Below are 57,671 nucleotides of genomic sequence, written 5' to 3' on the forward strand. Positions count from 1 at the left end.
CTTAAATTAATTGTTAAAGACAACACGAGCAACAATTATCAAACTGCGATGAGCAATTCAAACCTCGCATCAAATGCTAAAGTTTCAGCTATAATTGGACCTTGTGTGTCTGCTAACGTGGCAGCAGGCTTGCCAAAAGCAACGGAAGCATCAGTACCAGTTCTCACCTCCCAGGGAACCTCTGATACCTTAACTCTTAAAAGAGATGGATCGGTTCAGCCAGATGCATTTCGGGCCTGTTATACCGATAGTTATCAAGGAGTTATTTTGGCGCACTTTGCTGATCTCGATTTGAAGGCAGATACTGTGGCAATTTTAGGCGACAAGACCTCTGACTATTCGGCTGGTTTGATCAAAGCTTTTAAAGGTGCCTACAAAGGAAAAATTGTCGATACCCAGTATTATCAGGCAGGCGATAAGGATTTTAGTGCAACTCTTACTAAATTAAAAACCGAAAAATTTAAAGCTCTGTTTGTGCCAGGTTACTATAATGAGGCCGGTTTGATCATCAAACAAGCGCGGCAACTTGGAATCAAAGCGGCAATTTTGGGACCCGACGGTTTCTCTGATGACACTTTATTCAAATTAGCGGGCAAGAAGAATTCTAATGACATTTATTACACTAATCACTTTGATTCGCTCGCAGCGGTCAATAACCGAGTAGAGCCATTTATTAAATCATACAAACAAAAATTTCACGAAGAGCCTTCAGGTTTCACGGCTCTTGGATATGATGCAGTTTATATGATTAAAGCTGCAATGGAAAATAAGCAATCGACTAATTCGATTAAAGTTGCACAGGGCTTAGCTAATTTGAAAGATTTCCAGGGTGTGACTGGCAATATGACAATGGATCGTTTTCATAATCCCAAAAAAGACGTCATTGTGGTGAAATATGATCACGGGGTAAAAGTTTCGGCTAAGGCAGTCAAATAGAATCATCTTTGATTTTTATGCATAATATTCAGCGAAAGTGTTTGAACTTCTCGCTGTTTTTTTATAAATATTATTTGACATGTATAAATAGTTTACGTAGAATAGAGCCTAATACTTTTAAATGAAAGGCGGAGAAAATTTTATGAAACGAGTGAAGCAACTTGCAGCGATGATCGGTTTATTTTCGCTAATGGCAATTGTTTTGTCAGGTTGTGCTGCCAAAGCCAAGGCGACGGGGAATGATTCGAAAGGTTCAGAGGTCTTGGTTGGTGTGAACATTGAGCTTAGTGGTAGCGCAGCTTCTTATGGTCAAGCAACTCTTAAGGGGATCAATTATGCTGCTGAACAAATTAATGACTCTGGCGGAATTAAGGTTAATGGCAAGCAGATGAAGTTGAAATTAATTACAAAAGACGATACTAGTAATAATTATCAAACTGCAATGGCATCCTCTAACTTGGCTTCAAGCGCTAAAGTTTCGGCGATTGTTGGCCCTTGTGTTTCTGCTAGTTTTGCAGCAGCTTTGCCAAAAGCTACTGAAGCGGCAGTCCCGACGGTTGCACCTGCAGGAACAGCTGACACTTTAACCCAAAAAAAAGATGGCTCAGTTCAGCCTGATGCTTTTCGAACTTGTTATACAGACAGTTATCAAGGCGTAATTCTTGCACATTATGCTTACAACGATTTGAAAGCTGACACAGTGGCAATCCTTGGGGATAAAACTTCTGATTATTCAGCAGGTTTAATTAAAGCTTTCAAAGGTGCATATAAAGGCAAGATTGTAGATACTCAGTATTATCAAGCTGGGGATAAGGATTTTAATGCAACGATTACTAAACTGAAAAATGAGAAGTTTAAAGCATTGTTTGTTCCTGGGTACTATAACGAAGCTGGTTTGATTATCAAGCAAGCACGTCAAGCAGGCATCAAAGCGGCGATTTTAGGGCCGGATGGTTTCTCAGATGACACATTATTTAAACTAGCAGGCAAGGAAAATGTAACTGATGTATATTATACAAATCATTTCGATGCAACAGCACCAGCTAATGATAAAGTTCGTCCTTTTGTTAATTCATACAAAAAGAAGTTTAAAGAAGAACCTTCAGGCTTTACTGCTTTAGGATATGACGCAGTATTTATGATTAAAGAAGCGATGGAAAAACGTCAGTCAACTAATTCAATTGAAGTTGCCAAAGGGCTTGCTGAGTTGAAAGATTTTGAAGGGGTGACTGGCACGATGACAATGGATCGCCTTCATAATCCGAAAAAAGATGTCATTGTCGTGAAGTTTAATCACGGAGTTAAAGTATCAGCTAAAGCGGTACGATAAAAAGGGGGATTAAGCATGCAGGTATTTATACAACAAATTTTTAATGGGATCTTTTTGGGGAGTATTTATGCCCTACTAGCCCTAGGTTATACGATGGTTTATGGAATTATCGGATTGATCAATTTTGCGCATGGTGATGTTTACATGATTGGTGCATTTATTGGTTTTTATCTGATCACTTCATTGCATCTGAATTTCTGGGTTACTTTAATCTTGACGATGGCAGCTTGTGCGTTAATCGGAATGCTAATTGAATTTCTGGCTTATCGGCCTTTAAGGCATCATGGAGCTCCCAAGATTACTGCCTTGATTACTGCAATCGGGGTTTCGTTTCTATTAGAAAATGGAATGACTTTCCTTTTTGGAGGAGATTCTAGACCATTTCCGCAAGCAATTAAATTGGTGACTTACCACATTGGATTTTTAGATGTTACTAATATTCAGATTTTAATTTTTGTCGTTGCGGTTGCGCTAATGATTGCCCTCCAGTTCATTGTTCAAAAAACCAAGATGGGTCGCGCAATGCGGGCTGTTTCCGTTGATACAGAAGCTGCGAGCATCGTCGGAATTAAAGTTGATCAGACGATTTCTTTTACTTTTGCAATTGGTTCAGCTCTCGCTGGGGCTGCTGGAGTCTTAATTGGACTTTACTATAACTCAATTGATCCATTAATGGGGATGACGCCTGGGATCAAAGCCTTTATCGCAGCAGTTGTGGGCGGAATCGGAGTAATTCCAGGAGCAGCCCTTGGTGGCTGGCTCATCGGCTTAATTGAGACGCTGACTTATTCAATCGGGATTTCTTCTTGGAAAGATGCTGCAGTTTATGCAGTTCTAATTCTCGTACTCTTAGTTCGTCCGACGGGGATATTCGGTAAAAAGGAAGGGGAGAAAGTCTAATGAAAAGAAATATCAGAGATCAACTCATTTGGCTTGCGATTGCAGTTGGCGGTTGGCTAGTCATTGACTTGTTAACCTTAGTTGGAATCATCAGTCCTTTTATTCTGACCATAATTACTATGATTGAAATTAACGTAATTTTAGCAGTGAGCTTGAATTTAATCTTAGGTGTTTCCGGTCAATTCTCGCTTGGTCACGCTGGATTTATGGCAATTGGTGCCTATGCTTCAGCAATTGTAGCTGAAAAGTCAAACAGCATTTGGGGATTTGCTTTAGGAATTTTAATTGGAATGGCGATTTCAGGCATTATTGCCTTGATTGAAGGAATTCCGACTTTGCGTCTGCGCGGAGATTATCTAGCAATTGCAACACTTGGAGTTTCTGAAATTATTCGAATTACAATCAATAATCTCGAAATTACCAACGGACCAAAAGGAATTTTCAACATCCCAGCGCAAGCAGATTGGTCGATTGTTTATATCTTTGCAGCAGTTATTACGATGGTAATTGTTAATCTTGTGCATAGTAAGACTGGTCGGGCAATTCTTTCGGTCAGAGACAACGAAATTGCCGCTGCCTCTTTGGGGATTAATACCACTAAGTTTAAAGTAATTGCTTTTGTCGTAGGAGCAGTCGCTGCAAGCGTGGCAGGCAGTCTTTATGCTACTTACCTACAAAGCATCACTCCTAGTAACTTTTCTTTTATGCAGTCAATTTCAACACTGATTATTGTTGTTCTAGGTGGAGTTGGTAGTATTACTGGCTCGATTCTAGCGGCGGTAGTGCTTGGGTTTGTTGATATTATTTTGCAAAATTACGGAGCTTTGAGAATGGTACTCTATTCTTTGATGTTAATTGCATTTATGCTATTTCGACCATCTGGCTTCCTTGGAACTTGGGAATTTTCAATTTCGCGCCTGTTTTCGGCAAAAAATAAATCGCAAAAGGAGAGCAAGTGATGGCAGAATTACTACAAGTAGAGGATTTAACGAAGAATTTTGGCGGCTTGACAGCAGTTAGTGATGTTTCACTTCACGTCGACGAAGGAGAATTGATTGCTTTGATTGGTCCTAACGGCGCAGGCAAAACAACGATTTTTAACTTGCTCACTGGCGTAAACGTTCCAAGTAGCGGCACAATCAAACTAAAAGTTGATGGCAAAATGGAACTGTTGAATGGTAAATCAGTCCACCGGATTGCTGATCTTGGGATGGCGCGGACTTTTCAAAATATCCGCTTGTTTGATCAGTTAACAGTTCTTGATAACGTAATGGTTGGCATGACAAGTAAAAAACACGAAGGAATGTTAGCCGAAGTTTTACGCTTGCCTAGTTTTTACCGTTCGGAAAATGAAATGTATCAAGAGGCAATGAAATTACTTGCGCTATTTAAAATGGAAGAATACGCCGATCAAAAAGCAAGCAATTTGGCTTATGGTGAACAGCGAAGACTAGAGATTGCCAGAGCGCTTGCTACAAAGCCGAATCTTTTGTTTTTAGATGAACCGGCAGCTGGGATGAATCCGAATGAAACGGCAGATCTAACTCAAACTATTCAGATGATCCAAAAAGAATTCAATTTAGCAGTAGTTTTGATTGAACATGATATGAACTTGGTTATGGAACTGGCAAAAAGAATCTATGTTTTGGAGTACGGCAAATTGATTGCAGAAGGAACTCCGGCAGAAATTCAAAATAACGAAGAAGTAATTCGGGCATACCTAGGAGGTGACGACGATGTCTTTGCTTGAAGTTAAGGACCTTTCGGTTTCCTATGGTGCAATTAAAGCAGTTACGGATGTTAACTTCTATGTTAACGAAGGAGAGATTGTTTCTTTGATCGGAGCAAACGGAGCTGGTAAATCAACAACTCTTTTGACAATATCTGGTTTAATTAAAGCGCAATCGGGTCAGATATCATTTGCAGGCAATGATTTATTTAAACAAATGCCTTCACAGATTGTGGCAAATGGAATTTCTCAAGTTCCAGAAGGACGCCACGTTTTTCCTGGCTTGAGCGTACTTGAAAATTTACAGATGGGTGCATTTTTAAGACATGACCGAGAAGAAATTCACGCTGATTACGAGAAAATTTTCGAACATTTTCCAGTGTTAAAAGAACGTCGGAATCAAGATGCTGCTACTCTTTCGGGGGGAGAACAGCAAATGTTGGCAATGGGTCGAGCAATGATGGCACGTCCTAAGCTGCTTTTACTCGATGAGCCTTCAATGGGGCTGGCGCCTTTGTTCATTAAAGAAATTTTTCGAATTATTCAACAAATCCAAAAAGAAGGAACAACAGTCCTTTTGATCGAACAAAACGCTAGAACTGCTTTGGCAATTGCAGATCGAGGCTACGTGTTGGAAACTGGCAAGATCACCATGACTGGAACTGGAACTGAGTTGTTGAATGATCCACAAGTGAAAAAAGCATATTTAGGAGGGTAAAATGGCGGTTACTGATTATATGAGTAAGGATTTGATAACGATCACCCCTGACGAACATATCAATAAAGCATTAGATATTATGAAAGGGCATCAAATCAATCAAATTCCGGTTTTAAAAGAAGGAAAACTAAAAGGGTTGATTACGAGAGAAGATATCGCAGCAGCAATGCCTTCCACGTCAACGAGCCTGAGTGTTTATGAGGTTAGTTACCTTATTAGTAAGGCACAAATTTCTGATGTAATGGAGAAAAATGTTGCAACAATTTCATCTCAGGCCCAGCTTGAAGATGCTGTTAAAATTCTTAGAGATCAAAACATCAACGTTTTGGTAGTTGTTGATAACGAAGCAGTCAAAGGGATTCTGACCAAAAATGATATTTTTGATGCTTTTTTGCAAATTGCAGGTTACGACTTACTTGATAGTCTCTTTCTTCGAGTTAAAGTGGTCAAAGACGATAAGGGAGTGATTGCTCATCTGGGTTCGGTTTTGGCTGAAAATGATTTTTCAATTTTGAACTTAGTAGTTTTGCGCCATCCAAGTGAGCGCGTTTTAGAATTACATGTCAAAGGACAAGATGTACCTAAATTAACAGCGGCCTTAACAAGCGAAGGTTTTGACCTGGAAGAAATTCATGCGGTCGGGTAGTTAAAACTTTATTGAAAATTATATATTTGAATGTAGCGATCACTAAAAAGTCAGTTGAACTGGCTTTTTCTTTTGGTAAGTTCGGTTTTTTACGTCTTTTTTTCTCGATTGTGAAAAAAAAATTTCTGGAGAACCGTTATAATTAACTTAGATATTTTTGAATGGAGAGGAGTATCTTGAAAAAGGTTAAAATTTTTCCTCTATTATTAATGATGATAATCGCCTTTGGGCTGAATATCAGATCTGTATCAGCTGATATTACTAATGTATCAGTGACCCCGCAGATCGATAGTGGAGATACAGATAAATTTGAAATGGTGGTCAAATCGGGGGAGAAGCGTTCTCTTACGATTGCGTTTACTAATTTTGGCTCGTCTGTTGAGCGCTTAGCTATTCAGCCGACAAATGCACAAACAGATGCAACTGGTAATTTTGTTTATAATCAGGTTGTTAAGAAAGGGACTGCTGGGTTACAGCAAGCCTTTGCTGATATGACATCGAAAAAAACTATTACCTTGCAGCCCCAAGAGTCAAAGACTGAGACTTTAGTTGTTAATACGCCAAGCGAACGCTTTGACGGGGTTATTTATGGTGGTTTTAACATCTATAGCGTAAATGCAAATGGTGGTCATCTTAATAGTGAATCAACTCCGATCCCAGTGATTATTACACAAACTAATCAGAATGTACCGGGAAACGGGAAAGTTACCGGAATCGTTGCTCAGGCAATTGCCTATCAACCCAATATAGTTATTAAATTGGAAAATTCCAAACCAGGTGAAGCAAAAAATGTTTCTTATAATTTGATGATTCAAAGGAAGGGAATGTTTAGTTTTTTAGGCTTTAATGGACGAAAAGTTCCGGTCTATCAATCGAACTTATCGATTGCACCGAACTCAATTTTGCCAGTCCCGGTTAATTATAAACAGCAGCCGCTTACCCCAGGTGAGTATATGATTACCGGTAGTTTTACAATTAACGGTAAAACTCATAAGGTTAAAGAAAACTATAATATTAGTAAAGCTGACGCCGAGAAGGTTAACAAGCAGTCAAAAGGGTTGATCTACGATAAAACTTGGATTTTTATTTTAGTAATCATTGGGTTAATTATCTTAATTGGTATTGTGATTTTCTTGATCATTCGCCAAATCAGATATAATCGGCGAGAAGAAAACAATCGTTTGGTTGCAGAATCCGATAAAATGTTAAAATCAGACCAACTGAAGAATGGTTCTGAGGACAAAGATAAGAGCGCTGCCGCTCCTAATTACGGTCAAAGTAATGTTGGGGCGCCAAATCCTCAGCGAGCGCCGCAGCAAATGCCTTATAATAATCCTTATCCGAACAATTTAAATAATTTGCCAAATCAAGGACAACAGGGGACGATCTCAAATGGGCAGATGCCTAATCCTACTTATCCTCAAAATACAGGCAATAATAATCAGCAAGCTTGGCCCAATCAAAATCCTTACTATCAAGGACCTAACCAACAAGTTAATCCAAACTACGCTCAGCCACCATATGCGAATTTTCCTTCAGGTCAACAGAATCCGCAAAATAATTTACCGAATCAAAATCAATGGAACCCAGGAAATCAGGTGAATAATAATTCGCAGCAAACTCCAGCTAATGGACAGAATTGGCAGCAAAATTATCAAACACCTCCGTATCCAGGGAATTATAATCAACCGCCGCAAGGTAATTATCAAGGTCAAGGAATGCAACAGGCTCCAGGTTCAGTTTCCAATCCAAACTCAGCTCCGACGCAGCCGACGGCTAATCCAAATGATAATCAAAGCAACGATGGTTGGGATGATTTATCTTTAGACGACCTTTTGAAAAAGCATTAATAACGCACTATATCAATGCCTTATCCAGCATTTATTAGTGCTTTTTTTTCAGTAAGACATTGCGTATAATTAAAAAAAAGAAGATTCTTAATCGTTAAATTCGGCGAAAATTGAATAAGGAGGCAACTATCCACTTATATATAAGTAGGTATAGTAATTCAACTTGCAAAAAAAATCTAAAATAACTTATTTTCTAATATTAATAATCAGTATGGTTCTTTTGCTTGATCGCTCGATAGTTAAGGCAGAATCTCAAGCTAACTTACAAGCGTCAATGCCACATTTGACGTTGATAACTGATGAAGAGGGATTTACAAAAAGCAATAGCGAAGGTTTTTTTGATCTTGATTTTAAACCTGGCGAGGCGGTAGTTTTAGGTGTTAAAATTCAAAATGTTGTAGACCGAGAAATAAAAGTTGAAATTACGCCAGGCACTGTGATTACAAATCAAGGCCATATTGTCTATGGAGACCAATCGAATCAGATGATTGATTCAAGTAATCGGCATCGTTTTTCTAAAATGGTCAAAAAACAGACAATAACTGTTGAGCCAAAAGGTACAGTGACGGTGAAAATTCCGGTGACAGTACCGAAAGAAAAATTTGATGGAACTATTCTTGGGAATTTGGCTTTTACTGTCCTTGGTCAAGAACAGCAGAACAAAACTGACCAAAAAAGTATGGCGATGATTACAAATGTGGTCAGACAAGCAATTGTGGTCCGTATGAAGCAAGGGGTTCAGCCTGAGCCTAATTTTGAGATCGGTAATCCAGCAACTGGTGGAACAATTAACGGACCGACTTTCACAATTCCGATCCGTAATACTGCAGCAACTTATTTCAAGGAGAACGTAGGCACCCGCGTTGACTATGAGGTTACTAAAAAAGGTAACTCAAAGGTAAAATATACTCACACTGACAAAAATATATCGATGGCGCCCAACTCTTTTTATAACGGAGTCGTTGATACCAAAGGTCAGACGATTGAGCCAGGAGAGTACCAAGCTAAAATTGCGATTAAATATAAAGGGAAAACAACTAAGTTTTCTCGGGATTTTAAAGTTAGTCGAGCGCTTGCTAAAAATATCAATAAAGGGGCAACAGTTAAAACCAAAAAACCCCAGTCTGGCCTGAATTTCTTAGTCATTGCGATAATTTTTGTGCTGCTTTTGGTCCTTTTAGTTGCATTGTATGCAGGAATGCGGCGAGCTCGTAAACAAATGAAAAAGGATAAAAAAAGGCCGTATCGGACATTAAGAAGTCGGAAAAAATAGTTCTTAGATCAATTAACTTAAATATTTTTGTTAAGAAATGATTATTTAAAGGCTTTGTATTCAGTTATACTAGAGTACAAAGAGGTCGAAGAAAATAGCATGAATAAAAGTATCAAAAAAATCAATCTAATTTTGTTAGGTTTTTCTTTTTTCCTATTAATTATGTTGAAAGTCGTTTCAGTTGAAGCTAGTGACAATGCGTTAACACCAACTACGACAACTCCAAGAAGTCCGGGTACTATTAATAACCCGGATGGCAGTACGCTTACAGTACCTTCGGCTGATAATGTAACAACAGTCACTAATCCTGATGGATCGGAATCGGATAATAAACATGTTTATAATGCTTATAAACCAGATGGTAGTTATCCGATTGAAGCTCAGTCGGGAGTGACGGTTAGTCAAGCATATTCAACTGTTGGAGTTTCATTTCTAGATGGTACGTTGAGTCTCATCGCGGTGCCAAATTTTGATTTTGGAGCAAATACTCTAGATGGGAAAACTCGTTTCATTCCTTTGTATTCTGATGCACTAAGTAGCGTTGGAGATCCAACTAATGGAGCTTTTATTGACACCTCGGCTAATTCTTCGGGAGCTGCAGTCAAAAGTTTACGTGATCCTTCAAAGTATCGTGCTTTGATTGTCTCTGATAGCCGTTTGCCGCTCGATAGTACTGGAAAATATAATGGCTGGTGGGTTTCTGCCCATATGTCTGTGGGAAACTCGGGATCTTTAAATGGATCTAACTCAAATAGTCATGTTTCAGTGCCTGGTCAAGCAGGTGACGATCCTAACCCGGATGCAGGCAATGATTCAACGAATCAAGCACTTCAGTTTCCAGCTATGATCGAATTTGGCAATGGGTTTGCTAATTCAAGTTATACGATCTCTTCAATTGAAGGAGGCCAAAGTGGGAATTCGACTCCCGTTTCTCATCCGGCAACGTATTACAATAAGGATTCTTATCTAAAAGGAAACAATAGTGTTGATGGAACTTTGCAAGCTTCTAGTTGGCAAAGAGTCGATAGTGTAAGTAATACTAATGCTGATGGCATTCCATCTGATAACCAGTCTACAGGTTCACTAAGAGGCCTTTATTTTCCGCGGTTGAGCGTCACACCTGATCGAAATAGTGCTGCTCAGTTGACGGGGGCTGGCGGCCAATTGACTGGTTCAACAGGTCGCCCTGCAGTAGCTAATAATACAGCGATTACGACAATTCCAATGAGTAATAGTGATAATTTGATCTGGGGTTATACAACAGCGCAAGAGAATCAAGCTAATAATTCAGCGTCAACAGGAAATGGCCCAGATAGTGTCTCAAACGGTGCATGGGCGCTTGATTTTCAAGATCGAGGTTCAGCTATCATGGCATTTCCTAACGCAGTTACGCTTAATCGTCCGGGTACTTATATTTATAATCTCTACTGGACTTTAAACAGCGGTTTTAAGAGTAACCCATAGTTTTAATAGATCTTTTCAAAAAAACAAAAATAATTTATCTAGAAAGAATAAATTATAGCAATTATTCAGGTATAATTATTTTGGGTAGATTTTCTGGGTGGAAAGATAATTATGAAAGAGAAAAAGAAGACTTTAAAAATAGCTCTGTCCTGTGCTTCGATCCTCGGCTTGTTTGCACCAACGGTGGTTGGGCAACACGAGCTGGTTAAGGCAGATACGGTTGTAGCATCTGCGACAACTAATGTTGGGATCACTTTTGAGGACGGGAATTTAAGTTTAGTTTCAGTTCCAAACTTTGATTTTGGAGCTAATACTTTAGATGGAAAGACGCGTTTTGTTCCATTGTATTCAAATGCTGCAAATAGAGTAGATGACGTAACAAATGGTGCTTTTGTCGATACGGCAACTACCACAACGGGAAACGTTACTGTCTCGACTAAGAAATTGAGAAATCCGGCTAATTACCGGGCTTTAATTGTTACTGATAGTCGTTTACCAATTAATAATTCTGGTACTTACAACGGGTGGAAAGTTTCTGCTCATTTAGATGTGGGAAGTGCCTCTTCTTTGGTTGGCTCTAATTGGAATAGTCATCCAACGGGTACAAATCCAGATCCGAATCCGGACGCAGGGATGAATGCTGGTACAAATTTGAAATTTGCAGCGGCAATTGAATTTGGTAACGGATATAACGGGACTGGTTATAAGATTGATAGCTTGACTGACGGTCAAACTGGTAATTCAGCGGCGATTTCGCATCCGGCAACTTACTATAATTCGGATCCTGAGATGTTAGGTACGGAAAATAACAATGGGGTAGTTTCTCCCACCCCTGCATCTGTTTGGAAGCGAGTTGATTCGGCATCTGACGACGTTCCGGCAGATAATCAGGTAAGTGGAGATTTTAAGGGATTATTTTTCCCAAGGCTTAGCAAAACTCCTTCTAAGAATACAGCGTCACAGCTTACGGCAGTATCAAGTACAGGACCTAACTCGGCTAATAATGCTAACAACGCCTCGATTACGACAATTCCAATGAGTACTGTTGATAATGATATCTGGGGTTATACCAAAGGTCAAGAAAGTATAGCTAACGGTGGGATTGCTTCTGGCTCAGGTCCGGAAAGTGTCTCTAATGGTGCATGGGCGCTTGATTTCTATGATCAAGGATCGGCGATTATGGCACTTCCTAGTGCAGTAACGCTTAACCGGCCTGGGACTTATATTTATAATCTTTATTGGACCTTAAGTACAGGTTTCCAAGAAAATCCATAATCTCCTTAACGGGAGATTTTTACTTTTCTAGGGATATTTTTCGATATTTGAAATACAGCCGAACAGTTTTCACGATACAATAAGAAGATGATGACGAGAAGAAGAAAAAATATTTGTTTGTTTGTTGTAATGCTAATCATGTTTTTCTTGAAGGTGGATCAAGTAAATGCCGCTGATGCAGGAATTTTTAGCGTTAAACCAATTTTTCCAGAAAACCAAATTAGTAAGCAAAACTCTTACTATCTTTTGGTGAAACCGGGTCAAAAACAAACGGTTTCGTTCTATATTTCTAATTTGCAGAATAAGAGTCAGACATTTCGAGTTGAAGCGGGAATGTATGTGACCAATTCGCAAGGGGATATGGTTTTAACCACTAATAAAAAAGATTTGGATTCAAGTTTGCCAGTAAGTTTACTGGATATGAAAGTGAAGCCGACTTTAGTGACGGTGCCAGCTCAACAAACAGTGCAAGTTAATCAGGAATATCAGATCCCCGCTAAGCAATTTAAAGGGTTAATTTACGGTGGAGTTCGAGTTACCTCTGGTTTACAAAGTTCTGTTGAGGTCAAAAAAAAGAGCAAAAAAGGGGCCCGCACATTTGTCAATACTTACGGCCGGATGGACACGGGAATTATTATGACGATGGACCGCAAGTATCCAAAAGGTGACTTAAAAGTTAAGAACGTTACACCAGTTGCAGCCACGCCTAGTCCGGTTTTTAATATTAAAGTTCAAAATCCGCAGGGAACCATTATAGATAGCCTGAATCTAAAAGCAAAGATAGAGAAGGATGGAATTGGAATCAAAAATACCAATTTATCGAAGGTAAGTCTGAATAGCGACTATTATCGTTATACGGTTGCTCCTTATTCTAATTTTACACTTTCAATGAATATCGGGAAAAAGCGACTGGTGCCAGGTCAGTATACTTTAAAGTTGACTGGAAAGTCACATGGGCATGAATTTAAGCAAGATTACAAATTCATGGTTACTAAAAATTCAGCCCAAAAGATTAATAAAGATAATTCAAACATAAATCCAGACTATACTTGGCTGTTCTTCATTATCATTATTGGGATCGTGCTGATCTTGATTGCATTTATCATCTTTATGTACTTCTTTGGGATGAAAAAAATTCTTAAAACGCCTGATAAAGCCGCTTCAAAAACAAATCCAAAGTCCCAAGATAAAGTTTCAGCTTCTGAAACTAAGAAGAATCGTTATGGAAAGTCGAATGTTCCTAAACGCCAGCGCTAAGCGTGAGGCGTTTTTTTTGAAAAAAAAAGCCTGAATGACGCGCCCTCAAGTTTATTTCAACTTTCGGGGGACACGTCAGAACAGGCTTTTTTAGTAGCGTTCAATCAATTGAACAAAAGCATCCATAATTGATTGAAGAAATTTCTTAGTGCTGTCATTTGTAATCTTAAGATCGTCATCCAAAAAACTTGTGACATTACCGATGTAAGCTTCTGGTTGCTGAAGAGTTGGCATATTGAGAAATACTAACGACTGTCTTAATTGATGATTGGCTCCAAATCCACCCATCGCCCCTGGAGTATCGGAAATGATGACTGCAGGTTTTTGATCCCAAAGATTTTGACCATAAGGTCTAGAACCTACATCTAGCGCATTCTTTAAGGCAGCGGGTAAACCCCGATTGTACTCTGGTGTTGCAAAAATCACTGCATCAACAACATTTAGCTCAGAGCGAAATGCTTCCCACTCAGCTGGAGCACGGTTCTCATCATCTAAATCTTGATTGTAAAGTGGCAAATTAGCGATGTTCAATTCTTTGACCTTAAAATCTTTAGGAAGCATTTGAGCCGCTTGGGTGGCAATTGCCCGAGTGTATGAACCTTTACGTAAACTACCAATTACTAAACCAATTGTTTTCATTATCTATACCTCACTTACTTTTTGTAAGTTTATCTTACTCGCTTTTAAAGAAAAATACTAGTCGATTTTGATAATCTTTTTGATCTTTAAGTCATTATTTGCGATGGTTTCTGCTAGCAGATCAAGATCTTTGCCGACTAAAGTTACAATTATATTTAGATCTGGTCGAGTTTCGTTAATGCGATTTGCCAAGAGAGAAAGTTCCTCGACCAATTTAGCACGGGTTTTATTTTCTTTTTGGATATGTGGCGGAATGATCGGAAAATTGATTTCATCATTAGGCACTTTATCAATGATCTCACTTGTTGGGGTGGAAGCTGCCAAATAAACTTCTTCAAAATCAAGTTCAGAGAGTGCAGATTCTAAAGACGAGCTCATTTGAATATGATTTAAATAAATTAGGACTGCCATTAATCTTTTTTCATCTGCCCGAATTGTTTAAAATCTTTCCGGTAGTACTTCTTGAAATGCCAAATCATGAGCTTTCTGCGAAGACTCAAGTCTTCACTGTAAGTTAGTGTATCACCAAAATGGCCCATTTTGATCAATTCAGTTGCTCTTTGATAGGAAGAATCATCTTCAGTATAATGATTGAAAACATCCATCGGAACTGATAACCATAAAATGTGTTTGGCAGGATCTTCATTACAATACTGAGTTGGTTGAGCTTTCAGGTTGTCTAAGAAGTAATCATCAATTAGAAATTGCGGGAAAGAAGCACCATTTAGGTTGACATAGAAAGAAGAACGTCCAAAACGTAAATTAATTTCGAAAAATTTATATTTGCGGTCGCGCGGATCGAGTTTAATATCGAAATTAGCGAATCCGGTGTAATTAATATCTTCAAGAAATTTTTGAGCTTTTTGGTACAGTTCTTGATCGTAGACAGGCAAAATAGCCAAATAATTACCAATTGCACTCGCTCCGGGGTCTTCTAAGAGCGGATGTCCGAGATTCATCATTTTGACATGATGGTACTGATCGACGTAACAATTTAAAACTCGATCAGCAGCAACACCGCCTGGAATGAATTCCTGCAAAATAAAATTCCCATCATATCCCGCGTTAATAGCGGCCTGAATAGTTGAACTAACCTCAGCTGGCGAATTTAAAATAAAAGCTTTTTTTCGACCGGGGAAATCAACGTCGAGCCACTTAACGCTGTCAACTGCTTTCAGGGCAACCGGAAATTCACCACCGATTTTAGCGTAATCGAGATCGGAATAATTTTCAGGAGTAATAATTAATGATTTCGGGTGATCAAGCCCGTATTCATCAGCAATTTTAATGAATTCCTCTTTATTGGTTAATTGGTCTGTTAACCGATAGTCAACAAATGGAAATGTAAAATAATTCTTTAAAATATCGCTGTTTCTCGAAAGGAGTTCTACGTAAGTGTCGCCGCAAGGAATCGGGAATAACGTCACATTTTTGCCATCAAACTCGTGATAAAGGTCAATCATGTGCTTAACAAATTGCTGATCGTCTAAGAGATCTGGAAAAATTTGAAGATTGATAAGTTTTGAGTACTTGGTCGCCGAAAGACGAACTTTAGCAATCACGTCAACTTTTTGGTGAGTGATTTGATAAATAGCTCGTACCTGTCCGTAAGCATTTTGATCGCTACCTAAGACAATAAAACGGTATTTGTTCACTTTGCAGATTCTCCCTTCACGTAAGTGGGGATCGTTTCATCAATAAAATAAACTTTGTACCAAACTAAGAAAGTATAAATAGTCCAGACTTTACGGCGATCTTCGGCATCCCCGTTGTGGACACGATCGATCAGATCAAGGATTTTTGGTACATCAAAAAATTCTTTGACAAAGTCTTGTTCAAATAAATTACGAATTCTTGTGTAGAAATTATCATTTTCTAACCAAGCTTTAACAGGAACCGGAAAGCCTAATTTTTCTCTTTGCACCCATTCTTCTGGTAAATGCTTCTCGGCAGCTACTCTAAGGGCATATTTGCTGTTTTTTGGCGTCAAAAGATACTTAGTTGGAATCTTACTTGCAACTTTAGCTACTTCCTTGTCAAGAAATGGAACTCTTAGCTCCATTGAGTTGGCCATTGACATTTTATCGGCTTTTAGAAGAATATCTTTTGCCATAAATAAATGCAGATCAAGGTACTGCATTTTCTTCACTTCATCAGTATAATTGGCAACCCGATCATATGATTTAGAGACGATCTCTTCTACGGATTCTGAAATCTTAAATGGTTCAGTTAAGTAGCTTGCAGCTTCATTTTCACCAAAAATTTTGGCCTCGCCAATAAAAAAGTCTTCTGCGCGCGCTGTACTTTCATAAAGATGAAGGCGACCGTGGAAGTTTGGCATTTTTCTAAGCTTGTTTGCCAGGTGATAACGCGTCTGCGGTTTTAATTTGCGCAATTGCGCCCCAATCGTCTTGATGACGCGCGAATGGGAATGATAACCGTAATCCACGTAACCGGCGAACAATTCGTCAGCGCCTTCACCTGACAAAATTACCGTCACGTATTTACTTGCAAGTTTAGTTAGAAAGTAAAGAGGAACGCAGCTCGGATTAGCATCCGGCTCATCTAAATAATACTGAATAAGTGGAAAATTATCGAATGCTTCTTCGCTTGTGACCACTTCCGATTCATTATCAAGACCGAGAAGCTGGGCCAATTCTTTGGCTTGAATTGCTTCATTGTATGATTTGTCGTCGAATCCGACGGAAAAAGTATGTTCAGGTTCTGAGAGGCTTGTAATATAGCTGGAGTCAATGCCGGATGACAAGAGTGATCCGACCGGTACATCACTAATTTTATGAGCTTCAACGCTATCGTTAATAACCTCTTCAATTTCTTTGACGGTACTCTCAAAACTCTCGCCAGCATCTTTAAAATCGAGATCCCAGTACTGTTTAACTTCCAGTTCGCCGTCTTTAAAAGTGAAATAATGCCCGCCGGGAATACTAAACACGTTCTTGAAAAAAGTCTCTTCAAGCGCCGAGTATTGGAACGTTAAATAAGGCTTCAAGGCTTTTTTGTTGAGCTCTTTTTTAAAGTAGGGATGATAAAGAAAAGATTTGATCTCAGATCCGACCAAAAAGCGATCGCCATCATGATAATAATACATTGGCTTAATTCCAAAGAAATCACGGGCGCCGTAGAGCTTGCGCTCTGAATTGTCCCAAATCAAAAAGGCAAACATTCCGCGAATTCGCTTAAGTAAGCCTTCCATGCCCCATTCTTCAAAACCATGTAAAAGCACTTCCGTATCAGTTTTAGTCGTGAAAGTGTGACCAGCACTGACTAGTTCTTTACGTAAAGGCTTAAAATTATAAATTTCGCCGTTAAAAATAATTGCTTTTTGACGATCTTCGTTGAAAATTGGTTGACTGCCGCCTCTGAGATCGATGATCGATAGTCGCCTAAATCCCAAAGCTACATCATCATCAATGTATTGGCCTGAACTATTAGGTCCACGATGTTTGATCGCATTCATCATATTGGTCAGTACTTCTTCTTTGTTTTCTAAAGCGCGATCACAAAATGCAATAATTCCACACATAACAAACTTCCTTCAATTTTTCTTTCTATCTATTCTACCTAAAAAACAGCAGAAAGGTTAGCTGTTTTAAGGTAAAGTTATAATTTTTGTTGGGTCGACGGCGTCCACAGGTTGATTTGCAGTGATAATAATCGTTCGGTTTTGCGCCATTTTGCTTAAAAAACTGCATGCGATGACCCGTGAATCTTCGTCGATATCAGTAAACGGTTCATCCAAAAGAACAAGCGGCTTATCTTCGACGGAGGACAAAGCCAAATCAAAGCGGGTTTGAATCCCAGGGGGATAAACTTTGACGGGTCGGTCGATGTAATTAATCATTTTCAAGTCATTTGAAGCATCAAAAACGGTCTGGAGGGAACGTTTTTGACTTTTGGCGAGTAATTTTAAATGCTCAAAGCCCGTCATTTTCGGATAAAAGTATTCAGACCCTCGCCAAAAAGAGATCAAGTTATGATAGACAGTCCAATTTGGACTGAAGTTGCCAACTAAAATTACACCTGAGCTTGCAGGAATTAAACCAGAAATTCCATTTAAAAGAGTCGTCTTTCCGCTCTTTGGGGCACCGACAACTGTATAAATGCCGTTTTCAGTGATTTGGATATTTAAATTTTCGATGACGGGGCTAAAACCCGCATCAAGTAGAATAATTCGCATAACGATTAATCCTTTTGAAATAGTGACTGTTAACCGCGGGGATGGCATTGAATAAAATCAAAATAATCCCTCCTAATGATAAAGCGACGTTCACTATTATCGTAGATGGGAAAATCAAAACTCCCGCAGTGGTAATAAGCCCCACCAAGATGAGATTAACAATGAAGCTTACAACAAATTTACTAATTAATAGATCAAGAGTAATGACAATTCCTACAACTGGCAAGATAAAAATTATAAATTTTGAATATATAGCAAAATTTTCCCAGGAAAATTTGAGGCCTGATAATTGGCAATAAACGAACGAAACAATTATTTTTGTACAAATAAAATAAACTGCTCCTTCTAAGGCGGAAGTGACTACGGCTAAAATATTTGTCCAATAAATTGAAGAGTGGCTTAGATCGAGACGTTTTAGAAAAACGGCCGAACGTCTTTCAGCTGAAAATGTTCCCGCACTGATCAGAACTAGAAAAAAGATCCAACCGCCAAACTCATAAATGGTCGTTTGAATTTTCGAAAAAAAGGTAAAGCCAAAAATTAAAGCACATAAAAGCGCACAAAAGACGAGATAATGAATCCTTCGCTGATGATTTTTTAAGACAAAACTAAAATAATCTTTAAACATTATTCAGGTGTAACTATTTGTTGATTTCTTTTTGAATTGCAGTAAGTGCAGCTTCATAGTTAGGCTCATTACTGATTTCTTCAATAATTTCTCGATAAACAACTACTCCCTGAGCATCAACCAGATAAATTGCTCGGGTATCAAGGCCGTTGGTTGGGATAAAAAGGTTCATCGATTTACCAAAACTTAGCTTCTCATCGGAAAGAACACGCACCGACTTAACGCCTTCTAAGGCACACCAATTTTGTTGGTCCTCAGGCGCGTTGGTTGAGATTGTAATAAAGTTAGCGGCAGGATATCGATCGGCCTCTTGATTAAATTTTTGAGTGGAAATTGAGCAGACACGCGTATTAAGGTCAGGTACGACTGAATAAAGGGTCAGCTTACCAAGCAGCTCAGCCTTTTTTACGATTTTGCGGTCGGCACTTAAAAGTTCAAAGTCAGGTAATTGAGCACCCAAAGCGACTGGATCGCCCGATAATTGAACCTTATCACCGTGAAATAAGATCTCCATTTTGTTTTTTCCTTTCCATTTTAGTTACTAATCCAATTTTACTCTTATTTGTGTAAACTTGAAAATAATTATAAATAATTTAAATGGCTAATCAAAAACTAATGAACTCGCGGGAAATTGAAGGGTTAAATCTGGTTGATAGTTCCCAAGGCGTAATTTTTAAATAATCGGCGACTTTGACAAGGTCATCAACAATTGTAATTATATCTCCTGGCTGGACGGGGTGAGTCAAGCTGATTAAAGTATTTGAAAGTCTTACTTCTTTGATTTGTCCGATTGCTAATTGATATCCAGCAAAGTCAAAACTGAAACCATCTTTCATTCCAAGACCAATTAAAGCCTCTGATCCGTTGACATCAATCACGCGCGAGCGCAGAGTTAGAACCGATTTGCCTCCGTTGATTCCGTAAACAAAAGTTCCAAAAATAAAATCATCGTTGTAACGACCACTTAGAGGATCTGCTTTGTTAGGGGTGATTTCGTATTCGCCCCATAACTTTAAATTAGAAGGGAGAGCTTCAGATAGGTTTTCCGTGGAGGGTGTCAACGCAATGGTAGTGGGAATTTTATTCTGTGCCAATTCTTCCAGAGTGTTTCGTGAATAAACTGAACCGATTAAAAGATTTTCATTAAATATTGGAAGATTTTGATTTGTTATTGGCTCGGTAACTAAAATAGTTTTGTTCGTACCTAAACGTCGGAGTTCTAACGCTTCTTCGATTGTATCGACCACAAATCCTGCTACGTTGGCTCCGATTAATCCGCGCACAAATGATTGAGCTCCGAATCCTAGCGCATTGGCTGAGACATTTACCAAAGGTGATTTTGCGCCAGTTTTTTCTTTAAGAGCCGAGACATTTTTAACGATCGATTTTTTTTGAAGTTCCAGCCAGACCAACGGGCTGATTTTTAAGGACATCTGATTAAATTCCTTTTTTTAATTAATAATTATACGCCTTTTGGTGAAAGCGTGAGTAAAAATCGCTGCTTCAGGTTATAATTAGAAAAATGTTGATGAGGATTAAGGTAATGCGACGAAAACTAGCTTATGCTTTAGTAATTTCAATATTATTAATTCTAATATTTCGGCAACCTTCATCGTTGACGAAAACTTATTTTTTTGCTATAACAAAACCGGAGTTTAGATTAGATAACAAAAAGTTAATTCAAGATGAATAAGAATCCGAATAAGTACCAAATATTTGTCGCGGTTGTTAAATTTACAGGCAATCGTAAGGTCAGACGTATGCAAATCCTTTATTTAAAAAATGGAAAATCGGCAACAAAAATAAAGGGAGAGGGATCTTAATCCTCCATACACTTGACGAATTAACGATTTTGTTCAAAGTAAAATTCTGCAAGAAAATCAGTCTGATGATCCTGTTCGAATTAATTGTGTTTTCCGAAAAGTTGTAAAGGCAGTGACCAAAGAGATCAAAACTAAAACACCAACATCGAATCTTTCAGGCAAGCTTCAAACTTATAAGCGCTTTGAGACAGACTTAATGGAAGGTAATTTGCTATCTAAAAGGCGAAATCCAAACCAGAGTATATTTGATCAGATCTTAGACTAATTCTTTTTGTGTTTTTTAGAATCTTATTTGCAGCTTATTATACTGTAGTTGCAATTATTGGTTTGATGACATTTTTATTTAATATTTTAGCGAAAATCATCTATTTTTTGTAATTTGTTGCACAATTTTGGTATATCGTCTCCCAAAAAATTATCAAAATGATCAGCAGCGTCACAGTCTTTTTTGGTAGATTTTTTGCTACCTATTTGAGGTGACGAAGTTCACGGGAGATTTTCTGGTGTGGGATTGTTTAGAAGTCGTTATTCAGGTGCTAAAAGCAAGAAGGCCTTAAAATGATGTCAAAAAAATACCCCTAAAGGGGCATCTGTTTTACAGCACTGATTTTTGGGCAGCTTCTTAAATTGTCAACTAAAGTCCCGTTAAAATCAAAAATGACTCATGACTTCATGTTTAACGAGCATTTTAATTCTGATCATTTTACGGATCAGTTTAGTAGCTTGTGCACATTCTAAAATAATTAAATGATCAATAATTTTGATTGAAATAATACAGATTCCAAGCTCTAAGATGACATTAAATGGATCAAACCAACTCAGATCTTTCACAGTAATAAAAATTTGGTTGTTTGTATTAGTAATTAGCGCAATATTACCATCAATTCCCCCTAACAATTTGAGATACAAACGTGCTTTAGCATCAAAATCAGTAGATATCTGGTAATCCTGGCTTCTTAAAAGTAGATTCGCCACATCATGAATCCACAAAATGCATAAATGATGGAAACTAAAATGAGAGTCAGACTCAACCCTTGAGGTTTTTGAACAGAAATTCTTGTCATACTTTTGAGTTTATAGAGACCCATGCCAGACAAGAAGATCATAAAGATATTTCCCAATATTGTTTGAAAAAACAGTAGCACAAGATAGATATTTTTTAAAGCAGGTTTATTATCGACAATGTTTTCATGGAATTGCCATAAATAATAACTCAACATTAAATCGACCAGCGAAATGATGAACATTATACTCACTTCGGGATTAGCTTGAAGAGTTTTGAGCCAGTTAGCACTAAAGTCCTTGACTGAAATAAATAAATAGGAAAAATATAATACTGGCGTGAAGGCTAAAATGATTACAATCCACCAATAAATTTTTGCAGGTTTAAAATTCATGATGCCTGAAAAACTAGCTTTTAATTTATTCATTTAGAGACTCCTTGTTGTGTTTAAATTTGATGTAGCCCATCGAAAACAAATCGATCAAAATAAAGAGGTTACCAAAAAAATCGACTTCTGATTTGTTTGAGATTTTCTTTTTGATTGTCTCGTAATAAAAATTATACGTAACGATTTTAGAAAGTTCATTTTGTCTCAAAGAGGTAAAGGCAATTGTTCTGATTCCACTATAAGTTAGTTCCTCGACGGCCTCTAAAAGAGTTGGGTTCATTCCAGAATAGGAAATAATCATTAGAATATCTTTGGGTTCAGCATTTGTGATCATCATTTTTAGCTCTGTTTTGGCATGTGGCAGGTCGTAGGTTAGCTTGTTTGTTAAGTATAAATTGCGTTTTAATTGTTCGGCCACAATTTCTTGGACCCAGCCAGTGGAATAAATATAAACGTGTGGCGCCTCCTCAATAGTTTGATACGCATCATTAAGCTGCGAATTACGAAATTGATTAGCAACCCAGAGCACTGATTTAACAGATTGAGAGACAAAATCGATGGGTTCATCGTGAGCTGGCTGAATGATATGAGATTCATCTTCCAGTAAATACTTGAGCTGACTATAACCGTTTAAACCTAATTTTTGACAAAGACGAAAAATTGCTGATTTGGAAAAATGAGTCTTAGCAGCGATTTTCTCTAAGCTAGCATTTTTAACGAAATCCTTATTTTGATTAATAAAAAGAAGAATATCTCGCTCGTTTTGATTTAATTTATCGTAGTGCTTATTTTCCAATTCGATTAGTTTCATTTTATTTGATCTCCTTTGCGATCTAAGCGGCAAAGGTTTACGGTCAAGCTGAAATTTCACCCGAGAATTTTATTAATAACACCAGCTATTTGTTTAGCATCGCTAATATCAATTTCGACTTGTTGTCCGATGATGGCGATATTTTTAATGTCTAATCCCAAGCTTAAGAAAACGTCTTTTGGATCAACCGTCGTTGGGTTCTTGACCGAAATTGTCAATCGGTCTTTGTTACCGGTAACGTCGGTGATATTTTGAATTTCTCCAGCAGAATCGACGATCAGAGCAGCTTTTTTTGCAATTGGGTTATTCAAATCAAAAATTTTATTAGAATTTTGAGAATCAATATTACTGATATCAGCACCCTGTTTATTTATCAATTCTTGGATTGTTTCTAATACTTGCGGAACATCAAGCCCGACAATAACTTGAATTGCTTTGCCGTGATGAACAACGCCGCTAGCCTTGGCAGCTTTAAAAGTATCATCGCTTGCAAGTTTTCCTTCGTCTTTTACTGTTACCCGTAAACGAGTTGCACAACTAGCTAATTCTACTATATTTTCAACTCCGCCTAAACCAGAGAGATAAGCTTCAGCTCTTTCTTGATAAGGATTAGAAGAAATATTACTTTGATTTTTTGCGAGAAATTCTTTTTTTGAAATCAATGTTGGGTCATCATCGATTGTTTCGCGCCCAGGAGTTAGATAATTGAAATGTTCAATCATGAATTTAAAGACAAAGAAAGTAATACCTGAAAAAATTAAGGAAATCACGATTTCAATAATAAAAGTTTGCCAGTGATTTGTCCAAAGAGGGATCCAATCCTGAGTAATGTATTCAATTAAACCGTTTTCAAACATTCCGACAACGCCAAAGGCATATAGAGTAGCGTCCATAATTGCTGCCAGTGTAGAGTAGACTAGCCAAAGAGGTGGAGCCACAAAAAGAAAAGTAAATTCAACGGGTTCAGTGATCCCTGCTAATAGCGATGTTAATCCGGCAGGGATTAAAAGTGCTGCAGTAGACTCTTTCTTTGATTTTTTGGCAGTGAAGTAGAAAGCCAAACAAATCGCAGGGATTAAGAAAACTTTTTCGTGGCCAAATAAAGCAAATCCCATCTGAGGAGCAATTTCTTTTAACGGTTTAGTTGAAGCAGCAATTGAGCTGAGATGAGTAAACCACCAAGGCTGCAGTCCTTCAGGCACCACGGCAGGTCCATAAATAAACGGAATATAAATGAAGTGATGGAGGCCAGTTGGGATTAAAACTCGTTGTAAGAAACAGTAAATTCCGACGCCGAGAACGCCAGATGATTTCATGAAATTTTGTAATGATGAAATTCCCATTTGTACTTTTGGCCATCCCCAACAGGTAATTAAAGCCAGTGGAATCATTAAAATAAATCCTAAAATTACTACGTAAGGAGATCCTTGAAAGGTTCCGAGAAAATCAGGCAGTTTTTTATCAAAATATCGATTATGTAGCCAAACGGTGATTCCAGCTACGATCAAGGCCCCGATAATACTAGTATCCAGCGTTTTTATCCCCATAATATTGGTGAGTCCCTGGTTAGTAGAGTTGGGAATGATTTGAATTTTATCAAAATTACTAAATCCAAAAGCACTTCCAAAATTCGCTAAAATTCCATTAACAAGATAATTAAAAGTTGCATAAATGACCAGGGACTCCATTGCTGCACGTCCCTGTGATTTATTAGCAAGTCCGATGGGTAATCCAACGACAAACAGAATAGGAATTATGGCAAATACAGTGAATGCTCCGGCTTGCAGAGTTTTCCAAATTCCAAACCAGGCGGTTCCAGAGGCAGCGAGGCTGCCAAATAAGGCAGTGTTTGTCATTAAAACACAAATAGCAGTCATGATTCCCGCAAACGAAAAGAGGAGGACGGGAGTAAACATTGCTGCACCAAATCTTTGAACTTTTTGCATCATTTTTCTTTTCTCCATTGTTCTTTCAGCAAAAATACGACAGGGGATCTTTTTTAGGTATTAATAAGGGTCCAATGTCGTATTTGATGAGGCTGATATTTATAAATTATTTTAGCTCTGGCCAATAATCCTTGTTGGCAATTATCATATCGTCCAGGATTTCTTTAGCAACTTCGGCATCTGGAACAATTTTGCAAAGACTGAATGCTTGCCAAAGTTTAGTGTATGAATGTTGTTCCCAAGCATCAACTGCTAATTTTTCCACGCAGTTCTGTTCAGTTATGAGGCCACGTTGGAAAGTATCTGCTTGTCCCATTGCCAGTCTTTCTGCACCGTTAGCACCAAATAGGCAAGGGACTTCGACAGTAGCTGTTGGATCAATGTTTTCAATTGCTCCGTAATTTGGAATAATAGCTAACATTCGTTGCTTGGTGTCGTATGCGATCGCTCGACAAAGATCAACAATGTAAGTAGAGTGTTCATCAGATTTGAAGGTTAAATCTCTGGCAGTACCATTTTTGGTGATTCGGTCACATTCATCAAAAACGAATTTTTCTCGGTGTTCTCGAACTTCGTCTGTTCTTGTATGGTGTGGATTGGCGTGTTCTACCACATATTTGGGATAAAGGTAGTATTTAAGGTAAGTATTAGGCAAAGTCGTGGGATCTAAGGCATAGACATCAGCAGCTTTTTTAAATGTTGATTCCCAACTTGCTTCCGTGTTTTTATCAAATTCTCCGCCGACCCAGTATCCGTTTTTAGCAACATATTTTTTGATCTCAGGCATTAAGTCTTTGCCAGTTTTATCTCTAATATCAGTCCACCAACCAAAATGGTTCAATCCATAATATCTAAAGACCAAATCGTTACGATCTTTAAGTCCGACAATCGCTGCCATGCGATCCATGATATCAATTGGCATGTCGCAGATATTAATTATTCGAGATTTCGGTCGAAATCTTCGAGTTGCTTCAGCGACAATTGCAGCAGGATTAGAATAATTGAGCATCCAAGCGTTTGGTGAATATTTTTCCATGTAGTCTACGAGCTCAATCACGCCGGAAATTGAGCGAAGACCATAAGCAATCCCTCCAGGGCCGGTCGTTTCCTGTCCAACTACTCCGTGAGCTAAAGGGATTTTCTCATCTTGATCACGCATCGCATATTTACCAACTCGAATTTGCGCCATTACGAAATCGACATCGGTAAAAGCTTCTTCTGGATCAGTAGAAGCGACAAATTCAACTTCAGGAGCTCGCTCTTTTAGAATAATTCTCGTTGCGTCAGCAATACGTTTCTGTCTTGGCGCGTCATTGTCATAAAATTTCAATTTCCTAATTGGAAAGTCCTTCATGTGATCTAATAGGGTTAAAACAATTCCGGGGGTATAAGTACTTCCTCCACCAGCAATTAAAACAGAAAATTTTCGATCGTCCATTATTAAATTCCTCCATTTTTTTGACAAACTAAGCATAAACACCTCAGAAACCGGTTACAATAGTTTGATGACTTTTGGGGAGAGATTTCGAATTCACAAAAATGTTTCAGTACTTGAAATATTTTTCAGTTTTTGTGTTTTGAATGATACGCGTCTATTTTAAAAATAATTAAGTGAGATTGGATATGAATAAATGATTTTTTGACAAAATAAAAAGGAACGCCGTCTCCTTAATTATTTTGAAATTAAAAATTAGATTGATTAACAGTAACGAAAGGAGAGGAAACGGCCTTCCTTCTCACTACTACTCTACAGATTTTATCTTCGAAATAAAAGGAAAAATTTCATTGTTAATAAAAACTAAAATATTTGTAAATATATAATTTTCGCAAAACAAAAACCAGTTAGATCAATTAGATCTAGCTGGTTGCAATTTATTCTTCTGATTCAGGTTCTTCATCGGGATCTTCAACTTTAATTGCTTTTGATAAAGTAGCAACTTTAGCATCCTGATCAAGTCTGATTAGGCGAACACCAACTGTCGAGCGGCCTGATTTCGAGACATCATTGACGTCAAAGCGGATTACAACGCCAGAATCACTGACGATGAGGACATCCTCGTGACCAACAATCGTCATTACGCCTGCAAGTGGACCATTTTTTTCAGTCACGCGCAGCGTCCGCATTCCTTTACCACCACGTTTTTTCACCGTGTAGTCATCAGCAGGCGTGCGCTTGCCGTAACCATTTTCAGAAATAACCAGAATTTCGCTGTCTTTTGGAATTAAGGTACTTCCGATAACGTAATCTTCATCACGTAGCCGGATGCCCCGTACACCGGAGGCAACTCGTCCAGCAGAACGAACTTCCGTTTCAGGGAAGACGACACAATATCCTAAATGGGTACCGATAAAGACGTTCGAAGCACCGGTTGTAATCATAACATTAACAAGTTCATCACCTTCGTGGATCGTTAATGCTCGAAGGCCAGAGTTACGAATGTTTACAAATTCGCCTGTGTGGGTTCGTTTAACGGTCCCCATCTTAGTTACAAATAATAAGTATTCTTTCTCACTCTCGGCATTAACTTTCACCATCGTGTTAACGTGCTCATCTTTTTCGATGTTGATGAGGTTGATAACCGGCAAGCCCTTAGCGTTTCGACCAAAACTAGGAATCTGATACCCTTTGGCTGAATAAACTTTTCCTTTGTTGGTGAAGAAAAGAATCTGTTCATGGGTATTGGTATAGATTAATTGTTCGACAAAATCGTCATCGTGCAAGCCCATTCCCTGAACGCCACGTCCACCGCGATTCTGTTGGCGGAAGTCACTAGGATCCAAGCGTTTAATATAACCATTATGGGTAAGACCGACAATTATATCTTCTTGCTCAATTAAATCTTCGTCTTCAAAATTGGTAATTTCTTCTTTGACGATCTCAGTTTTTCGCTCGTCGCCGAACTTACTTTCAATTTCTAAGAGTTCGTTGTAAATGATTTCGTTGACCCGTTCTGGGCGGGCCAAAATATCTTGATAATCTGCAATATCTTTTTCTAACTGTGCGTATTCGTCTTCAATTTTATCGCGTTCGAGACCAGTTAAACGAACTAAACGCATATCAAGGATTGCTTGTGCTTGAATGTCATCAAGTTGGAATTTGGTAATTAATCCTTCTTTGGCAACGGCAGGCGTTTCAGCACTTCTAATCAAGCTGACAATCTCGTCAATGTGATCGAGGGCGATTCGCAAACCTTCCAAAATATGAATTCTAGCTTGGGCTTTCTTAAGGTCAAAAGCAGTCCGCCTTCTAATTACAGTTTCTTGGAAAGTTAAGTAATTGTTGAGCAACTCTTTTAGATTAAGAACTTTTGGAGCACCATTGACGATAGCCACCATGTTATAACCAAAGTTGACCTGTAGAGGTGTTAACTTGTAAAGGTTATTTAAGATAATTGATGAAGTAGTATCGCTACGAATTCCAATGACGATCCGCATTCCTTCACGGTCGGATTCATCACGCAATTCGGTGATGCCATCAATTTTCTTTTCGTGGACCAGTTGACCAATTCTTTCAACTAACCGAGCTTTGTTGACCATGTAAGGAATTTCTTTAACGATGATCGTTTCACGGCCGGTTTTTGAAGTTTCAACTTCGGTTTTGGCCCGCAAAACAATGGAACCTTTTCCCGTTTCATAAGCTTGGCGAATTCCGCTGCGTCCAATAACAAGAGCACCAGTTGGGAAATCAGGACCTTTAATATCTTCCATCAACTCAGTTACCGTAACATCAGGATTATCCATTAAATGGTGGATTCCAGCGATCAATTCACTTAAATTGTGAGGTGGAATATTGGTTGTCATCCCAACGGCAATTCCGGTTGCGCCATTCAATAGAAGGTTCGGAATTCTTGAAGGAAGCACTGATGGTTCTTTTTCCGTCTCATCGTAGTTCGGAACGAAATCAACAGTATCTTTGTTGATATCTCTGAGCATTTCCATGGAAATTTTGCTCAGTCGGGCCTCGGTGTAACGCATTGCAGCCGGTGGATCACCGTCAATCGATCCAAAGTTTCCGTGTCCGTCAACGAGCGGATAGCGATAACTGAAATCCTGCGCCATGCGCACCATTGACTCGTAAATCGCAGTATCTCCATGAGGATGGTACTTACCCATAACATCCCCGGTAATTCTTGCGGATTTCTTATACGGGCGATCGGGAAACATACCTTGCTGATTCATTCCAAAAAGAATTCGACGCTGTACCGGCTTCATCCCATCTCTTGCATCAGGTAATGCCCGGGCTACAATAACACTCATGGCGTATTCCAAGAATGAAGTTCGGATTGTTGTGGTTACGTCCGCATTCTCAATCCGGCGATTATCTTGTTCGTCCAAATTAATTTAACCTCCCTTAGGCGTCGATCATTCTCTGGTCGACGTAAACTGCGTTTTCTTCAATGAATTCACGACGTGGCTGGACCTTGTCACCCATCAACATATCAAAAGTATCAGATGCTTCTTGTCCATCGTTTAAATTCATTCTTAAAAGTCTTCGCCGCTCTGGATCCATTGTCGTATCCCAAAGCTGAGCAGCATCCATTTCACCAAGTCCTTTATAACGCTGAACGGCAGGTTTAGGTGAAGGAGAAAGCTGAGCTAGAACTTCTTGTAATTCTTCATCGCTATCGATGTATTGGCGATATTTTCCTTGCCTAACTTGATACAAAGGCGGCTGCGCAAGGTAGACGTATCCGGCTTCTAAGACCGGGCGCATAAAGCGGTAGATCAAAGTTAAAAGCAGAGTTCTAATGTGAGCACCATCGACGTCGGCATCGGCCATAATAATTAGTTTATGGTAGCGGGCCTTTGAAAGATCAAAGTCTTTACCAAAGCCGGTTCCCATCGCGGTAAAAATTGTTCTGATTTCATCGTTAGCGAGAATTTTCTCAAATGAGGCCTTTTCAACGTTAAGAATTTTCCCTCGAATTGGGAGGATTGCTTGAGTTAGACGACTACGGCCTGATTTCGCAGATCCACCGGCCGAATCCCCCTCGACAATAAATAATTCAGAAATCTCGGGGTCTTTACTTGAATTGTCGGCTAATTTTCCTGGCAAGCTGGTAATTTCAAGTCCCGTCTTTTTCCGGGTTGCTTCGCGGGCCTTTTTGGCAGCTTGACGAGCCTTTGCGGCAAGCAAACCTTTCTCAACAATCATCTTTGCTTCATCAGGATTTTCCATTAAAAAGCGATTGAAACTCGCAGAGAAAGTTTTATCCACAATGGAGCGAGTTTCGGAGTTCCCAAGTTTAGTTTTCGTTTGACCTTCAAACTGTGGGTCCGGATGCTTAACCGAAACTACAGCGGTCAGTCCTTCACGCACGTCATCACCGGACAAATTATCATCGTCTTCTTTTAGCGTTTTATTCTTCCGGGCGTAATCGTTAATCACCCGGGTGAGGGCAGTCTTAAACCCTTGTTCGTGAGTTCCGCCTTCGTAGGTGTGAATGTTGTTGGCAAAAGTCATCAGACTATTATGGTAGTCGGTGGTATATTGCATCGCAACTTCAACTGTAATCCCTTTTTGTTCGCCCTCGACGTAGATCGGTTCCTCAAAAATTGGCGTCTTGCCTTTGTTTAGAAATTCGATGTAACTCTTAATTCCGCCGTCGTATTTGTAGACAACAGGTTTAGGGGTTTCTTGACGTTGATCGGTAAAAGTAAGCATGAGCCCTTTGTTAAGAAATGCCAACTCTCTAATTCTTGTATTCAAGATTTTGTCATCAAAAACTGTTGTTTCTTTGAAAATTTCGGGATCAGGTACAAAATGGACCGTCGTTCCGTGAGCATGTTCTGGCGCATCGCCTAAGACTTTGATGGGAGTTTTAACATGCCCATGATCAAAATCCATGTAGTATTTTTTGCCTTCACGAACAACCGTGACGTCTAAATTTGTAGATAAAGCATTAACTACTGAGGCACCAACTCCGTGAAGTCCACCAGATACCTTGTAGCCGCCATTGCCAAATTTTCCCCCCGCATGTAAAACAGTAAAAACAGTTTCAAGGGCAGACTTGCCATTTTTGTCCATTGTGTCAACAGGGATTCCGCGCCCGTCATCGACGACAGTCACTGAGCCATCTTTTTCAACTGTGATCTCAATTTTAGAGGCAAAACCAGCTAAAGCTTCGTCAATTCCGTTATCAATAATTTCCCAAACCAAATGATGCAGGCCTTGAGAACTAGTTGATCCGATATACATCCCGGGACGCTTACGGACCGGTTCCAGTCCTTCAAGAATCTCGATTTCGCCGCTATTATATTCGCGGGCTTGTTTTTCTTTTTCTGTTAAATTATCCATTCTTACCCCTACTAGAAATTCTGCCATCATCAACCTTGATAATTAAGGGTGGTTCAATGATGGACGTGTCAATGTCATTAATGGAAGTGGTGGTGATGAAAATCTGAACCGCTTGTTCAAATGATTTGATCAAAAATGTTTGCCGATTTTGATCTAGTTCAGAGAAAATATCATCAAGTAGTAAAATAGGTGCTTCATGCCGAATTTTTTTGATTACTTCAATTTCAGAAAGTTTCAAGGAGATGGAAACGGAACGTTTTTGACCTTGAGAGCCAAAACTTGCGACGTTTGTTCCATTAACCATGAAACTTAGATCATCGTGCTGGATCCCAGCGATCGTCACTCCTTGGCGTAGTTCACGCTCGCTTAATCTTTCAAACGAGGCCAAAAGAGCGCTCGCAGCGTCTTCAGGGGAGTTTAGCGCATCGCAACTAATTTCGCTGAGATAAACTATTTCAAGTTTCTCTTTCTTCTGCGTTAAACGATAATGAATATCGGTAGCGTATTGTTCCAACTCAGCAATATTTTCGCTGCGAGCCCAAGCGAGATATCCGCCAGCTTCGGCTAAATCGTGATTAAGGACATCAAGGTAAATCGAATCATTGGATTTGCCTTCACGCATCATCTTCAAATATTGATTTTTTTGCTTTAAAGTTCTTTGATAACGCCGCAGCTCATTTAAATACTTCGGGCTGATACTTGAGAGCTCTAAATCGAGATAATGCCGGCGGTAACTTGGAGCACCTTTAACAATGTTGAGATCTTCCGGCGAAAAAATTACGGTATTAATTGCTCCGACAAAATCACTCATGCGTGGCTGTTCTAATTGATTAAGATAAGCGATTTTGCCGCGTTTCTTGATTTTTAAACCTAATTTAATTTCTGATTGAGTATCTCGGGTGAAGGAACCTTCAACGAGGGCTTCTTCCGCCCCACTTTCGATTAATTCACTATCGTGGTTAGTGCGAAAACTTTTGCCCAATGCTAACAAATAAATTGCTTCCAAAAAATTTGTTTTGCCTTGTGCGTTATCACCCAACAAGATATTTACATTTGATAGATTATCGATCGTCATCGCTTCGTAATTACGAAAGTGAGCTAATTTTAAGCTAGCTAGTTTCATCAGAGGCGACAAGCTGAAAATCATTGTTGCCAAAAGATACGATATCTCCTGGACGTAATTTTCGGCCGCGTCTAGTCTCCCGTTCGTTATTGACCAAGACCTCGTATTCGCTTAAGAAGCCTTTGGCCGCGCCACCAGTTCCAATAATTCCCACAATTTTGAGTAAGTCTTGCAGTTTCATGAACTCAGACTTCAGTTTTACTTGTTCTACGTTTTCCACCTCCCGTCGAATCATTTCTATTTTAACACTTATTTGGTCTATTTTGTGAATTTTAAGGGTAAAATTGAAACTTGTAGTATGCATAGTACATATGTTAGAAACATCAGAAAACTAAAAAAACGTGCTTTTTCTGGTAATATTTAGAAATGTTCATCAACTTGGAGTTGTGCTAAAATGTTAGGACGCTTTTTACAATATTAAGGAGCAGCTTAAATGGATCAAATATTAAATGACGAACAAAAGTATTTAACCTTTGTAATTTCCGAGATTGAGAAAAAAGTTAAAATTTTTAAACAGAAAGAAGCCCAGGCGCGATCTGACGGCAAGAAAGTCATGGATACGTTCTTTGATGATTTCTCAGTTAACATGTCAGATTATTCTGAACAGCTTGAGACATCAGCTTCGATTCATCAACAACAACAAATTTTATTAGAAAAAAATAATGCTTATGAACGTTCAGCCCGCGAACTTGCAACACTTAATCGGGTGAAGGGACGCCCTTTTTTTGGCCGCATTGATTTTGAGGAAACTGCCAAAACCGGTCGGGAGAAGATCTATATTGGAATGTCTTCTTTCGTTGATACGAAGAATAAATATCTAATTTATGATTGGCGCGCTCCAGTTTCTTCCATATATTATGATGGTCGACTCGGGGAAGTGAGCTATGATACGCCGGATGGCAAGCAGGTCGTTGATCTCAAGTTAAAACGGCAGTTTTTGATTAGCGACGGACAAGTACATTCGTATTTTGATACCAAAAATGAAACCATCGGTGATCAGATGCTTCTTGAAGCCTTGCAGGAGAAGTCCAGCACCCAAATGAAAACGATTGTTACGACGATTCAACGGGAGCAAAATGCAATAATTCGGGATACTAAGACTGATCTTTTGTTTGTTCAAGGTTCAGCGGGATCAGGTAAGACGTCAGCAGTCATGCAGCGAATGGCGTTTTTGCTGTATCGCTATCGCGGTAATTTGAATTCAACTGAGATTTTGATGTTTTCGCCCAACCAGCTTTTTAACGATTATATTGCGAACGTCTTGCCTGAGATGGGTGAGAATAATATGGTCCGCTTTACGCTGGAGACATTTGTGGGTCGCCGGATTCCGGGCTTTGAAATTATTAATGTTCTTGACAGCTGGGAAGGACAATTTAATGAAGTAAGCCGCAAAGTTGTTCATCTGTTGGGATCTGATGATTTCTACACGGCAATGGAGACTTATGCAGAGAAACTGAATCGTGCTGGTGTGAAATTGCGCCCGATTGTTTTTCGCGGGCAAGAGCTAGTGTCAACTGAGAAAATTTCGCAGATCTTTTATCAGTTTAACCAAAATTATAAGTTGCTCAATCGACTGGATGAGACGAAAAAACGGGTGCTTAATTTGGTGAAATCGAATTTGGGTCGTCAAAAGCGCAGTGATTGGGTTAGCAATATTGTCGAGAGTATGAGTGAGGAGCAAATTCGGGAACTTAATCCGCGCAATCGTGAATTTGCGAGCTCGAAAGATGAATATAATTTTTACGCAAACAAAATTATTGATCACGAATACAAAATTTTGGCCCGCAAAATTGTTCACAACTATTTCCTTAATATTATGGCGCAATATCGCGATTTTCTGCTCTATCTTGGTCAAAATAAGGAATTTCTAGCCCAGTTCAATTTAAGTAAGAGTGAGTGGAAGGAGTATCTCTTACAGGTCGGCGAGCTTCTTTCGCATAAACAAATGACCATTAATGAAGCACTGCCTTTTGTCCAGCTGTTTGATCTCTTGACGGGCCGCCACGGTGAGCGCGATATTCGTTATGTTTTTATTGACGAGATTCAGGATTACACGCCGTATCAAATTCGTTATCTGAAACATGCTTTTCCACGGGCACGCTTCACTTTATTGGGAGATCTCAACCAGGAAATTTTTTCTTTTGATGAAGGTAAGTACTTGATTGATGAGGTGAAGCAGATTTTTAAAAATCAAGAGACTAAAGTGGTTTATCTGCCGACATCCTATCGTTCAACAAAACAAATTACGAATTTTACTAAAGAAATTTTGTCTGATAGTGAGCATATTAAAGCTTTTGATCGCAACGGCTTAAAGCCAAGAGTGTTTATCGGCCAAAATCATAAACAGTTAGACCAAAAAGTCGTTGAAATTTTGCAAAATGAGCATCAACAGGATTTTACAACGGCAGTAATCACGAAAACGCCCGAAGCCGCAGAAAAATTGGCTGCGACTTTGACTGATTTAGAGATTGATCATCTTTTAATTAAGTCGGCGCGCCAACATTTAGCTAAGAAAGTGATGATCATTCCAGCTTATCTCGCAAAAGGATTGGAATTTGATGCAGTGATCGCTTATGATGTGTCTAAAGACAATTTTACAGAGCAGTACGAGCGCAAACTTTTATACACGGTTTGCTCGCGGGCAATGCATGAGCTAAGCGTGTTGGCAGTTAAAGAAATGTCGCCGCTTTTAGAGAAAGTGCCAGAGAGTCTTTATGAATTGGAAAAATTATAAGGAGCTATAAGATGTCGCATAATGATGCGTTTAGTTACCATGAATTGAATTTAAAAGCTGTTTCGCAGATGAAGAATCTGCAAGGACGAGTTAATCCAGCATTTTTAAAAGACGATGTCGTCGAAGAATTAGCAAATCAGAGTGAAATGTTTGGTCTTTTGTATTTAATTGGGCTGAAGCATAGTCTAAAATTAACTGAGGATCGTAGTTTTGATAACTATTTTAAAGGGCCTTTTTTCAAAAGAAGGACGCCATTTTTAATCGGGATTACAGGGGCAGTTTCTGTTGGCAAAAGTACTTTTGCGAAGGATTTAGCAGATAAACTGCATGAAATGAATCCCAATCAACGGGCAGAAATTGTTTCGTCTGATGATTTTTTATTCCCGAATGCTGAGTTAGTTCAGAAGAATTTGATGGATAAGAAGGGCTTTCCGGAAAGCTTTGATAACGAAGCTCTTTGGAACTTTTTAGTGAACGCAGCGAGCTTTAATGAAAGCCAAGATATTCCAATTTATGATCATTTGACTTACGACATTTTAGATCGTAAGAGACGAGTTCGCAGCGCCGATTTTTTGATTGTTGAAGGAATTAATGTCCTTCAAACAAATCCGCTGAATGGACAGGCCTTTAGTGAGATGATGGATCTGACGATTTATTTAGAAGCTGCGCATGAAAGCATCATTAATTGGTTTTTAAACAGGTTTAATGACTTGTTGGATCATGCTGAACCTGGTGGATATTTTGAGAAATATGCTCAAATGCAACGAGAGGAATCGAATCAGTTAGCAAAAGATACATATGCAGCAATTAATCAGCCGAATTTTGAAAACTTTATTGAACCAACGCGTAATCGAGCGAATTTAATTGTTCAATTTGATGATGATCATGAAATTACTAGAATCTTGATGCGCGATTATTAACAACAAACAACTACCTTAAAATTTTAAATGGTAGTTGTTTTTGTAATTTGGTATAATTTGGTTTAGCAAAATAGTTTTCTGAAAAAGAGGTTAATTTAATGGAAAGACTCACGATAGCTGAAGAAACAGTAATGAATGTACTTTGGGGATCTGACGCAGCTTTAAGCTCGCAAGAAGTTTCTCATTTGAGCGAAGAATTAGACCCTAACAAAACCCAAATTCTCATGAGAAGGTTGCGCCATAAAGAGTTTGTAAAAGTTGTTCAAATTGAATTAAGAAAAAAATCTTTGACAAGAATTTACCGACCACAAGTATCAGAAGGTGAATATTTTAAATCATTTGTTTCCAAAAGAGCAATGCTCCATTTAATTAAATCTCATGCGGCGGAAATGAATCGAAAAGAATTAGAAAAACTCAAAGAATTTATCCAAAATCTTAAAAAATAATTGTTCGGGAGAAAGACAATCTAATCATTTTACTTGCAAACATTTGTTCGAAAATGGTAGAATGAAACAAAAAAGACATGGAGCGAACTGATGGGGCAAAGATTTGACGATCACCGACGACAAGAAATTCTTACCAAGATTAATCAATACATAGAAGAGTATAGTTATCCTCCGTCGATTAGAGAGATTTCTAAGATGATGAATGTGGTGTCTTCAAGTACTGCTGCAACTTATGTTAATCGTTTGATTAATGATGGTTATTTAAAGAAGCGCGATAGTCGTTCCCGAACGCTTGAAATAACGCCTAAAGGTAAAGAAATGGTGGGTTTTGTTGAAGAGAAAAATCACGGAATTCCTTTAGTCGGAACAGTTGCAGCGGGGCAGCCAATCGTTGCCGAGGAGTCAATTGAAGGATTTTTCCCGGTTCCTGATAACATAACGTATCCAATTGATGAATTGTTTATGTTAAGCGTGCAGGGTGATTCGATGATCGAAATTGGGATTAATAATGGGGATCAAATCATTGTTCATCGACAATCAACGGCAGATAACGGGCAGATTGTTGTAGCAATGACAGAAGATTATGAAGCTACGGTAAAGAGATTCTATAAAGAAGCGGGGCAAATTCGTTTACATCCTGAAAATTCTACAATGGCGGATTTGTTTTATTCGAACGTGACAATATTAGGCCTCGTAATAAGCCTATACCGCCCAGTTCTTTTTTAATAATCTTTTTTGTAAATAGTGGATAATTGTTCTCGGATTTTTGTGCTATATTTATTAGTCAGGGGGAAGATATGAACGATTATTCAACTAATGTTAATGATTATCAACGAGCTTATAATTTGGTGCAGAAAATCACTGCCCAAACAAGCAAAGTAATTATTGGTAAAGACGAAGTTGTTAAAATGACAATTGCGGCAATGCTTGCTTCGGGACATGTGCTTTTTGATGATATTCCTGGGGTTGGTAAAACGACTTTAGTTCGAGGTTTAGCGCGAGCAATTGGTTTGGATTTCACTCGAATCCAATTTACACCTGATTTAATGCCTGCTGACATTTTGGGGACTTCAATTTTTAATCAAAATACGAATAAGTTTTCTTTTCATCAAGGACCAATTTTTTCGACAGTGGTTTTGGCTGACGAGATTAATCGAGCAACCCCGCGGACTCAATCTGCGCTATTAGAGGCGATGTCTGATTATTCGGTAACGGTTGATGACAATCACTTTGATTTGAATCCTGATTTTTTTGTACTTGGGACGCAAAATCCGTTAGCTTTTGAAGGGACGTATCCTTTACCGGAAGCTCAGCTGGACCGCTTTTTGATGCGGTTAACGATTGGTTATCCAGATGTTGATGATGAATTTCGTTTAATTTATCAAACTGATCTAAGTGATCATATCGAACGAGTGCAAGAAGTTGCTAGTACTCACGACATTCATTGGCTCAAAGGTCTTGTGAAATCAGTTCATTTAGCAAATAATGTTGCGACTTATGTTCTGAATTTAGTTCAGGCAACGCGCAATCAACCAGAAATTAAATTGGGGATTAGTCCGCGGGGAACGCTTGCTTTAGTTCAAGCTGCCAAAGCTTATGCTGTTACTAATGGTGAAAATTATGTTTCGCCTGAAACCGTGCAACAAGTGCTCTTACCCGTATTCTCTCATCGAATTATTTTAGAAGATGAGTATGTGCAGACAATTCAGCCAGAGGAGATTCTCCAGGAAATTGTCGCGCAGGTTGAAATTCCGGTTCATTAATGATGCGGCAGAAATTTCTAACATATTTGCATAATATCGCAACCTTATTTGTCTTTTTTTTGTTTTTGCTTTTTGGGTGGATTTTCAACAACGTAACAGGCTGGGCTATTTTTTATACCTTTTTTATATTTTTGATTCTTGAATTTATCCAGATCCTAGCGCCGTTACACGGAGTTCGTGTAAGTTCGCGTGAACAGTTTATTTATTATGGTGATGAAGATGAATTTCTGAAATTGGATCTTTCAGCGAAGCACCATCTTTTCTTTCCGCGGCTATCAATTCAGTTGTTTGACCGCCAAGTTTTTCGAGGCGAGGGGAAAATAAGTAGTCGGGATTTCTTGCATCCAGCTCATCTCGATCTTTATTTATACCTACTTCCACGGGGATATTATCCGGAGAATACATTGCTGCTCTTAGCTAATGACTACTTTCTGATGTGGGAAAAAAGTCGGATTATTGGGCAAAAAATGGATTTGTATATTTTGCCGCAACGACTAAAAAAAGAGGGGCAGCGCTTGGCCCTGGCAGTCGAGAAAATTATGCAAATTCCGGCTAAAGATGCTGAAATTACAAGCTTTGAATTTAAGAAATATCGAGATTACGAGAATCGGGACAGTCTGAAGTCGATCGACTGGAAGAAGTCAGCCAAAACATCAAAATTGACGGTACGGGAAGACTATCCAGAACGAGAACCGCAAAATGTTTTAATTTTCTGGGGCGAGAACGGGGAGAATTTTGAGCATTCGTTGGCGATTTTTAACTCAATGTATGAAGTTTTGGACCCAACAGACTTTCAGCAAGTTTTTTTGGTGGGCGAGAAATCTTATGTGGGTAAACACATTGATAAGAAGTGGTTGGCTGAGCTAGAAGCTTTTACTCAAATGCCAAAGCTCGAATTGTTGTCAAAAGTTAGAGAACGCAACGTTTATCTTTTTAGTGTGGGGACTTCTGCCAACTTAAATCGAGCTGCCCAATTTCTGCGCCAGCATAATGAAATTATTTATTTAAATCTCAAATCGCCAGAATTGCTGTTAATTACCTCCCGCTATTTTTCGAGGCAGGTTTATTTAGAGGATTACAATGAAAATTAAGAAGAATGCTCTAGCATTATTTTTTTTAGCAATACTCAATGTTGTGATTGTCGCAGCAGCAGTTCCCGGATTTGTTGATATCAATCTACCAGACACCAAAGCAATTGTTTTGAAGAAAATCCTCTTTATTGATTTTTATTTGTTTATAGTTGCAATGGCATTTTACTTAGGAGCTAAAAAACGGCGCTGGTGGGGATTTGTCAGCTGGATTTTTGGCTTCGTTTCCCAACTTTTCTTGCTTTTTCTACTATTTCCTAGTCAGGCTGGGCATAATTGGTTTAAAGTATTTGGAGCAGAAGTCAGCCGTGAATTGAGCAGTTTGTGGGGCTTTAATTTTGTTGTGATGCCGACGGTTTTAGCGACGATTATTGTCCTTTTTTTCGCCACTTTGATTTTGGGATTTGGAATTTATTGCGATCTGTGGTACATAACATTTCCGCTAGTTCTGACTTATATTCTGTCGATTACGGTCTTCGATAGCCACGATCACTGGGTGGCAGCGATTGTGATTTTGCTTTGTTTTGCTCTACAAATTTTTATGGTTACCAACTATCAGGAGATTTTTGTCAGCAAAAAACCGCATTTAGGGTTATTGGTGCTCGCTTTTTTGGTGCTCGCTATTTCACTTGGCGGGGGAATAATTTTTCGCAAGACTTTTGTGAATTTGACCAAAGTCGTTGATGGACCAGGGGTGCGGGTGCGAAATAAGCTCAACACGCTGGGATTCTATCAAACAATTAATGAACAAACGCAAAATAATCCCGAAGCCAGAAAGGCAGGATTTTCAATCAACAGTCGCGAACTTGGGGGACCTATGCTCGATAACAACCGATTGGTTTATACAGTTTGGGAGAAACAGCCGAATTATCTGCGCATCGATACGAAGCATAACTACTCTGGGCGCGGGTTTAACGATAACGAAACTTTAGGGAGCGAATTGTCGGGGCGCACGCTTTTGCTTGATGAGGTTAAGCTGCCAACTAAAGGGACTCGAAGCTCAATCAAAATTATTTATAGCAATACTATGAAGGCGGCGGTTAACCAGTTTATTCCGCAAGTTTACGGGAAAATTTCGATTGATTTTGGCAGCCAGAAGATTAATTCAGCCACACATAATATGGAAAATTCTCTTTTGCAATATGATAATTCTAAAAGCAGAACTTCCCAATTTAGCTATGAAGTAAACTATTATGATGTCTCAAATGATAATATCAAAAAGAATACCGGAGGCGAGATCCCGGAAGATGTCCAGAAGATGTACACGCAGCTGCCAAAGAAATTGCCGTCGCGGGTCAATGAATTAGCCCAACAGGTCACAAAAAGTAAGGATAATCAGCTCGATAAAGTGCTGGCGCTGCAAAATTATTTGAAGACAAATTCACGCTTCACTTATTCACGTCTTGAAGCTCAGAGAACACCCGCGGGCCATGACTTTGTTGATTATTTTCTCTTTGATCATCCGGTCGGTTATTGCGACAATTTTGCCACTTCAATGGTGGTAATGCTTCGCACGCTAGGTATTCCAGCGCGTTATGCCGAAGGATTTTCGCCTGGGACCTCCAAGCAGAAGATTGGGGATAATTACGAATACGAGATTAGAAACAACAACGCTCACAGCTGGCCGGAGGTTTACTTTGCCCAGATTGGCTGGGTTCCGTTTGAACCGACGCCAGGCTTTCGAGGTCGTGGCAAGGATTCAGATAATTCTTCTTCAGTCGATGATTTAACGGCGAAGGGTTCCAGCCAGACCTCTAGTGGCTCTAATAGCTCTGAGACAAGTTCAAGTAGTGGTTCAACGAGTTCTTCGACTAGTAAGTCCACGAAAAGTTCGACTAGCAGCCTCTCGAAGAAGTCAGCTCCCAAGACGCCGCCGCACAAGCCTAATCCGTTCTTGCCGTGGATACTGTCAATAATGGCACTCGTTTTGATTGTTGCGCTCTTTATTTTCCGCCAGACTTTCTATTGGCTTTTCTTAGGAATTGTGTTTGCGGGAGGAAGGTGGCCTGAAAAATGCTATTTAACGATTTTGCGTTATTTTGAAGGACGTCTAAAACGCGAATCTGATGAACCGCTCGCTCAATATGCTAAGCGGGTGGGGATCCTTTATCCGCAGATTAACGATTTGTTTATTAAATCGACGCATCAGTACGAAGTGAAGATCTATGGAAATGAGGCTGAATCTAGTGAGTTGGGTTCAGTCTTACATGAATTGATAATTACGATGATGAAAAATCCACGGAGTTTGAGTAGTTAAGCTGGTTTAGAGACCAGCTATTTTTGTGCAAAAAAATACCCCGCAACGGGGCAGAATTCAATTTTATTCAACAGGTTCTTCGTGGTTCAAGACTTGTTGCCACATTTGCCAAACTGCATCAGGATAAAACCGGGAAGCAGATTCATAAGCTCTTGTACTCAAAGTCTTTTGAAGGAATGGATCTTTTAGGATATTGATGAAAATTTTTGCCATTTCTTTATAGTCGCCCTCTTTGATCAGGTAACCATTCTCGCCTTCTTCAATGATTTGAGGCGCACCGTATTTGATGTCATAAGCGACGATTGGCACTCCGTGGTTGATCGCCTCAACCATCGAAAGGGGCGCACCTTCAACTTTGGAGGTGTTAGCTAAACAGATTGAGTGATCGTAAACTTCGGCGATATTTTTCGTATAACCGCGTAAACGAACGGTTTCTTGCAAACCAAAACGATTGATGGCGATCAGTAATTTATTTACTTCGAAATCATTCATCGCATAGCCCCAGATATCTAGCTTGGCATCGGGAATTTCTTTGTGGACAATGTTGAAAGCTTTGACCATATCCTCAAGCCTTTTTTCCGGTGAAAGTCGGGCAACTGCTAAAATTGTTTTATGGTCACGCTGTTCAAAATCAGCATAAGGAATTTCTGGGTCTGCGATCCCAACTGAGACAGAGTAAACTCTAGTATCAACGCCAGAGAATCTTGCTCTTAGATCAAGCTGTTGCTGGTGAGTCGGGACAATAAATCCGTCGAAAAGTGCAGCGTGACGGAGTCCGTACTCATAGTTTTCGTTGAGGCGTGAATGCATAACATCATGAGGATCGTAAGCATGCCCACTGTGAATCATCATGTATTTATACGCTGGCGTCTTCATTTTGGCGACGGAGTGAGTTAATTCCATCCGATCAGAGAAGAAGTTATTGACTTTCTCTCCGTGACCGTATGCAAGGTTTAAGTCATCGAGGAATTTAGTCTGAAATTCATCAGTACTACCGAGAACGGTAGTTTCACCTTGATATTTAACCATGATCGAGCTGACTTTTTGAACTCCACGAGGATAAATTGTCTTGATCTCAATTACGACGTTGCCATCAAGATCGAAGTATTCCTCGAAAATTGGGCGGCGCTTGTCATCAATAGTAGTTCTTGAAGACAAGAATCCACGTTCGTCGTAATAATCATATTTTTTGAAGCTTTGGCCATCGGGCTCCATATAGATAAATGAAGTAATTTGACCATTACCTGTATTGGTTTGAATGATGTAATTCTTCTTTTCGTCGTCCTTATCCACAACGCGATAAGCTAGATCGGTCTGACCATTTGGTCCGAGAAATGTTACTTCGTATTGCTCATTATCTTGATATTGTTTGATGGTGTTTTCTTTTTTCTCAGTCTCATGAGTGCCTTGGTAGAAGTCAAAGGCATTGATATGCTGATCATTTGGAATTCCGTTGATCTTAAGGACAGTGTGGGTGTTAGTCCAATGTTTAACCGTTACGATCATTGCCTGGCCACCTTCGCTGTTAAAAAGATGCAGGCGCTTGATTTGGGCATGCTCGATTCCTGACATGCTGGTAGAAACGTTATTAGTGATAAAAAAATTCATACTTAAGCTCCTCTTATTGTTGAAAACTATCTTTTATATTCTAGCCCATTCCAGCTCATGAATAAATCAATTTTTATAAATTATCATTAGAAAAACTCGGCGGGAACGTTTTTGAGCTTCAAAGCCCAATCGGTGACGGGGTCTTTTCTTGTCAAAATTATCTCTAGAATTCGCTTAGCGAGGTTACCGTTGCGCGTTAAGATCGGTCCATGGAAATAAGTTCCAAAAACATTGCGATAAATTGCGCCTTCCGTACCATCTTCACCGTTATTTCCGTTTCCAGTGACAACGTTGCCGAGAGGGGATTCGTTCGAACCGAGAAATGTTCTTCCTTGATGATTTTCAAATCCGTGGTATTTTTCGCCTGTTGTAATATTTTCGATTTCAATATCACCAATAAAACGTCCATCAGGCTGATTTAAAGTGTAGTGGGGCAATGCCTTAATTCCTTCGATCCGCTCGCCGTTTGCCATTAGAAAATAATCCCCCAGCATTTGATAGCCGCCACAAACTGCTAACATTGGGCCGTCATTTTCAATGTAATCTTTCATGTGTTTGGCTTTTGACTGAAAATCGGGGGCGAGAACTTTTTCTTCGTAATCTTGGCCACCGCCAAAAAGCATAAAATCATATTGGCTGATTTCAAGCGGATCGCCAATTGAGACGACTTCATCATTTACGGCGATCCCGAGCTGCTTGGCATAATAACGTAGAGCTACGATATTGCCATAGTCACCATAGGTATTCATCATGTTTCCGTAAAGGTGAGCGATTTTAATTGTTAGATCCATTAGAATCCTCCTTTGATGTAGCCACTTGCTGCTAGTTGTTGTCTTAGTTGCAGCATCGCAGTATAGGTTGCAGCAAGATATACTTTTTTGGTGGGAGCAGTTTTGATTTTTTCAATGACTTGTTTGAGATCAGGGACTGGTTCTTCAATTTTAAAGTCAGCCATTTTTAGCCGGACGGAAATGTCGCGCCAGCGCTCGCCACCAGGAGTCACTTGCTTGACGTTAGCTTGATGCAATTTCTCAAAATCAGTATCCCAAATCCACGAAGTATCAATCCCGTCAGCATAATTCGCATTTAAAAGGACAATCAGCGAAAATGGATCGGGTTCTGTCATCATCATATCAATGACCGCATTGGCTCCAACGGGATTCTTGACCAGAACGATTGTGAGTTCTTTGTCGCCAACGCTGATCGCTTCTTGGCGGCCAAAAATCTGTTGGTTTTGTTCAAATGCGTCTTTAATTGTTGCAGGAGAAATTCCTAATTCCCGCGCCAAAGAATAAGCTGCCAGCGCATTATAAATATTGTAAAGACCACCAATTTCAATTTTAAATGGATGTGTATCAATTTCAAATTTAGAGAATTTTGGGGTCAACTCGTCGACCTTGGTGACGCAATATTTAAGCGGTGGTCGTTTGAAATCGTCAGTAACCGAATAGTAGGACCCAAGATTAGCATAAGTTAAAAAGCGATAATGGAGAATACTGTTGTCAGTCGGCGAAAGAATTCCGTCAGTGTTAGATGGAGCTGGAAGCGAATGATCAGCTGAATCATGGTTGAAGCCATAATAAACTTCAGGGTTACTAGGTTTATCACGTTGGAAGATGGGGGAGTCACCATTAACGATCACCGTCGACTCCGGAGCTTTTTTGATTCCGGCCAGAATTTTATCATAAATTGTGTAAATTTCGCCGTAACGATCCATTTGATCACGAAAAATATTCGTTAAGACGAAAAATTTCGGCTTGAGAGATTCGGTGACAACTTCCACGTTGGCCTCGTCTACTTCTAAGATCGCAATTAATTTGTCAGCCGGATGGCTCGGAGTTTGCGTAATAATCGTATCAACAATTCCTTGGATCATATTTGAACCAGATGAGTTGGTGATGACCTGGTAACCCGCATTAGTTAAAATTTTGGTGCAAAGGGCAGTCGTTAAAGTTTTGCCGTTAGTGCCAGTCACAATTACCACATCAAGATTTTGATTGAGATCTTTAAGCAAGTTCGGTTGAATCTTTAGTGCGATCTTACCTGGCAAAGCAGTACCGCTGCGGTGTAAGACTTTTTGTAAAATAAAACGGCTGGTTGTAGCAGAGAAAATTGCTAAACGAGTTCTAAAGTTCATTTAAGATGGCTCCTGATAAGTATTTCCCTCTATTATAATTTTTTTAGGTGCAAGTTGCGAGACAATAATTTTTTAATTTTTGTTCATGATTTGTTCACAAATTTTAGCTATATTAATGAAGTCGAAATCAAACAGCCAGAATTTGATTTTTGATAATTCTCCTAGAAGTAATTTATGAAATTAGACGGATCACTACTGACTCAGTAGTGATTTTTTCTTGACGGAGGGACATTATTTAGGTATTCTAGTATTTGCGCGGGATTAGTGTAATGGATCGCACGTAGGATTCCGATTCCTGAAATCTGGGTTCGACTCCCAGGTCCCGCATCTGAGTTCAGATGAAACATCAATTACTACAAAGAGCCGTCTTTACCGAAGTGGATAAGGACGGCTTTTTGTTGCATAACTTCCTTAACACTTAAAGAATACAGGCTCAGCAACTTTGTTCTACTATTTCAGATTTTTTTTACAAAAAGCGAAATCAAAAATCATAAGAAGTCTGGTATACTATCGATAATTAGTAGAGAATTAAGATCAGAAAGAGGAGATGTCGATGAACTTAGCGAAAAAGCTATGCTATATCTTGTCAATATCAAGTTTGCTTTTGCCCCTGCTGTTTGTTTTGAACTTTAAACAGGACAGTAAGGCAGGAGATTTCCCGTCTAATGTAGCAAATTCGCGCAATGATAACGTTTCCAGGGGGGGGGATCTTATAAACCTTTAGGAAATGATTTAATCGCTCCGTTTGGTCAGATTCAGCCGCGAGATTTTTCGACGGTAGTTAATCCAGGAGATTTTCGCCTGAACGCTGAAAGCAAATTTAATAACGGACGGAGTTTTGTGAGTTTGAATTGGGATCGGGTTCCCAATGCGTCAGATGGCTACATTGTAGAGCGAACAACTGACGGATATACTTGGACGATTCCTCCGACCAACTACGGTAAGCATATTAAGGTTCTAAATGTTTATCCGACTAATGGCGGAACCCGTTACAACTTTTTGAAATCTTGGATGGACCAGATCGACCCAACCTCGGGGCAACCAGTGTCGATGGGCTTAATTGATGTTGATGAGGTTGCATTAGTCGATTTTAACGTAAATCCTGATCAATATTTAAAAAATAGTGACGGTCTATATCAGTATGATGGAATTTTCTTTGGTTCGGCTGATAGTAACGGTGGGTGGCAAGACTACAATGATTTGACAACTACCTCTCAGCCAAAAGTTGCGGCTTTTGCCGACACTGGTCGTTCAATAGTTTTGGGACACGATACGATTACTACGTATGAGGGTCCGTACATGAATCATGATAATTTCGGGAAATTTAGATCGAAACTTGGTCTTAAGTTTCCCCGAGAAATCACGGCTGACGGTAATACTTATGACGGTACGACTTGGCCGGGAACTGATCGGGTGAAATTCGTAAATGATGGAATCTTGAATCAGTACCCGCATTATCTTGATAGCACAGCGATTTATAGTATTTCGAAATCTCATACGGTGAGTCAGTTTTTTATGTATGATAGTGGCGCAACTAAATGGATGGAATTTTCAGCAGGAAATTCGTCTTTTGGTGGGAAAACTAATTATGTGTTAGATTCAAACGGCAATAAAATTGGGGATAATAACTGGTATTTGGTCACCAAAAATAATTATGCGATGATTCAGACGGGACACACAACAGGGGAGTGTACGCCAGACGAAGCAAAAATTATTGCTAACATGTTGTATTATACGAGTACGCTAAATACAACAACTGAAGGTGCTGACTACACGGTCAAAGATACCGTTGCACCTGATTTGCCGACAGTAAATTATACTTCCCAGGTTGGTGATCTGTGGAATTTTAATATTGGTGCGATTGATCGAGGACCAGACTATACGTACCGAGTTAAAGCTAATACTGATAATGGAATGAAGACCTCAGATGAGGTCAAGGTACCGGTGTCAAGCGGTATTAAAGGATATATCTACTTGTTAGATACTGATCCTAATGGTGCCCCAGCAGTGACGAAGGATCCCGTGACAGGGAACGTAACGAACATTAATCTTACTCCAACTAATGGAAGTCAGGCTAGTTTGTCGTTAAATGTGCCAGATCCAGCTGGTAAATATTTGCACGTCATCGCAGTCGATAATGCCAATAATGTTTCGGCAGTAAAAACGGTCATCGTATCAGAACTAAAGTGGTGGGAAATTGATCCGATTACTAAAGTTTTAACCATTTTTCCACATGAGTTAAATGGAGCAAATGATACATCGGGTGCCTCAGTTTGGCCTTGGCATGATCAAGCGGCGGATATTACAAAAGTAGTACTTAAGCCAGGAGTAACAGCTCGTGGGTCGCTTCACAATTTATTTGCTGATCTTACTTCAGCTACTTCAATTGAAGGTATTGCTGATTTAAACACCGCCAACGTCACTGATATGAACGCAATGTTTGCGCATTGCCAAAGTTTAACTAGTCTTGATGTTAGTCGTTTTGATACAGCGAATGTAACGGACATGAATAGTATGTTTAACTACTGCACAGGGTTAACTAGTTTAAATGTAAGCAGCTTTGTTACGGATCATGTTACTAGTATGCGAGGCATGTTTCAAGCCTGCACGGGCATCACAGAGTTGAATCTAAATAATTTCAATACAGGTCTAGTCCAAGATTTCAGTTACATGTTTAATGAGATGCACGAATTAAAGAAATTAAATGTAACAAGCTTCAATACAACAAGTGCAACTGATATGACGGTTATGTTTGCTCATATGTGGGTATTGCCGAGTCTAGATATTAGTAGTTTTAACACAAGTAACGTTACTGCGATGAGCTCGATGTTTGATGGGAGCCCAAAACTCTGGCATTTAGTTATTGGAGCGGGCTCGCAGCTCCTTAACAATTGTGGCTTAACAGATCCAGTTGAGGAGACTGTCATTAATGATGCGGGTCAAAGTTATTATGTAACTGCTAATCAGTGGCGAGAAGTTGGGGGTGGTTCACTACACGATCCTATGGGAACAGCAAAAAATGCTGCTCAAATTATTGCTGATTCTCAAACAGGAATAGGTAAACGTATTTACGTTTGGGATCAAATGGGGACTCAGAGACTTTCAACTACTACGGGAATTGACTTCGGAACTCATCAAGCGCCACGTCATTCAGAAGAATATGTTACTTCTATCCAAAGTTTTAATATATCCGATAATCGTAATGGTAGGACAGGGAAACTGTGGCGCGTCGAGGCGGCAATTTCGAAGCCATTCGAACATGTTTTGGACAGTACTAAGAAAATTGCTGGTAATCCACTTTATTATCACAGTGGCGGATCTACGACCAACCTTACTTCAACCGCTCAATCGATATATAACGGTGCTGCAGGAAGTGGATATCGAGACACTTTGAACATTCCTTGGAGTTTGAGTTTTAAGATGAAGCGCACTGATATACCAATTCCTGGTCAGTATCAAGCAACTGTAATGTACACATTAGTGAATATTCCTTAAAACAGCGGCTATCCTGGATTTTTAGGATAGTTTTTTGTTTGTCAGCGACAGAAATGATTGCTTTTAAGACAAGGAGCGGGTTAAAAAAATAGATGATTTATTATTTCGAAATTTTTTTATAAAAAAAGGAATCTAAATTAATAATAAATCTGATATACTAACATTAATTGAATAGTTTGAACACAAATGGTAGGGAGATGACGATGAGACTAGCAAAAAAGCTGGGCTATATTCTGGTGTTATTAATTGGAATTTTAACTTTGTTTTTTAGTTTAAATTTTAAACAGGAGATAAAAGCAGTTGAATTTCCGCAAAATGTATCAATCAGTAATTCTAATAAAAAGAATGATGAGAAGGAATCCATTTTTGGATCATTTTCTAAAATTCAACCACGTGGTTCTGGTTCTCAAACTCCGGTCAGCATGGGACCAGGTGATAGCCAGAATTTTTTTGCGACGGTCGGTAGCGCAGTAGCCAAGGTTAACGATGATGGTACGTGGGATACCATTTCGATTAACGAGCCAAAATATTATCAAGTTGGAGCGGTCACGCTTAATGCAACAGTTGATATGACCAAAGATTTCAATTTCAGCTGGAATTTGAAAATTGAACGTTCTTCGCTTGCTTTTCTCGCAGATGGATTAGGCTTTATTTTTCACCCGTTATATAGTCCAGGTGAAACAATAACTGATTTACAAGGCGGTTCACCTTATGTTTTACCAGCAGTATTTGGTCGTCATTCTGATACAACTCCAGTAACAACTACTGACGATCCTGATCTTGGTCAAAATATCCATTCGATTGGAATAAATGGAGGAGACCTTGGGATCAGCGATATTATGAACGCCATCAGTTTTAAAATCGATACGAATTATAATGGGGTTATGGGAACTAGGGTTGCTAATACACCTTACGGTAGTACAAGTCATTATTTAGATGTCGATCGTTATCCTGATGATTATTATGCTGGGACGACCTCAGGCGGAGTAGCTAACGGGTCTTTTGTAACGACCGACAATACCGGATTTTCTTCGGCTTCTCAATATTCAGCGCCATTGAATGGGCTTGCAGTCACACCTAAAAGTAATTCTTTTGGCAGTGTTAGTGGAGATGCAATTGTGGTTCCAGATAATACATGGCGACCAATGCAGATTTTTTACACAGCGGCAACTCATACGTTGAAAGTTACAATTGGTGATGCAGCAACAGGTGGTCAGGTAAATTGGACCAAGGTCTTAAATGCCAATGAACAGGCGATAATTGCCAGTAAGCCGAGCTGGGCATTTTCGGTTTTGGGTTCGACGGGAGCGGGAGTTGAAGGTAATACAATTAAAAATATTCGCGGGACATTTACACCAGGGGATTCGGTAATTACGACCCGCTATATTGATGAAAACGGAAATGATTTACAACCGCCAGTATCGACCTTGGAAGCAAACTGGCAGGTAACGCATCCGGGCTCCACTCAGTTTGTTGACTCAAGTAGTCCAGCTACGATCGTGAAAAATGGCAAAATTTATCGAAGAGCACAAGTCAATGGAACTTTTTTTAATAACAACACTCGGACCAATAAGCGTTTAGGAGCACCTGGGAGTGGTTCAACTGTCGATACAAGTGGCGGAAATGTAACAGTTACGACTAATTTTGAAAACATAATCTTTGTTAATTATGTTTATCGTCAAGAATTTCCTCAAGGAAGTACCGATGTAACATCTGATTTACAGTTAAGTACTGACGGGACAACATTCTCTAAGACTGCTAATATTCATCCGGGAGACGAAGTAACGTTTAAATATACAGCCAAAAACAATACACTTCCTGGTGTTTGGTCAAAAGTTACGGCGGTTCAGTCCTTAAGTGGCCTTTTCACACCAAAAGGTACGTTGCCTGCAGGTGTTACTCAAAAAGACGGATCACTTTATGTTCCGATAAAAGTGGGAGCAATTAATGATATTAGAACGGGCGAGACGGGTACTAATACGGTTAAGTTGAAGTATGAAGGAGTCGAGAAAGCCAGCCTTACTGCTAATGATGCGGGACAGATTACGATAACTAATAATCCTGCAACGTCGGGAGCACCCAAGACTTCAACCATTGTCTCAAAGGTCTCAATTTATGATCAGTCGAATCAATTGATTGATGATAATGGAAATCCAGTGTATGGTTCGTATTTCTACAATCCTAGTAATCCGAACGCACCTTTAGCTAGTACTGACACAGTATACAATACCGCCAATTTTGCTCCCATGACTGATTCAGTAACGGTTAATGATCTGGGCTGGTGGGATTTTAATGCAACGACGAAGGTCTTGACCATCTATCCGCACGAGTTAAATTACGTTAGAGATAATGAGTATATTGCTTCTGAGAATACATATGGATTTCCTTGGTGGGGCTCTCGATTACAGATAGAAAAGACGATAATTAAACCAGGAGTGACAGCAAAAGGACGACTAAGAACCTTATTTTATGATCATGAAAATATGACTTCGATTGAAGGTCTTGAGGATCTCGATACCAGTGAAGTGACGGACATGTACTTCATGTTCTGCCAATGTAATTCCTTAATCAATTTAAATGTTAGTAACTTTAATACAAGTAAAGTTACTGATATGAGGACAATGTTTGGTAACTGTTGGTCATTAACCAGTCTCGATGTGAAGAATTTCGATACCCATAATGTTACTTATATGAGTGAAATGTTTAAAAGCTGCAAAAAAGTAACCAATTTAGAAGTGAAGGATTTTGATACTTCTAAAGTTACTTCAATGCGATACCTGTTTAGTGGGTGTGAATCACTAACGAGCCTCGATGTAACAGGATTTAATACCAGTAATGTTACTGATATGGGTTACGTGTTTTCTAGCTGTTCATCGATAACGAACCTTGATTTAAGAAGTTTTGATACCAGTAAAGTAACTGATATGAAATTCATGTTTGGGTATTGTACCTCTTTATCTGATCTAAAATGGAATGCAACGAAATTTAATACCAACAATGTTACTGAGATGGAATATATGTTTCGCGATTGTAGTTCATTAAAGAATATTGATGTAAGCCATTTTAATACTAGTAAAGTAACGAATGTTAACTATATGTTTAATGGTTGTACGTCTTTAGCGAGTCTTGATTTGAGCAGTTTTGACCTGACTAATGTTGTTCACAAAGGGAGTTTAAATCATGTGGAGAGCGGCTACAATGAGATGTTGTCAGATACTCCTAAACTTTGGAAATTAACGCTTGGACCAAATACGAAAATTCCAGATGTTACAGTTAGCGGGACGTTGATCTCTGCAAAATTGAAAGATCCAACGCCTGGGAATAAAGTTATTGATTTAAATTCTCCAGTACCGCCTAATCCGCAGTATTACGTTACGAATGCTCAGTGGCGGGAGGCAAGCACTGATGATTTCCTGCATGAGCCAGACGGAGCAGCGAAGACCGCAGCTGAAATTATGAGTGAATCGGCGACGGCTAATCGCAAGCGGACGTACGTTTGGGATCAAATTGGTAAGCAGACTTTAGAAGCAACGCCAGGCAACATTGATCTGGGAACTCATGCGGGACATTTGAAAAATCAAGAATACAAAAGTTCAGCGCAGAATTTGAAGTTGACCGATAATCGAAACGTACGAACGGGCAAGAATTGGCGCATTGAAGCAGCGGTAACGAAACCGTTTAAGCATGCAACAGATCCAACCAAAGTGATTAATGGCGATCCGCTTTATTATCATGACACTACTTCGGGGACGACGACGCATTTAACTTCTACAGCGCAAGTGTTATATAACGGCACTGCAACGAATTTGTATCAAGATGTTAAAGATTATCCATGGAATTTGAGTTTTAAGGCAAGTCCGAGTGATATTCCGAAAGCCGGTAAATATAACGCAACAACAACGTTTACCTTGGTGAGTGCACTACCTTAAATATATTTATAGTGAAAATGGAGGATTTATTATGATCGTTAGAGTAACAACCGTTGAAGAATTAAAAATGCTACACATTCCCCCGAAAATTAAAGTGCTTGAAAATACTGAATATGATGTTAAAAAATAGAAGATGGTTCAATTGTCTATACTCCAACTTCTTCACTGACTAAATTAGAAGAAAAACCTAAAGGAAATACTTTTACAGAAATTGAGTTTACTTTTCAGAACGGAGACACTACCAAAGTTAATCTTCATTTCGACTCTCTCAAAAAACAGTAGACTTTAATAGAAAGAGATACGCATTCTTAAGAAAACGAAATATTTTTCGTTTTTTTTAGATCTTAAATCATTTTCAAAACTTTATTAACCAAAATTTATATATCCTTTATGTAATAAATTAATCCAAATAAGACAAAAACGAATTAATCAATTATACACGTACGTTAATTCGTCTTTTTTTATTTTTTTTAAAAATATTGCACAAAATCTGATTACTAGTTTGGTATACTAAATATAATGATATTACATTACGGGAGATGACAATGAAAACATTCAAGAAATTTAGATATATTTTGGTGGCCTTAGCGGTGGCTCTAACAATTTTGTTGGCTTCTAACATGAAGCAGCACGTTATTGCATCAGTTTTTCCTTCAATTGAAACTAATGGTAGCGATTTCAGGGGGGGGGCATTTAGATAGACCCTCAGAAGTTGTTTTCGCGGATCCTTTACAATTTCCGCGAACTCCAAAGATCAATTCAAGGATTAATCTGCGTTCGCCTTCAACAATAGTTAAGAACGGAGAATTTGGTTTAAGAGGCGAGAGCAAATTTGTGGGGAACCAGGCCTCAATTTCTTTAGATTGGGATATTGTTTCTGATATTTCTGATGGTTATATTGTGCAGAGATCAACAAGCAGCATAATTTCTGATAATGATACTGCTTGGGAAACAGCCCCGACTAACTACGGTAAAAAAATTAAGATTCTAAACGTTTATCCTCCTGATGGTCGTTTTTTAAAAGCATGGATGAATCAAAATAATGGTTCGGGGCAACCTGTTTCTATGAATTTGATTGACGTTGATGAAATTTCTTTACCTGATTTTAACGCTAATCCTGATGGATATTTAAAAGATGCTGATGGAAATTATCGGTATGACGGTATTTATTTCGGTTCTTCGGATAGTAATGGTGGGTGGACTCCAGGAGTTAATGATTTAACTGCCACGTCACAACCGATTGTGGAATCTTTTGCTAATACAGGGAGATCAATTATCTTAGGACATGATACGCTGGCTGGCATTTATATGGGATCGCACCATTATTTCAATAGATTTGCTCCAAAATTAGGTTGGATGTTTCCCAGTGATATTGAAAATCAAGGAGGCAGAGTTGATAGTTACAAGTGGCGTGGAGCAAATCATGTTTCATTTACTGCCAATGGGATGTTGAATCAGTATCCTTATTATCTTGATCCAACTGTTACCTATAATATTTCTGTCTCTCATTCACTTGCTCAGTTTTATATGTATGATGATAGCGCTACTAGGTGGATGCAGTATGAAGGAGGATACCCGCCCAACTCTGTTAATGATATTGACTTTACTAACTACACTAACCATGCATACGATTATTCGGGTAGAGTTATTGGCGATGATAACTGGTATTTACTTACTAAAGGAAATTACGCAATGATTCAGACTGGTCATACAACTGGTCAGTGTACTCCTGATGAGGCAAAAATTATTGCTAATATGGTCTATTATACAAGTACTTTGAATACAACACGTCATGGCGAAGACTATACAGTTAAAGATTTAGCGGCTCCAGATGCACCAAGTACAACGCTTACGGGAACGAGTGCAAGCCAACTTAATTTAAAAGTAAATACTAATGACAATCCGACCGATTACTACTATCGAGTAAAAGCCAAAACTGCATTAAGAGATAAATACTCAGATGTGATTAAAACTTCGGTAGAGAGCGGGGTAAAAGGGTACGTCTACACTTTAGACAGTTCACCGACAAGTACGCCAGCGGTAACTAAGAATCCATCGACCGGTGAAGTAACAAATATTAATTTGTCTGCAACCTCTGCAACAGATCCGTCGGCTAATTTAAGTTTGCCATTGCCAGCAAGTTTAAATAAATATCTCCATATTGTAGCGGTGGATAATTCAAATAATGTTTCAGAGGTCAAACACATAAATCTCAATGACTATATATGGTGGTATATTGATCCGACCACCAAAGTTCTGACGATATACCCGCATGAGTTGAATGCCTTAGTAGATGCAGTGATAGATTCTTCAGTTGATCCAATTAATCCAACAGTTACTTGGCCTTGGGATCAATATAAAACTCAAATTACTAAAACGGTAATCAGTCCAGGAGTAAGCGCAAAAGCGAGTATTGCTCAACTTTTCAAAGGCTTTACAGCAATGACCGAAATTGTAGGTCTAACTAATCTTAACACGACAGAAGTAACGGACTATAGCTGGATGTTTAATGATTGTAAGAATCTTACGGCAATTGATCTGTCAGGCTTTAATACATTAAAAGCGTATAATATGTTTCGATTTTTGAGAAATTGTTCAAGTGTAACTGATCTAAAGTTTGGACCTGATTTTATAACGTCAAATGTGACTAACTTCGGCGGCTTCTTTGAAGGGATGCAGAGTATAGAGAGTATTGATATGGATCATATTGATACAAGCAGTGCACTGGATATGCAGGCAATGTTTGCAGTTTGTCGAAGTTTAAAAACTTTAGATGTAAGTCGTCTAAACACCTCGAATGTAAAAAATATGAATTGGTTATTTGAATTTGATAATAATCTAACCGAGATAGATCTGAGTAATTTTAATACTTCAAGTCTTACAACAATGGCATATATGTTTAAGGAAGACACGAATCTAAAAAAGATCACGTTTGGACAAAATTTTAACACAACGAATGTAACAACAATGGATCATGCATTTGAGAACTGCAGTTCTTTGAGTAGTTTAGATCTTTCAAGTTTCACAACAAATCCCAATACCATGAATATGGATGATTCTTTAAATGGGACAACAAATTTATGGAAATTAACGTTAGGAGTAAATACAAAGTTATCAAATACGACAGGTTTAGCAGATCCAAATCCTAGAACGCCAATAAATGATTTAGATAAACCAGTTCCGCCGAATTCGCAATATTATGCAACTGATGCTCAGTGGCGAGAGGTTGGGGTTGGAGGAAGTGATCATGAACCCAAAGGTGATGTTTTGACGGCAGCTCAGATTATGAGTGAATCAGCAACGCGTAATGACGTTCGGACTTATGTTTGGGATCAGCGTGGTCGGGTCCAGCTTAAAGCACCAACTGCGATTGATTTTGGCACGCATCGAGGATCAGTTCGCAGTCATAACTATGAAAGTACAGATCATCAGTTTAAAGTTATTGACAACCGTAACTCTCGTAAGAACAAGAAGTGGCGAATTGAAGGAGCAATGACGCAGCCTTTAACTAAGGGAACCAAGCGAATTGTCGGTAATCCGCTTCATCATAAGAACAATTCGGGAGTGGAAACTAATTTGACCCCAGTAGCGACCTTTTTAGCAGAAAAGGTAATTCCAGGAGTAGTTTACGAAGATACGTGGGAAGAGCCGTGGAATATGATTTTCAAAACTACGGCAAATAATATTCCGGAGGCTGGAAGCTACAGCGGTGAGGTGACGTATACATTGCTTGATTCGACCCCTTAAGCATCAAAAGAGCTGTCATACTATTAAATGATATTCATTTTTTATGTTTAAACTCGACCGATAAAAATCAACGTTCAAATTATTAAGCTTTAGATGGTCTCAAATAAACCTTTAATGGTAAAATGGATTTAAATAATAAGTTTGGATCGCAATTATGAGAAAGAAAATCAAATTAAATATCGTTTTGTTTGTGGCAATTCTATTTAACGCAATAGCTTGGCCCCAAATCGTTAAGGCGGCAACTTTGCCTAGTTCTCCGCGTAGCTTCTACTATGATGAGGCGGGCCTTTTGACTGACTCCACGCAACAGTTAATCGAAAATAAGAACCGGCAGTATAAAAATAAAAGCCATGCTCCGCAGGTAGTTGTGGCAGTCGTTAATTCAACAGGCGGTGAACAAGTCGGGACCTATGCCCGCGATTTGTTTCAATCGTGGCGTATTGGCGATTATTCCAAAAATAACGGGGTTTTGATTTTGTACGCTTTAAATAATGGGGAACGCAACGTCGTGATTCAGGTTGGCAACGGATTAGATAATCAATTAAACGCTTCTAAGCGGTCGCAAATCTTGGAAGATAATCGCACAAATTTAAAATCAACCGATTCGCTATTAGTGAATCAAGGGATTCAACAGACGTTCAATTCCATAACGCAAGTGATCGATGAAAATCCCAGCACTAGTAGTGCGTCGCCAGTGGTCAAAGGAATCGTTTTTCAAATTGTGGCGCCGATTATTATTTTCATTATTGTTGCTTCGGCAGTGGGAATTTGGCTTACGGTTAAGAGATATCACTCAATGTCTAAACAAGAATTTATCAGAGACACTCGTCGACGGAATTTGTGGAGTTATAGCAGGTATCGAAATTATGGCGATGACCACTTTGACGACCATTTCTCAGGTGGCGGCGGCGGAAGCGGCGGTTCAGCAGGTGGCAGCTCGGATATTTAAAAAACGTTGTTTTTTTGAAAATAAAAGTTAGAATCTAATCTAAGAAACAAAAAAACTCGTTATTTTGAAAGAAGGATTCGATGACAGGTAACAAATATCGCGGTTTGAAGGGGATTTATTACGAAGCGGTAAAGCACCGTGATCTTGAGAGTTATCGCAAGATGGTTGATAGCCGAAGAAACAACGAACTTGCGGTTCATACGGGGCTTACAATGGCGCCGTTGGTCAATGAGTTTAGAACAAGTGATCAATTTGAAATTTTCTATCTTCCTGCGCTCCAAATTAGTCAATTGGAAGAAGAAATTTTTACTCTTTCACACCAGATTGATAAAAAAATGGCGCTTATACCTGAAGTGGCTCAGG

44 protein-coding genes, 1 tRNA gene and 1 pseudogene (2 of these 46 running past the window's edge) are annotated in these 57,671 nt (G+C 39.1%); 26 read left to right on the forward strand and 20 right to left on the reverse strand.

All coding sequences use genetic code 11. From position 1 onward, the window contains the following. From R8495_RS01565 to R8495_RS01620, 12 genes are all read left to right on the forward strand, one after another. Positions 1-936: the 3' portion of an ABC transporter substrate-binding protein gene (locus R8495_RS01565; protein ID WP_317635814.1), read on the forward strand. The gene continues 258 nt to the left of window position 1, outside the view; the window shows 936 of its 1,194 coding nt (coding positions 259-1,194); its start codon lies off the left edge, out of view; the stop codon is at positions 934-936. Between the two features lie 142 nt (positions 937-1,078). Next, positions 1,079-2,266 carry an ABC transporter substrate-binding protein gene (locus R8495_RS01570; protein ID WP_317635815.1) on the forward strand — a complete coding sequence of 396 codons (1,188 nt, stop codon included), beginning with the start codon at positions 1,079-1,081 and terminating at the stop codon, positions 2,264-2,266. Between the two features lie 15 nt (positions 2,267-2,281). Continuing rightward, on the forward strand, positions 2,282-3,166 hold the full coding sequence (locus tag R8495_RS01575; protein ID WP_317635817.1) for a branched-chain amino acid ABC transporter permease: 885 nt from the start codon (positions 2,282-2,284) through the stop codon (positions 3,164-3,166). After that, a complete protein-coding gene (locus tag R8495_RS01580) occupies positions 3,166-4,125 on the forward strand; it encodes a branched-chain amino acid ABC transporter permease (protein ID WP_317635818.1) in 960 nt (319 codons plus the stop codon). The genes R8495_RS01575 and R8495_RS01580 overlap by 1 nt, the downstream gene beginning before the upstream one ends. Further along, positions 4,125-4,916: an ABC transporter ATP-binding protein gene (locus R8495_RS01585; protein ID WP_317635819.1), complete on the forward strand. Its 792-nt coding sequence runs from the start codon at positions 4,125-4,127 to the stop codon at positions 4,914-4,916. The genes R8495_RS01580 and R8495_RS01585 overlap by 1 nt, the downstream gene beginning before the upstream one ends. Then, complete coding sequence (locus R8495_RS01590; protein ID WP_317635820.1) at positions 4,903-5,613, forward strand: ABC transporter ATP-binding protein; 711 nt, start codon at positions 4,903-4,905, stop codon at positions 5,611-5,613. Before R8495_RS01585 ends, R8495_RS01590 begins: the two co-directional genes overlap by 14 nt. A 1-nt stretch (position 5,614) precedes the next feature. After that, entirely contained in the window at positions 5,615-6,259 is a 645-nt protein-coding gene (locus tag R8495_RS01595; RefSeq protein WP_317635821.1) for a CBS domain-containing protein, read from the forward strand. A gap of 176 nt (positions 6,260-6,435) precedes the next feature. Continuing rightward, on the forward strand, positions 6,436-8,109 hold the full coding sequence (locus R8495_RS01600) for a WxL protein peptidoglycan domain-containing protein (protein ID WP_317635822.1): 1,674 nt from the start codon (positions 6,436-6,438) through the stop codon (positions 8,107-8,109). A 163-nt stretch (positions 8,110-8,272) separates the two neighbouring features. Next, positions 8,273-9,382 carry a DUF916 domain-containing protein gene (locus R8495_RS01605; protein ID WP_317635823.1) on the forward strand — a complete coding sequence of 370 codons (1,110 nt, stop codon included), beginning with the start codon at positions 8,273-8,275 and terminating at the stop codon, positions 9,380-9,382. A gap of 99 nt (positions 9,383-9,481) precedes the next feature. Further along, positions 9,482-10,846: a hypothetical protein gene (locus tag R8495_RS01610; RefSeq protein WP_317635824.1), complete on the forward strand. Its 1,365-nt coding sequence runs from the start codon at positions 9,482-9,484 to the stop codon at positions 10,844-10,846. 111 nt (positions 10,847-10,957) lie between these two features. Next, positions 10,958-12,121, forward strand: a complete 1,164-nt coding sequence (locus R8495_RS01615) for a hypothetical protein (RefSeq protein ID WP_317635825.1) — start codon at positions 10,958-10,960, stop codon at positions 12,119-12,121. An 87-nt stretch (positions 12,122-12,208) separates the two neighbouring features. Further along, positions 12,209-13,378 carry a DUF916 domain-containing protein gene (locus R8495_RS01620; RefSeq protein ID WP_317635826.1) on the forward strand — a complete coding sequence of 390 codons (1,170 nt, stop codon included), beginning with the start codon at positions 12,209-12,211 and terminating at the stop codon, positions 13,376-13,378. A gap of 90 nt (positions 13,379-13,468) precedes the next feature. On the opposite strand, the gene R8495_RS01625 is transcribed toward R8495_RS01620, so the two are convergent. The 17 genes and pseudogenes from R8495_RS01625 to yaaA form a co-directional block, all read right to left on the reverse strand. After that, a complete protein-coding gene (locus R8495_RS01625) occupies positions 13,469-14,020 on the reverse strand; it encodes an NADPH-dependent FMN reductase (protein WP_317636647.1) in 552 nt (183 codons plus the stop codon). A 54-nt stretch (positions 14,021-14,074) separates the two neighbouring features. Next, positions 14,075-14,428 carry a hypothetical protein gene (locus tag R8495_RS01630; protein WP_317635827.1) on the reverse strand — a complete coding sequence of 118 codons (354 nt, stop codon included), beginning with the start codon at positions 14,426-14,428 and terminating at the stop codon, positions 14,075-14,077. After that, positions 14,428-15,672 (reverse strand): carboxylate--amine ligase, encoded by a 1,245-nt coding sequence (locus R8495_RS01635; protein WP_317635828.1) that lies wholly within the window; start codon positions 15,670-15,672, stop codon positions 14,428-14,430. Before R8495_RS01635 ends, R8495_RS01630 begins: the two co-directional genes overlap by 1 nt. Continuing rightward, positions 15,669-17,561: an asparagine synthase (glutamine-hydrolyzing) gene (gene asnB / locus R8495_RS01640; protein WP_317635829.1), complete on the reverse strand. Its 1,893-nt coding sequence runs from the start codon at positions 17,559-17,561 to the stop codon at positions 15,669-15,671. The genes R8495_RS01635 and asnB overlap by 4 nt, the downstream gene beginning before the upstream one ends. A 66-nt stretch (positions 17,562-17,627) precedes the next feature. Further along, positions 17,628-18,215 (reverse strand): ATP-binding cassette domain-containing protein, encoded by a 588-nt coding sequence (locus tag R8495_RS01645; RefSeq protein WP_317635830.1) that lies wholly within the window; start codon positions 18,213-18,215, stop codon positions 17,628-17,630. Then, complete coding sequence (locus R8495_RS01650; protein ID WP_317635831.1) at positions 18,196-18,843, reverse strand: hypothetical protein; 648 nt, start codon at positions 18,841-18,843, stop codon at positions 18,196-18,198. Before R8495_RS01650 ends, R8495_RS01645 begins: the two co-directional genes overlap by 20 nt. Before the next feature lie 13 nt (positions 18,844-18,856). Next, complete coding sequence (gene tpx, locus R8495_RS01655; protein ID WP_317635832.1) at positions 18,857-19,357, reverse strand: thiol peroxidase; 501 nt, start codon at positions 19,355-19,357, stop codon at positions 18,857-18,859. Positions 19,358-19,448: 91 nt separating this feature from the next. Continuing rightward, positions 19,449-20,276, reverse strand: a complete 828-nt coding sequence (locus R8495_RS01660) for an alanine racemase (protein WP_317635833.1) — start codon at positions 20,274-20,276, stop codon at positions 19,449-19,451. Between the two features lie 1,041 nt (positions 20,277-21,317). Further along, positions 21,318-21,641, reverse strand: a complete 324-nt coding sequence (locus R8495_RS01665; RefSeq protein ID WP_317635834.1) for a hypothetical protein — start codon at positions 21,639-21,641, stop codon at positions 21,318-21,320. After that, positions 21,623-22,096 (reverse strand): hypothetical protein, encoded by a 474-nt coding sequence (locus tag R8495_RS01670; RefSeq protein WP_317635835.1) that lies wholly within the window; start codon positions 22,094-22,096, stop codon positions 21,623-21,625. The genes R8495_RS01665 and R8495_RS01670 overlap by 19 nt, the downstream gene beginning before the upstream one ends. Continuing rightward, the gene (locus R8495_RS01675) at positions 22,089-22,868 is read right to left on the reverse strand and encodes a MurR/RpiR family transcriptional regulator (protein WP_317635836.1); all 780 of its coding nucleotides are present in this window, start codon (positions 22,866-22,868) and stop codon (positions 22,089-22,091) included. Before R8495_RS01675 ends, R8495_RS01670 begins: the two co-directional genes overlap by 8 nt. Before the next feature lie 56 nt (positions 22,869-22,924). Next, on the reverse strand, positions 22,925-24,817 hold the full coding sequence (locus tag R8495_RS01680; RefSeq protein ID WP_317635837.1) for an alpha-glucoside-specific PTS transporter subunit IIBC: 1,893 nt from the start codon (positions 24,815-24,817) through the stop codon (positions 22,925-22,927). 103 nt (positions 24,818-24,920) lie between these two features. Further along, on the reverse strand, positions 24,921-26,252 hold the full coding sequence (locus tag R8495_RS01685) for a 6-phospho-alpha-glucosidase (protein ID WP_317635838.1): 1,332 nt from the start codon (positions 26,250-26,252) through the stop codon (positions 24,921-24,923). A 437-nt stretch (positions 26,253-26,689) separates the two neighbouring features. Further along, positions 26,690-29,149: pseudogene (gene gyrA, locus R8495_RS01690) on the reverse strand (DNA gyrase subunit A); the annotation flags it as partial. 16 nt (positions 29,150-29,165) lie between these two features. Next, positions 29,166-31,112: a DNA topoisomerase (ATP-hydrolyzing) subunit B gene (gene gyrB, locus R8495_RS01695; RefSeq protein WP_317635839.1), complete on the reverse strand. Its 1,947-nt coding sequence runs from the start codon at positions 31,110-31,112 to the stop codon at positions 29,166-29,168. Beyond that, positions 31,105-32,259 carry a DNA replication/repair protein RecF gene (recF, locus tag R8495_RS01700; RefSeq protein WP_317636649.1) on the reverse strand — a complete coding sequence of 385 codons (1,155 nt, stop codon included), beginning with the start codon at positions 32,257-32,259 and terminating at the stop codon, positions 31,105-31,107. The genes gyrB and recF overlap by 8 nt, the downstream gene beginning before the upstream one ends. After that, entirely contained in the window at positions 32,222-32,470 is a 249-nt protein-coding gene (yaaA, locus tag R8495_RS01705) for a S4 domain-containing protein YaaA (RefSeq protein WP_317635840.1), read from the reverse strand. Before yaaA ends, recF begins: the two co-directional genes overlap by 38 nt. A 198-nt stretch (positions 32,471-32,668) precedes the next feature. On the opposite strand from yaaA, the gene helD reads away from it, so the two are divergent. The 7 genes from helD to R8495_RS01740 all read left to right on the forward strand — a co-directional run bounded on the left by helD (position 32,669) and on the right by R8495_RS01740 (position 41,443). Beyond that, on the forward strand, positions 32,669-34,969 hold the full coding sequence (helD, locus tag R8495_RS01710; protein WP_317635841.1) for an RNA polymerase recycling motor HelD: 2,301 nt from the start codon (positions 32,669-32,671) through the stop codon (positions 34,967-34,969). A gap of 11 nt (positions 34,970-34,980) precedes the next feature. Continuing rightward, positions 34,981-35,889 carry a type I pantothenate kinase gene (coaA, locus tag R8495_RS01715; RefSeq protein WP_317635842.1) on the forward strand — a complete coding sequence of 303 codons (909 nt, stop codon included), beginning with the start codon at positions 34,981-34,983 and terminating at the stop codon, positions 35,887-35,889. A 98-nt stretch (positions 35,890-35,987) separates the two neighbouring features. Continuing rightward, positions 35,988-36,335, forward strand: coding sequence for a BlaI/MecI/CopY family transcriptional regulator (locus R8495_RS01720; RefSeq protein WP_317635843.1), 348 nt, complete (start codon positions 35,988-35,990; stop codon positions 36,333-36,335). 90 nt (positions 36,336-36,425) lie between these two features. After that, positions 36,426-37,061 (forward strand): transcriptional repressor LexA, encoded by a 636-nt coding sequence (gene lexA, locus R8495_RS01725; protein ID WP_317635844.1) that lies wholly within the window; start codon positions 36,426-36,428, stop codon positions 37,059-37,061. A gap of 71 nt (positions 37,062-37,132) precedes the next feature. After that, positions 37,133-38,098, forward strand: a complete 966-nt coding sequence (locus R8495_RS01730; RefSeq protein ID WP_317635845.1) for an AAA family ATPase — start codon at positions 37,133-37,135, stop codon at positions 38,096-38,098. After that, positions 38,098-39,189, forward strand: a complete 1,092-nt coding sequence (locus R8495_RS01735) for a DUF58 domain-containing protein (protein ID WP_317635846.1) — start codon at positions 38,098-38,100, stop codon at positions 39,187-39,189. The genes R8495_RS01730 and R8495_RS01735 overlap by 1 nt, the downstream gene beginning before the upstream one ends. Further along, positions 39,179-41,443 (forward strand): transglutaminase-like domain-containing protein, encoded by a 2,265-nt coding sequence (locus tag R8495_RS01740; RefSeq protein ID WP_317635847.1) that lies wholly within the window; start codon positions 39,179-39,181, stop codon positions 41,441-41,443. The genes R8495_RS01735 and R8495_RS01740 overlap by 11 nt, the downstream gene beginning before the upstream one ends. Positions 41,444-41,506: 63 nt before the next feature. Here the strand turns inward: R8495_RS01740 and R8495_RS01745 are convergent, their stop codons facing one another. From R8495_RS01745 to R8495_RS01755, 3 genes are all read right to left on the reverse strand, one after another. Continuing rightward, positions 41,507-43,051 carry a glycosyltransferase gene (locus R8495_RS01745; protein WP_317635848.1) on the reverse strand — a complete coding sequence of 515 codons (1,545 nt, stop codon included), beginning with the start codon at positions 43,049-43,051 and terminating at the stop codon, positions 41,507-41,509. An 86-nt stretch (positions 43,052-43,137) separates the two neighbouring features. After that, positions 43,138-43,842, reverse strand: coding sequence for a type 1 glutamine amidotransferase (locus tag R8495_RS01750; protein ID WP_317635849.1), 705 nt, complete (start codon positions 43,840-43,842; stop codon positions 43,138-43,140). After that, on the reverse strand, positions 43,842-45,188 hold the full coding sequence (locus R8495_RS01755) for a Mur ligase family protein (RefSeq protein WP_317635850.1): 1,347 nt from the start codon (positions 45,186-45,188) through the stop codon (positions 43,842-43,844). Before R8495_RS01755 ends, R8495_RS01750 begins: the two co-directional genes overlap by 1 nt. 255 nt (positions 45,189-45,443) lie before the next feature. Between R8495_RS01755 and R8495_RS01760 the strand changes: the two genes are divergently transcribed. The 7 genes from R8495_RS01760 to R8495_RS01790 all read left to right on the forward strand — a co-directional run. Then, positions 45,444-45,515, forward strand: a tRNA-Arg gene (locus tag R8495_RS01760). A 513-nt stretch (positions 45,516-46,028) separates the two neighbouring features. Next, on the forward strand, positions 46,029-48,683 hold the full coding sequence (locus R8495_RS01765; RefSeq protein ID WP_317635851.1) for a BspA family leucine-rich repeat surface protein: 2,655 nt from the start codon (positions 46,029-46,031) through the stop codon (positions 48,681-48,683). Positions 48,684-48,886: 203 nt separating this feature from the next. Beyond that, on the forward strand, positions 48,887-52,612 hold the full coding sequence (locus tag R8495_RS01770) for a BspA family leucine-rich repeat surface protein (RefSeq protein ID WP_317635852.1): 3,726 nt from the start codon (positions 48,887-48,889) through the stop codon (positions 52,610-52,612). Positions 52,613-53,157: 545 nt separating this feature from the next. Next, positions 53,158-53,313, forward strand: a complete 156-nt coding sequence (locus R8495_RS01775; RefSeq protein ID WP_317635853.1) for a hypothetical protein — start codon at positions 53,158-53,160, stop codon at positions 53,311-53,313. After that, positions 53,279-56,359, forward strand: coding sequence for a BspA family leucine-rich repeat surface protein (locus R8495_RS01780; protein ID WP_317635854.1), 3,081 nt, complete (start codon positions 53,279-53,281; stop codon positions 56,357-56,359). The genes R8495_RS01775 and R8495_RS01780 overlap by 35 nt, the downstream gene beginning before the upstream one ends. 154 nt (positions 56,360-56,513) lie before the next feature. Then, positions 56,514-57,308 (forward strand): TPM domain-containing protein, encoded by a 795-nt coding sequence (locus tag R8495_RS01785; protein ID WP_317635855.1) that lies wholly within the window; start codon positions 56,514-56,516, stop codon positions 57,306-57,308. Positions 57,309-57,388: 80 nt separating this feature from the next. Further along, positions 57,389-57,671 carry the 5' portion of a hypothetical protein gene (locus tag R8495_RS01790; RefSeq protein ID WP_317635856.1) on the forward strand. The gene runs 143 nt beyond the window's last position, so the window shows 283 of its 426 coding nt (coding positions 1-283); its start codon is at positions 57,389-57,391; the stop codon falls past the right edge of the window.

The organism is Xylocopilactobacillus apicola (assembly GCF_033095985.1).
Taxonomy (GTDB): Bacteria; Bacillota; Bacilli; order Lactobacillales; family Lactobacillaceae; genus Xylocopilactobacillus; species Xylocopilactobacillus apicola.

Bases quoted from the DNA above. Each gene is read 5' to 3' on its own strand.
- R8495_RS01570 (WP_317635815.1), top strand. From the start codon at position 1,079: ATGAAACGAGTGAAGCAACTTGCAGCGATGATCGGTTTATTTTCGCTA.
- R8495_RS01575 (WP_317635817.1), top strand. From the start codon at position 2,282: ATGCAGGTATTTATACAACAAATTTTTAATGGGATCTTTTTGGGGAGT.
- R8495_RS01580 (WP_317635818.1), top strand. From the start codon at position 3,166: ATGAAAAGAAATATCAGAGATCAACTCATTTGGCTTGCGATTGCAGTT.
- R8495_RS01585 (WP_317635819.1), top strand. From the start codon at position 4,125: ATGGCAGAATTACTACAAGTAGAGGATTTAACGAAGAATTTTGGCGGC.
- R8495_RS01590 (WP_317635820.1), top strand. From the start codon at position 4,903: ATGTCTTTGCTTGAAGTTAAGGACCTTTCGGTTTCCTATGGTGCAATT.
- R8495_RS01595 (WP_317635821.1), top strand. From the start codon at position 5,615: ATGGCGGTTACTGATTATATGAGTAAGGATTTGATAACGATCACCCCT.
- R8495_RS01610 (WP_317635824.1), top strand. From the start codon at position 9,482: ATGAATAAAAGTATCAAAAAAATCAATCTAATTTTGTTAGGTTTTTCT.
- R8495_RS01615 (WP_317635825.1), top strand. From the start codon at position 10,958: ATGAAAGAGAAAAAGAAGACTTTAAAAATAGCTCTGTCCTGTGCTTCG.
- R8495_RS01620 (WP_317635826.1), top strand. From the start codon at position 12,209: ATGATGACGAGAAGAAGAAAAAATATTTGTTTGTTTGTTGTAATGCTA.
- R8495_RS01630 (WP_317635827.1), bottom strand. From the start codon at position 14,428: ATGGCAGTCCTAATTTATTTAAATCATATTCAAATGAGCTCGTCTTTA.
- asnB (WP_317635829.1), bottom strand. From the start codon at position 17,561: ATGTGTGGAATTATTGCATTTTGTGATCGCGCTTTAGAAAACAAAGAA.
- R8495_RS01645 (WP_317635830.1), bottom strand. From the start codon at position 18,215: ATGCGAATTATTCTACTTGATGCGGGTTTTAGCCCCGTCATCGAAAAT.
- R8495_RS01650 (WP_317635831.1), bottom strand. From the start codon at position 18,843: ATGTTTAAAGATTATTTTAGTTTTGTCTTAAAAAATCATCAGCGAAGG.
- tpx (WP_317635832.1), bottom strand. From the start codon at position 19,357: ATGGAGATCTTATTTCACGGTGATAAGGTTCAATTATCGGGCGATCCA.
- R8495_RS01660 (WP_317635833.1), bottom strand. From the start codon at position 20,276: ATGTCCTTAAAAATCAGCCCGTTGGTCTGGCTGGAACTTCAAAAAAAA.
- R8495_RS01670 (WP_317635835.1), bottom strand. From the start codon at position 22,096: ATGAATAAATTAAAAGCTAGTTTTTCAGGCATCATGAATTTTAAACCT.
- R8495_RS01675 (WP_317635836.1), bottom strand. From the start codon at position 22,868: ATGAAACTAATCGAATTGGAAAATAAGCACTACGATAAATTAAATCAA.
- R8495_RS01680 (WP_317635837.1), bottom strand. From the start codon at position 24,817: ATGATGCAAAAAGTTCAAAGATTTGGTGCAGCAATGTTTACTCCCGTC.
- R8495_RS01685 (WP_317635838.1), bottom strand. From the start codon at position 26,252: ATGGACGATCGAAAATTTTCTGTTTTAATTGCTGGTGGAGGAAGTACT.
- gyrB (WP_317635839.1), bottom strand. From the start codon at position 31,112: ATGGATAATTTAACAGAAAAAGAAAAACAAGCCCGCGAATATAATAGC.
- recF (WP_317636649.1), bottom strand. From the start codon at position 32,259: ATGATTTTCAGCTTGTCGCCTCTGATGAAACTAGCTAGCTTAAAATTA.
- yaaA (WP_317635840.1), bottom strand. From the start codon at position 32,470: ATGATTCGACGGGAGGTGGAAAACGTAGAACAAGTAAAACTGAAGTCT.
- helD (WP_317635841.1), top strand. From the start codon at position 32,669: ATGGATCAAATATTAAATGACGAACAAAAGTATTTAACCTTTGTAATT.
- coaA (WP_317635842.1), top strand. From the start codon at position 34,981: ATGTCGCATAATGATGCGTTTAGTTACCATGAATTGAATTTAAAAGCT.
- R8495_RS01720 (WP_317635843.1), top strand. From the start codon at position 35,988: ATGGAAAGACTCACGATAGCTGAAGAAACAGTAATGAATGTACTTTGG.
- lexA (WP_317635844.1), top strand. From the start codon at position 36,426: ATGGGGCAAAGATTTGACGATCACCGACGACAAGAAATTCTTACCAAG.
- R8495_RS01730 (WP_317635845.1), top strand. From the start codon at position 37,133: ATGAACGATTATTCAACTAATGTTAATGATTATCAACGAGCTTATAAT.
- R8495_RS01735 (WP_317635846.1), top strand. From the start codon at position 38,098: ATGATGCGGCAGAAATTTCTAACATATTTGCATAATATCGCAACCTTA.
- R8495_RS01740 (WP_317635847.1), top strand. From the start codon at position 39,179: ATGAAAATTAAGAAGAATGCTCTAGCATTATTTTTTTTAGCAATACTC.
- R8495_RS01745 (WP_317635848.1), bottom strand. From the start codon at position 43,051: ATGAATTTTTTTATCACTAATAACGTTTCTACCAGCATGTCAGGAATC.
- R8495_RS01750 (WP_317635849.1), bottom strand. From the start codon at position 43,842: ATGGATCTAACAATTAAAATCGCTCACCTTTACGGAAACATGATGAAT.
- R8495_RS01755 (WP_317635850.1), bottom strand. From the start codon at position 45,188: ATGAACTTTAGAACTCGTTTAGCAATTTTCTCTGCTACAACCAGCCGT.
- R8495_RS01770 (WP_317635852.1), top strand. From the start codon at position 48,887: ATGAGACTAGCAAAAAAGCTGGGCTATATTCTGGTGTTATTAATTGGA.
- R8495_RS01775 (WP_317635853.1), top strand. From the start codon at position 53,158: ATGAAAACATTCAAGAAATTTAGATATATTTTGGTGGCCTTAGCGGTG.
- R8495_RS01780 (WP_317635854.1), top strand. From the start codon at position 53,279: ATGGTAGCGATTTCAGGGGGGGGGCATTTAGATAGACCCTCAGAAGTT.
- R8495_RS01785 (WP_317635855.1), top strand. From the start codon at position 56,514: ATGAGAAAGAAAATCAAATTAAATATCGTTTTGTTTGTGGCAATTCTA.